Consider the following 57,061-nt stretch of genomic DNA (forward strand, 5'->3'; position numbering starts at 1 on the left):
CCTATCCCCGAGTCGGTGCAAAGGAAGAACGCGGAGAGCCTGGCTTGCGTGTGATTATTCCGCAACGGCAACGGCCCGATTATTGACGGCGTTTTCGGAAGCGGATCGCAGCCGAGCAATGACGTCATCCGTGTCTAGGACATCACCGAAGAAAAGCATCCAGTTAATCAACGAATTGTTATGCTCATCGGGCGTGACAGCCGACAAAGCATCGTCCACCATCACGGTGGCGTAGTCCATCATCATGGCATCGCGTGCGGTCGATTCGCAACAGACATTGGTTACCGTTCCGCCTATCAGCACCGTGGTCACACCGCTTGCCTGCAAGGTGTCATGCAGAGATGATGATCCTGGCGCCAAGGCGCTGTAACAACGCTTGACGACGCGCTGATCAGTCGGGTCAATATCAAGTTGCGGGGGGAAGGCGTAGCCCTGATGGTTGGCGCTAAGTTCAAGCAGGCGCCGCGCGCTGCGCTCGGGCGTGAGCATATGGCGATGATGGTGCGACCAGAATGTGTCAGCGCCATCAGAACAGGTTTGCACCCAGATAACATGGCCGCCTGCCTGGCGCAAAGCCGAAGCCAGTTTGTTGACGGCGGGAAAGGTTGCGCGCGCGGGCGCGCATTCGCCCTGGAAACCAGGCTGTGTGTAGTAGTTTTGCAAGTCTATGATGACGAACGCAGTTTTGCCGGCATCGAATTCGGGATAGGGATGCAATTGCCCTTGTCGCGCCACAACGCGATCAACGACCCACTGAGGGAAATCCATGTTTCTGTTCCTTAAGAATACCGACGCGAGGTGGCTGCCTCTAGGCGAGCAACGACCAAATACATCAAGCCGGAGATCATGGCCAGAACAACGATGGCTGTCATGACGATATTGAGCTTGAAGATTTGACTGCCATTGATGATCAGAAAGCCCAGGCCTTCGCTTGAGGACTGGAACTCGCCTACGATTACCCCGACCAAGGCCAGGCCTATGTTCATCTTCAGGGCAGCCAGCAAGGTGGGAACGCTGCCGGGCAGTACAACCATGGTCAAGACTTGTGCCCGCGTTGCGCCCAGGGTGAGCGCCAGTTTGATTTTGTTGGGATCAATGCCGCGGAACCCTTCGTAGGCAACCATGATGGTAATGAACACGGAGATGGCTACGGCCATGCCATAAACAGAATATTCCGAGCCTAGCCAGATGTAGAAGATAGGCACGAAGGCAATTTTCGGCATAGCGTTGCTAATGACCAGGAACGGGTCAAGGACTTTGTACAAGAAATCCGACCACCATAATGCCGCGGCTAGCGCTATGCCGACCACCATACTGATGACAAAGCCAATAATGGTCGCCTTGAACGTAGCCCAGGTATGCCATAGCAGATCGCCATTTTGGAGCAGATCCAGAAAGGTCGGCCATACAGCGCTGGGGTAGCTAGTGAGCATGGGGTTGACGATATGTGTCTTGGCCATGAATTCCCATATGGCCAGGAATGCGACCAGTAGAAATACGCGGCTGGCCATGATCATGGTTTGCCTGCGGCTTTCGCGCTTCAGGTAGGCGGCATAGGCAGGGCTGGGTGTCTCGGGTGCTGTGCTTGGCCTGGCGGTTTTGTTTAATGTTGTGACTGTTGGATTGAGTGCCATGGTGTAGTTCCTGAGTTAGCCTTCGACGTGTACATCAAGCTCATCCCAGAGGGTACTGAAATAAGTGTTGAACTCGGGGAGGGACCGCGCTTCGAATGGGGTAGGGCGCCCATTCGCGTGGCTGGGAAACTGCATCAGGTGTTGTGACTTGATACGACCTGGTCGTCGTGACAACACGATAACCCTGTCTGTCATGGCAATGGCTTCGCCAATGTCATGGGTGACCAATACCACTGATTTTCCTTCGCTGCGCAGCACGTCGACCACCTCGTCGGCGATGGCCAGGCGAGTTTGCGAGTCCAGCGCCGAAAAGGGTTCATCGAGCAGGACGACATCGGGGTTGGTCGCCAGCGTTCTAGCCAGCGCTACGCGTTGGCGCATGCCGCCCGAGAGGGCGCGCGGGTAATGGTGTAGAAAATTACCCATGCCGCACTTTTCCAGCAGGTGGATGGCGCGTTCCCGGGCTTCTTTCATGTTTCTCTTCTGGATCTCGGCACCCAATAGGGCATTATCCAGAATGGTGCGCCATTCGTACAAATAGTCTTGCTGCAGCATATAGCCGATACGCTGCGAAGGTGCGGTGACTGGCTTGCCCCCCACCCTGACTACGCCGCCCGACGGTTCCAGGATGCCGGCGATGATGGATAGCAGGGTGCTTTTCCCACAGCCTGACTGGCCGATAATACTGACGAACTCGCCGGGTTCGATAGTCAGCGAGATACCAGCCAAAGCCTGAGTTTCCCCTTGTTTTGTGAAATAGCGCAGCGATACGTCGTCGATCTCGATACGGGCGGCGCCTGTTGTCGCGTGCGAGGCGCGAAAGGCTGGTTCCGTGGCGTTTTTCAGCATCATTATTTAGCCTCGTTTGCGAAAGTGGCATCGACGATCAGTTCATACTTTACGCGTTTGTCTTTTTCAAGAAGACCGCTGGCGATCAGCATATCCTGAAGCTTTTCCATGGCGGCTTCTTCTACGACTGGGGTTTTCTTCCACAGGTCGTATTGGCGATAACGATTGATGGTGGTAACCAGCTCCGCCTCGGAAATGCCGGGAAAATACGCGCTGATGTGTTCGGCTAACGTAGCAGGAGGCGCGTTTTGCACATAGGTTTGCGCCTTGAGTATGGCGTTGGTCCAGGCTTGCGCCACCTTGGGATTCTTCTTCAGGTACGCATCCGTTGCGGTAAATGATGTGAAATCGACTTGCCCTATTTCGCGGCCTATTGATGCAACTACCTGTCCCTGGCCGCTTTTCTCCAGGTTGCTGGCTTCGGGTTCAAGAAAGATGGCGTAGTCAGCCTGGCCCGACATCCAGGCGCCAGCCCGTGCCGCTGCGCCAATATTGCTGATCATCTTGACGTCGGCCTTGGGGTTCAGATTGTGTTTTCTTAGTGCATTTTCCAGGAAGACGTCTGGATTGGAGCCTGGCCGGAAGGACATGATGCTTTTGCCCTTGAGCATATTCCAGTCGAATTCCTTAATCGGCTCGCGCGACAGCAGAAGAAAGCCATCAGTGGCTGTAAGCCCTGCAAATACTTTGGGTTTGACCGGGGACTCGCTATTGGCGACATATACCGACGCTTCCGGGCCGATCAATACAATATCTGCACTGCCAGAAAGCAATGCGGCCATACCTTTGTCGGTGCCCTGGGAAGTTTTCAGATTGACGTCAAGACCTGCTTCCTTAAAGTATCCCTGATTCAGCGCAACATACATGGGCATGTAAAGCACCGAGCGAACCACTTCTTCATAACGCACCTTAGTAGGTGTTTCTACTGCGCTGGCAGTAGTTGCGGACAGTGCTGGCAGTAAGGCTATCAGTAATCGTAGGGATAGGCCGGGCATATTTTTCTCCTTGTTTGGTCTTACGTGGAAATACCGCAGGAAACCCTTTTTTGTATACAGTATTCTAAATTTGATTTGCATCAAAAATAGCATGAATACTGCCGGGCACAAACCGGGGGTTATCCCTAGACTATTTGCATAATGGAAGGCCTTGGACGGCAGAAAACCCCGCCGCTGTATGAGCCAGTCGGCGGAGCAAAATGAAGCGAGACGAGGGGTTTAAAGAGCCTTAGGCCTTGCCGGTTGTAGGGGTGGGGCGAGCTTCGGTATAAGCTTTGGCAGCATTGTGAACGTGCTGGGTAGCCAGCAACCCGGCAAGATCGGCGTTGCCGGCAATGACGGCATTAAGGATTTGCGCGTGTTCTTCCCAGTTTTGTTTTGCCCTGCGCATGTTACTGGGCGCAAACAATAGCGCGGTACGGTCTCGCAACGACCGCATAAGTTCGGTCAGAACGACATTGCCCGCAATAATGGCGAGCGTTTCATGAAATTGCGAGTTCAGGTAGCGGAACTTGTCTATGCTTTCCGTGTTAATGGCGTCCACGCCTTCGTCGAGTATGCCTTGCAAGCGTTCTATTGTTTTGTTGTCGCGCCGTTGCGCGGCCAGCTTGGCGTTCAGGCCTTCGAGCGCGGCGCGGACTTCGACCATGTCGTAAGCGATCTCGTCGGAAAGTATGGCTACTGAAGCGCCGCGCCGCGGTTCTATCGTAACCAGGCCTTCGGCGGCAAGCGCACGCAGCGCCTCGCGCACGGGAATGCGGGAGACGGCCATTTCAGTTGATAACTTGCCTTCCACCAAGCGGTCGCCAGGCCGGAATTCGCCGCTAAGTATGCGTTCGCGCAGTTTGTCGCGAATGACTGCAAACAAGGGGGAATGTTGATTCCCGATTTTTTGCGCAGCGATATCGCTTGGAGCAATGCCAGGTTCAACGGTAGTGGAAGACGGTTTCATTATGCCGAGCGCAAAGTTGAACGTAGGGGCCTCCATTATAAATGATCCTTATATCCGTTATTCACCGCCCTGAGGCACTAGACTACATGGTTTTTACGATCAGGCCCACTGCGCTGAGCGCGCAGAACACGAGCAGCACCTGCCGTATGCGGGCCGGGCTGATTCGTTGCCTGATGCGTCCTGAGAGCGAAAAGCCAAGAAGCATGAATGGCACTAATGTGACACTAAGCAGGAACTCATGCCACCCGTAGTAGCCGGTCAAAGATAGTACGAGCAGGGAAAACATTGATCCGCAACACAGCACTACCCCTATCGTAGCGCGCAAGCTGGGTGGCGAGCTGTGTTGCAAGGCGATGGCCAGTGGAGGAGCACCAACCGAAGTGAGCGTGCCCATAATACCTGAGACCACGCCGGCAACGCTTACATTGGTGCGTGTGCTGGCAATCCGCAGACCAGCTGCGCTTAGAATGACCGCCATTAAGATAAGGGCGGCGAACAGCATGTTCAATGGTTTCTGGGCCAGATGCGCCATGGCGAACACGGCTATGACGGTTCCTATGGCGCGCCCAGCAAGAGCGGACCCCACCGAAGGCCAAGCAATAGCGCGATGTTCGCGCAACGCAGTCAGCAGCGTGATGAAGCCGCCTAGCGTAAGCAGCGGGCCAGGCACCAAGTCCGGGCAGAATATGGCTGCAATCGGCGCAGCGAACATAGTGAAGCCTACGCCTCCCACCCCTTGCATGAACGCGGACCCACCAATAAGCAACGCCATCAGGCCGTACAGCATGGGGTTGGAAAAAGGAAGCAGATCAAATATGGGCATGGGCTGAAGTCAATGGCGGGTACAGGTGCTTATGTAAGCTGACAGACGCTCTCGGTAACTAAGGGAAAACCATCTTGCTGGATAATAGCTTGTCGGAAGATAATATACAGTATACAGTTTTCACTTGTATCGACAATGTCAATTATCCTGCACCGCCAAAGAGAGGCCCAATGCCGTCAGATGCCGTCTTGAATATATCCCACTGGATATACTTGTTAAGCGTAGTTGTCATTATTGCGACCATGATCCTGCGCGCTAATGTGGTGGTGCCATCAGTTATTGGCACTTTTTTAGTGGTTACTGCTATCACGGGCAGTCCCATCAGCGGGTTTATCGGTATTTTCTCGGCCAGTTTTGTTGCCGCGAAAGAATTGTTCAATATATTTTTGGTTATTACCTTCATGACGGCGCTATTGAATTCGCTGAAGGTGATTCAGGCCGATGTGCGGATGGTCGAACCCTTTCGCAAAGTCATGACGGGCGGGCCTATCTCCTTTATCGTGATAGCGTTGTCGACCTATACGATTTCATTATTCTTCTGGCCCACGCCAGCCGTGCCGCTGGTTTCCGCGATATTGCTGCCGGCAGCCATTGCCGCTGGTCTTCCTCCGTTAACGGGGGCGATGGTAATCGCGATTGCCGGTCAGGGCATGGCTCTGTCTTCCGACTATGTTATCGGCGTTGCGCCAGGTATCAGTGCCAAGGCGGCGGGGGCGGCGGTTAGCGTTGCCGCTGTGGCGGATCGTGCTATGGTGCTTTCTCTAATCACGGGCTTCGTTGCGCTGGGCATCACCTATATGGTCATGCGAAAGGGGTTCAAGAAGCCTGATTCGGCCTTGCTGGATGCATGGCAAGCCAGGGCTGCTGACTCCTCATTGGAGGCCATCGAGCATTCCGGCAGTTTCGATAAAGCGGAAATGGTGCGTGGCCTGGGATACGGCGACGATGCCGACGAAGCCGCAGCCATCGCTGCTGCGGATAAGGCGTTGCGTGAACAAAAGCGTATTAAATGGTCGAAATTATTCGCCGTTGTTACGCCTCTGGCTTTTCTGGGCGTCATTTTCATTATGGTGCTGCCAGGCCTGTTTCCTAGCCTGCCTGCCTTGCGGGGCGGAGACGCGGCTGGCCTAGTCGGTGGCGTGGCCTTTGTGTTGATGATGCTCGCTACGCTTGCGGCAGAGGGGCCGCGCAAAATGCTGGATGCCTGTCCCGAGCACATGACCGATGGTTTTGTTTTTGCATTTCGCGCTATGGGATCGGTACTGCCGATCGCCGGCTTCTTCTTCCTTGGCGCCAACGAGGCAACAGCACAAATTTTAGGCGTACCGCTGGCCGAGGCGCCTGGCTTGTTGTTCGAGCTGATCGTTGCTGGACAGCACCTTATTCCCGATAACCATTTCATGGTGGCTTTTGGCGTGCTCTTGGTAGGCATGATTTCTGGCATTGATGGGTCTGGCTTTTCGGGCTTGCCTTTAACCGGAACCTTGTCTGGCGCTTTGGGCCCGGTCGTGGGCATGGACGCGGCAACGTTGGCCGCCGTAGGCCAGATGGGTGCGATATGGACGGGCGGCGGCACGTTGATCGCTTGGTCGTCCCTGATCGCCGTGGCTGGTTTTGCTCGTGTCCACATCCTGGATCTGGTGCGAGCGCTGATGATGCCCGTGCTGGTAGCGCTTTTCGTCTCCACGATATGCGCGGTGCTGATATTCGGTTGATGCTGCCCGATACGGCGCATAAGGAAAAGCGGTCAAGCCCATGGTGGAATTAAATAAAAGTGCGGTCGGCAGCAAAAGTATGGTCGCCACGGGGAATCCGTTGGCGGCGCAGGCGGCGCAAATGATATTGAATAAGGGCGGCAGTGCGGTCGACGCCGCCATTGCGGCTGATGCTGTATTGGGTGTCGTGGAGCCAATGGCAACCAGCATAGGCGGCGACCTTCTCGCGATGGTGGTGCAGCCCGACGGCAATGTTCACAGCTATAACGGAACCGGTAGGTCACCGGCTGCGTTAACGCCTGACTTGGTTGAGGGCTTTACGAACGGCAGGATTCCCGAGCGTCACCCATTGTCTGTGACAACGCCTGGCGTGGTGCGGGGTTGGCATGACTTGCATGTTCGCTACGGCCGTATGGATTGGGCCCGGTTGTTTGATTCGGCTATAGCACTTGCGCAGGATGGGTTCGCTGTAGCGCCGGTAGCGGCCAGGGAGTGGGCGCTTTTCGATGGCGTCTTAAAGCAGGACCCGAACTGCGCTGCACTATATAAAGCGGGAAACAGCCCAGCGTCCGGAGAGCGTTTTCTTAACCCCGCACTCGCCTCGGTGCTGCGTGGTATTGCCCACGAAGGCTATAAAGGTTTTTACGGCGGCGCCGTGGCTGGTGCCGCGGCCAAAGCCGTGCAAGCTATGGGGGGAGTGCTGGATGTGACTGATTTTGAAAAGCACAGCGGCAACTATTGTGAGCCAGTCTCGACAGTATTTTGCAATACCCGGGTGTACCAATGTCCGCCGAACACACATGGCGTTGCGGTCTTGCACGCGCTGGATGAGTTGGGTGAGCTAAGCCCGGACCCTAATGAACCTGCGGGTTTTTTTAAGATGGTCGAAGCAACCGAGAGCGCCATGCGCTATGCCAGCAAAACAGTATCCGACCCAGCAGGAAATACTGTCTGCACCGTCGTTGTCGATGCAGACGGTCTGGCCATTACGCTCATGTCCAGTATTTTTAAACGGTTTGGGTCGGGCATTGCCGTGCCGGGGGCCGGCTTTGTATTGCAGAACCGGGGTTTCGGATTTTCGTCGCCCGGGCATATCAATGGCGTTGCTCCAGGGAAAAGGCCTTATCACACCGTTGTGCCCGGTACATCCACTCGGGATGGCAAGTTTTACTTAAGCATGGGAGTAGTGGGCGGGCTGATGCAGCCGCAGGGCCAGATACAGATTCTTAGCCGAGTGCTGGCCTGGGGCCAGACCTTGCAGTCCGCAATAGATGCGCCGCGATGGCGCCTTGAAGCTGGCAATACCTTGGCAATCGAAAAGGGTATGCCAATCGCTATTGAAACTTTTCTAAGAGAGGCTGGCTACAAGCTACCCGCTACAACCGCAGGCGAGCTGGGCGGACGCAGCGATTTTGGCGGTGCGCATGCAGTGCTGCGCGACAAGGATGGCCTCTTGCACGGTGCTGCCGATCCTCGGAAAGACGGTGTTTCCTTAGGTGGCTGAACGCTGAAAAGGGTTTTCCCTAGTATTATGACCATTCAAACGGTATACAATATGCAGTATAAGAACTTGATAGAACTCCATACCGCCAGACGCGGTGTCATGCACGCAAGCGTGCTCTTCAATAAGGACAGATCATGGCTGAATTAATGAACCGAGACGAATTTCGCACGGCACTGGAAACTGCCATTAAAGGGAAAAGCGCCAATGCATCACCCTTTAGCATTGCCTGGGCCAGCGGTAAGCTCAGTCGCGAACACCTGGCGCGCTGGGCGGAAAACCATTATCACTACGTAGGGCCATTTGCTGATTACCTGGCCTACGTTTACGCACGGACTCCCGATCAATACACGGAAGCCAAAGATTTTCTTCTTGCCAATATGTACGAAGAAGAAATCGGTGGCGATCGCCATACCGATCTGCTGGTTCGCTTTGCCGAAGCCTGCGGCACCACGCGCGAACGGGTTGTCAATCCGGACAACATGTCGCCCACGACGCGCGCCTTGCAATCATGGTGTTATGCCGTTGCCATGCGTGAAGATCCCATCGTCGCTGTGGCCGGGCTTGTAGTTGGGCTAGAGTCCCAGGTGCCTTCGATTTATCGCAAACAGACCCCGACTTTGCGCGACAAGTACGGTTTTAACGATGAAGAGGTCGAATTCTTCGATTTGCACATCGTTTCCGACGAGATCCACGGCGAGCGCGGCTATCAAATCGTTCTAGAGCACGCCAACACTGTCGACCTGCAGCAGCGTTGCTTGAAGATATGCCGGATCGGCGCCGAAATGCGCTTGTTGTACACAACCGCGCTATACACCGACTACGTGCAGCAGGAAATCGCACTGGAAGAGCTTGAGCTTGCTGCTTGATTCCAGGACTTACCGGCAAGATGGCCGCTTTTGCGATCATCTTGCTGGCACGTTGTTGCCCGTATTGAAGGAAGCCTGACAGTGCAAGACTTAACAAACCACGTGTTTCAGAACTACATTGATGGCAAGTGGATTGCCAGTATTACTGGAAAAACCTACCAGAACGCCAGCCCGGCCGATACGCGCGATATCGTCGGAAACTTTCAAGACTCCAATGCTGATGACGCCGCCTTGGCAGTGAAAGCGGCCGAGGACGCCTTCCAGGGTTGGAAAAACACACCGGTATCCAAGCGGGCCAAGATATTATTGGCTGCCGCTGACTACTTGCAGGCGCATGCGGATCAAATCGCAGAAGAGCTGACCCGCGAAGAAGGCAAGGCATTGAGCCTTAGCCGCGATGAAGTCCTGCGTTCAGCGCAAACCATACGCTTCTACGCGGTAGAAGGGCAGACATTTACCGGCGAGACCTTTCCGCAAGACGATCCCGACATGGTTGTATACACCCAGCGTGAACCGCTGGGCGTGGTGACGGTGATTTCACCGTGGAATTTCCCTATTTCCATCCCGTCCCGAAAAATAGCGCCGGCCTTAATCATGGGTAATACCGTGGTTTTCAAGCCGTCCACCGATGCGCCGCTCAGCGGATATCGTCTGGCTGAGGCCTTTGTCGAAGCCGGTATCCCGCCGGGTGTATTGAACTTCATTACCGGTCGTGCATCGGCCGTAGGCAAGACCATTACCGAATCATCCGCGATTCGAGCAGTATCGTTTACCGGATCGACCGCGGCTGGGGAATTCATACATCGCTCCGTCAGCATGACTACCCGGACTCAAATGGAGTTGGGCGGCAAGAACCCGCTGATTGTCCTGGCCGATGCTGATCTGGACAAGGCGGTCGACCTGGCCATCAAGGGTGGCTTTTCGCTGAGCGGCCAGGCCTGCACCGGCACCAGCCGCATATTGGTCGAATCGCCAGTCAAACAGGCTTTCACAGACAAACTCGTTGCCAAAGTTCAGGCATTGAAGGTCGGTAATGGCTTGAAGCCAGGCTTCGATCTTGGCCCGTTGGCGACATCCGCTCAGCTTGATAATGTCTTGTCCTATATAGCAGTGGGCAAGGCTGAAGCCAAGCACTTAATTGGCGGAGACCGCTTGACGGGCGAAGAGTTCGATCACGGTTATTACGTCAGTCCGGCAGTTTTCACTGACGTCACACAAGACATGCGTATTGCCCGGGAAGAGATTTTCGGGCCGGTCATTGCCATTATCGAAGTGGCTGATTATGAAGATGCCATTGCAAAAGCCAATGACACTGAATATGGCCTTTCGGCGGCGATTGCCACGAACAATGCGGTATATGCCCATCGCTTTGCCAATGATATCCAGTCCGGCACGGTAAAGATCAACCGGACGACGACAGGGAACTTGATCAATGCACCGTTTGGCGGCCTGAAGCGCTCCAGTACTTCAACGTTCAGGGAGTCCGGGCGCGTGGGACTAGAGTTTTATACACAGACCAAGACCGTTTACAGAGCGGGCTAAGACTGATCAGCGGTGCGCTGTAGCCCGCGTTTTTTGAATTCAAGATGAGGTTGGCAATGAAAAATATTGTACGTTTGGAAGTAGAGGAAGCGCGTTTGATGGTGGACGCGGCCGTTGCCAAATCCAAGGAAATCGGCGTGCTAGAAACGATATGTGTTGTGGATGAAGGCGGTTTTCCCATCATTCTGGAACGTATGAACGGCGCACGTATCACCGGGCCGCAAATCGCCTGGAATAAAGCATTTACCGCTGCGGGACACAAACGTTCGACCCATTTGTTCACCACCCCCCCTAATGGGCCGGCTTTGCCTGGGAACGAGGCCTTTGGTATTCAGCTCAGCTTTGAAGGCCGATTTGCCGCTTTTGTGGGGGGGTTCCCGATTGTGGTCAACGACGAGGTCATAGGCGGCATAGGCCTGAGCGGCGGCAATGGCGAGCAGGACACCAAGGCAGGCCTGGCCGGGCTGCAGGCTTTGGCCGATGCGCTGGCGGACAAGGGTATGAAAGTATTGGTCCAGGCCGATATCAAGAAGTAAGTTTTTTCTTTGCATACCAGCGCGCGATTTTGCTGGTATGCAGCAGGAGCGAAAATCATGTCATATCACGTTTGTATTGCGGAAACCGATGATGCCTTCGAAGTGGGCGATGATGAGTCCATTCTCGAGGCGGCCATACGCGCCAACGTCAATATGGCGCATGAATGCCAGTTTGGGGGATGCGGCACTTGTCGTATAAAGCTGCTGGAGGGGTCAGTTCGCTATGACGAGTTCCCCATGGCGCTTACCGAGGAAGAGCATGCGGAAGGCTACGCACTGGCATGCCAGGCTCGCCCAAACACTGATGTTGTAATCAGCGCGGCAGCCAAAGGCATGGAGTTTGCCCCTGCTGTTGTTGTCGATGCCAAGGTGAAAAGCATCGTACCGCTGACGGCCGATATTGCCCATCTGACGCTGCAATTATCCGAGCAGACGCCCCTGGACTACAGGCCCGGCCAGTATATGAATATTTTGCTTCAGGACGGGAGCACGCGCAGCTTTTCCATGGCGTCGGCAAGTTTGCCGGACAATATGCTGGACTTCCATATACGTCGTATCGAAGGCGGTTACTTTACCGGCGAATTACTGGCTGCGATGCAGCCGCAGATGCCGTTGAGTCTGGAGATCCCGCTGGGAACGTTCTGCTATCACGAGGATGATTGGCGACCGTTAGTTATGGTGGCAACTGGCACAGGCCTTGCACCTATCAAAGCCATCCTTGAGTCGTTGCTGGATAACGACGATTGTCCACCGGTGTCCCTTTACTGGGGCATGCGTACCGAAGCCGATCTGTATTTGTGCCAGGAAATCGAATCTTGGCGTGAAAGGCTGTACGAATTCAATTTTGTGCCCGTGCTGTCACGTGCGGATGCCGCTTGGGAAGGGCGCCGGGGCCATGTACAGCATGCTGTAGTCGAAGACTTTGATGACTTATCCGAGCATGCAGTTTATTTGTGCGGTTCGCCAGACATGATTACAGAGGCGAAATCCCTTTTTTCGGGGCGCGGTGCAAGCCTGGACTATATGTATTCCGACAGCTTCACGTTTCAGAAGCCAGTGGCTTTAGTCGCTTAATACGCTGTATACCTAACTTTTTTGATCAGACTGCGTGGCACGCCGAATCATGGCGTTCCGCGTTTTGGTCGTTTTTGCCGGCTGCGGCCTTTTTCCCGAATAGCCCTTTGAACGAGAACGGAAACAGTGGGATGCTGCGCCGCAATGCTGCACGACCTTTGAAATGGACAAGCAACTGTTGGCCAACTGGGGTGTTGCTGTAGTAATTTAATTCGTTTTCCATGGTTTATACCTATTGCGTAATGGTTTAAGTATACCATTTTAGGTTGCGATGCGCCAATATGGGCTGTTTTTGCCCTGTTTAGTAGATTGAATACACAGGCTGCCATTGTGCTGCCGCACTACTTTTAATGCCTTGATATAAATCATATTTGTTTATCAGCGAGGTGCTCCCGAGCGTTGCCATGGCAGCAGCATGCATGCTGCTTTAGCGCTGGCACCCTGATCGCTGCTCTGTGGGTGCTTTCCCTTAGAGATTTCAATCTATAAACGGTATACAATATTCTAAATTGGGTCTGCGATAGATTGTTGACGAGATTCTCGTCATTTATCGCTTGGCATCGCTAGGGTACGCAAGCCTTTGCGCTCTTGTTTTTAGAATTTTGCGGTGAGCTTACAAAATGCCTACAGTTGTTTTCCACAAAGCCGGCCAGACATATACCGAAGTTGTTAAAGACAACACTAATCTGGTTGTGCGTGCCGGCATCAAACAGTTTCCCTATCCCAACCTGAAATATCAGTGCGGCATGGGTAAATGTGCCACATGCGCTTGCCGGATTATTTCCGGTGCGGAGCACCTGCCGCCCGTCAACTGGAAAGAAAAGAAGCAGTTGGGCGAGCGCGTCGAACAGGGATACAGGCTGGTGTGCCAGCTGTGGTTAACCCATGACATTGAATTGACACAAGATGTCGCGCCGGTGCTTGCACCCGCCGCCAATTAACGAGGCTTGTTTATGTATGTAATTCTAGTAAGCAAGCCAGGCAAATATCATAGCGAAGTCGGGCCCGAGGCGAAAGTTATCGAGTCGTACGAGTACCGCTTCTACGGAAAAATCAAAGCCGTCTACCAGCTAGCCCAGTTGGATAACGAAACTCGGGTCCGCATTACAGAGGACGATCCACCCTACATCGTCAACAACGTACCTTCCAAATTCCTGGAAAAATTCGACACGATTGAGCAGGCGCGAGCCGAACTAGAACATCTGGCGGCATACGGCGGCCAAGATGCGGCGCTGGTGCGCTGCGATAACGAACGCGCTACAGGAATAATTAACCATGGTTGAAATTACCTTTATCAACAACGGTGGCCTGGTCGCTGCTGCTCCCGAAAACAGTAACCTACTGCGCGTGTCGATCAAGGAAAAAGGCGGTATCCCTTTCAAATGCGGAGGCGGCCTCTGCGGAACTTGCAAGTGTCATATCGATGAGGGCATTGAAAACACGGACAAGATCAAGCCCAAAGAGCGTAAGCACCTGAAGCCCGAAGATTTTGAAAACGGCTATCGCATGGCCTGCCAGACGTTTGTGACGGGAAACATCAAAGTTTCGTGGTAATTCAGTAAGGAAGCTCCTTTATGTTGCATATCTCTGATGAGATGGTGAATGCAGTCGTGACCGCGCCCGACGCGCAGGAAGTGCTGCTCGCGGCTTTCCTCGGCTATGCCGATGGCCGTGCCTCGATGCAGAAACGTATTCGAACCGAGGCGGATGGCGTGAAGCTTTCTACGCTGGGCGCGGTTATCCCTGGCCAGGAGGTCGCAGGGGCTAAAGTCTACACAACGATAAATGGTCAGTTCTCTTTCGTGATCTTGTTGTTCTCTGCGAAAGATGGGCGTCCCTTGGCAACGTTCGATGCCGCCGCTTTGACACGCATACGAACCGCCGCATGTACAGTGTTGCTTGCAAAGAAACTGGCGCGTCGTTCGGCAACAACTATGGGGTTGTTTGGAGCGGGCGTCCAGGGGTTCGAGCATGCCATTCAACTGACACGTGAATTCGGGCTGAAGCAGATTCTGGTTTGCGATCCGTATGCGCCCGCCGATATTGCCAGTCGACTGGCTGAGGCATCGGGAGCGGATGTCCGAATAGCCGCGGCAGACGACACTGCGGCCAATTCCGATATTCTGGTTACGGCTTCGCGCTCTACAACACCGCTTTTTTCCGGCGAGCTATTGCGTCCAGGTACGTTTGTTGCGGCCATCGGGTCAAGCTTGCCGACCACGCGCGAGCTGGATGACGACGCCATTGCGAAGGCGAAAGCCATTGTTATCGAATGGCGTCAACAGTCGCTAGAAGAAGCGGGCGATTTAATCCTTGCCGATCCCGTAGCGTTGGCGGACGAGAAAGTGATCGAGGTTGCACACGTGTTGGCCGGAACCAGCCTAGGCCGGGAATCGGAAGATGATATTTTCATCTACAAATCGGTAGGGGTCGGCCTGGAAGATATCGCGTTGGCTGGCCACGCGTACCGCCAGGTAGCCAAGCTTCAGGGCTTGGCATTGCCATGACGGCAGGCAGGATTACTTCAACAAGCGCCACTGACCGTCTTTGACGGTAATCATTTCTCGGCCGCGGTCGTCGAAGCCGCTATGGTCTTCCGGGGTCATGTTGTAGACGCCTTGCGTGCCTACCAATTCGTGCGTTTTTTCTAGGGCATCGCGCAGGGCGCTACGGAATTCAGGTGTGCCTGGCTTGGCTGACTTGGCCGCTACGGGGATGGCTTGTTCAAGCAGCAGGCCAGCATCAAACACATTAGCCCCGAAGGTAGCCGGCGCGCTGCCATGCAGTTCCGTGTAGCGGGTGATGTAGTCTTGCGCGATGGCCTTGGAAGGATTGCTGTCGGCGATTTCCGGCAGCACCAGCATCAGCCCTGCCGCCAGAATCGTGCCTTCGACATCCTTGCCGCCCAGCTTAAGGAAGGCAGGCAAGGCCGCGCCATGGGTTTGGTAGAACTGGCCTTTGTAGCCTTGTTTGGCCAGTGTGGCTTGCGGCAGCACGGCAGCGGTACCTGTGCCGGCGATCAATACGGCGTCGGGCTTGGCGGCGAGAACTTTCAGCGCCTGGCCAGTTACCGAGCTATCGGAACGTACGTAGCGTTCAACCGCGACGAGCTTGATATTGTTTTGCGCAGCCAGGTCGCTAAAAACCTTAAGCCAGTTTTCCCCGTAGGCATCGTTAAAGCCGATGAAACCCGCGGTTTTCACGCCTGCGCCAACCATATGCTGGACCAAGGCCTTGGCAATAAGATCGTCATTCTGCGTGGTTTTGAAAACCCATTTTTTTTCGGGTGTCATGGGCAGAATGACGGAGGCAGTGCCGACGGGCGACAGCATCGGTGTGCCGGATTCGGCAATAAACTGGATAACCGCCATGGCATTGGGTGAGCCGGTAGGCCCGATGATGGCGTCGACTTTTTCTTCAGTAATCAGCTTCTTGAAAATGGTGACTGACTGGGTGGGGTCGCTGGTGTCGTCCAGCGATATGTAGTCTACCGTCATATCGCCTATTTTCTTCGGCAACAAAGGAACGGTATTCTTTTGCGGGATGCCGACCATGGCGGTGGGGCCGCTTGCCGAGGTCACCACACCGATCTTGACTTGAGCCAATACGGGAGCAGCGCCAAGCGCAGCAAGCAGCGTCGTGGTTATTGCAAGCGTTTTGATCAACATGGACAAGATTCTCCGAGAATGAAAAAAGGGGTGTAGGGCAGGCTGATGCAGGCGCCTTTGCCGCTCAAGCATAGTAGTGTAAACGGGCTGGCTGTTTGGGGGGTGCGCGATCTGCTGGATTTGCAAAAAATAGGTAAAAACAGGCTGAAATCATGAACTTTTTGCTGAAATCAGCCTCTTATTGATGTAAATGCACTTCGTCACGCTCAGGCATTAGCACTCCTGGCGTCGGAGTGCTAATATAAGCAAACACCATTTTTACGAGGGCTGTTTATCCGATGACTCCTAGTTCGCAATCCCTGGCTTTAACCAATGGTCAATTGGCTATGGCTATTTCCAATCCTGGTGCATTAGGCACGATCGAGGCCTACATCAGTGCTGTCAATCGTTTGCCCATGCTCACGCACGAGCAGGAACTGGCATTGGGTAAACGGCTGCGCGATGAATCGGACCTGGACGCTGCCCGCCAGCTTATTACCTCGCATTTGCGTTTGGTCGTTTCGATTGCCCGCCAATATCTCGGTTATGGGTTGGCTCATGCCGATCTTATTCAGGAAGGCAATGTGGGGCTCATGAAAGCGGTCAAACGCTTCGACCCCGAACGCGGCGTACGGCTGGTGTCATTTGCCGTTCACTGGATCAAGGCTGAAATCCACGAATATATCGTGCGTAACTGGCGTATGGTCAAAGTTGCCACCACCAAAGCGCAGCGCAAGTTGTTCTTCAATTTGCGCCGTATGCGCCCCGATGGGCAAACGCTCGATCCAGAACAGGTCAACGAGATCGCGCGCGAACTTAACGTGCGCCCCGAAGATGTCAGTGAAATGGAAGTCCGCATGTCGGGCAGGGAAATGGCGCTTGAAGCCCCCGGCGACGACGACGAAAGCTACGCTCCCATTTCTTATCTCTCTGATGAAGGCCATCAAGAGCCATCCCGCATACTCGAGCGCCGCGCGCTGGATTCCCTGCAGGGGTCGGGCCTGACCGACGCCATTGAAAGCCTGGAACCGCGTTCACGCCGCATTGTGCAGGCACGCTGGCTGCAAGACGAAGGTGGCGCCACATTGCATGAACTCGCTGCCGAATTCGGCGTGTCGGCCGAACGCATTCGCCAGATCGAATCCGCTGCCTTCAAGAAGCTGCGAACGGTCTTGGCCAGCTAAGTCCAAGCCAGGTCACATTTTTTTACACCTTTTTAATGTAAAACCTGAACTTCTGGCTCGCAAGCGGCACTAACCATGTATAGATCGATGTGTTTGCCATGCGATGCGCGAGCCATTGAACTATCGTCCGCTTCGGCTTCTCCTCTTCCCCTCCCTTTTGAAGCGGATGTTTATGGGACACCTCCAGGTGTCCCGTTTTTTTTGTCTTCCCGATTTGCAAAAAAAATCCGTTGGCGCCAAAAAGCCGATCAAAAAGCGATATCCTTGCAGAGCACAAAGGTGAAGCAAGGGAAGTCAGCACTATGCAAATTGGACACATCGTATTTGGCTTGGCCGGTCTCCTGGCCCTGGTGTCTTTCATGCCGGCAATCGCCGGCCGCTTGCGTCTGCCCTATTCGGTGTTGCTCGCCATTGTCGGCTTCGTCCTTGGTCTGATCATTCACGTCCATAGCTGGGCGCCGATGGTCATGTCCGACTTCCTGGATTCGCTGCAGAATTTCGAGGTTTCCTCGGAAACCTTCCTGTTTGTCTTTCTTCCGGTGCTGCTTTTCGAAACATCGCTCGCATTGAACGTACGCCGCCTGATGGAGGATATCGGGCCGATACTGATGATGGCGATTGTGGCCGTAGTGGTTTGCACGGTGGCCGTGGGGTTTTCTATCAGTGCGGTATCCGGCTATGGGCTGGTGGTTTGCCTGATGTTGGGGGCCATTGTTGCCACGACGGACCCTATCGCAGTGGTGGGTATTTTTCGTGAAGTGGGCGCGCCCAAGCGCCTGACCACGCTCGTCGAAGGTGAATCGCTCTTCAATGACGCGGCCTCGATTGCCTTGTATTCGGTATTGCTGACTGTCTTGTATGGCGGCGGTGTGCTTTCCGTAGGGCAGGTGTTCTACAGCTTTCTGCTCAGTTTCGTGGGCGGCGGTATTGTGGGATTTCTAATGGGCCGTATGGCCACCGGCGTCTTTATCTGGCTGCGGGGGTGGCCCACCGCTGAAATTACCCTGACCGTAGCACTGGCGTATCTCACCTTTTATATTTCCGAGCACTATCTTGGCGTCTCCGGCGTCGTGGCGACCGTCATTGCCGGATTGGTGGTGGGGTCGACGGGGCGCACCCGGATGTCGCCCGCGACTTTCGAACAGTTGTCGGCTTCCTGGGCGCAGTTCGGGTTCTGGGCTAACTCGCTGATTTTCGTGTTTGCCGCCATGTTGATTCCGCGCATGATGGCAGAAATTACCTGGATGCAGGTCTTGCTGATCCTGCTGGTGTTCGCGGTAACGCTGTTGGCGCGGGCGTTGATGGTGTTTGGCGTGCTGCCTATATTGGGCTTGACGCGTTTTGGCACCAAGGTAAGCCGCAGCTATCGCGTAGTGATGTGGTGGGGCGGATTGCGTGGCGCTGTGTCGCTGGCGCTGGCACTGGCGGTAACGGAACAACACAATGTGCCTTACGAGGCGCGCCAATTCATTGCCGTGGCGACCACCGGCTTTGTCCTGATGACTTTATTTATTAACGGCATTAGTCTGCGGCCGCTGATACGTCGCTTGGGCCTGAACGAGCTTTCACCGTTTGACAGGACGTTGCGCAACCAGGCCTTGGTGGTCGCGCTGGAAGAACTCCGCGGCAAGACCGACGAAATTGCCAAGAACGAGCATATCGGGGATGACGTTAGGGCGCGCGTACACGCGGTATTTGATGCCACACAGGCCAGTGTCGATGGCGGGGAGGTCAATCAGTTATCGCAGGGTCAGAAGGTGTCCATGGGCCTGGCCATGGTGGCAGCACGCGAAGAGGAAATGTTTTTCGATACGCTCAAGGCACAATTGGTCGACTGGCGCACCGCTGAATCGCTACTGGCGCGAGCCGAGCACATGAGCGATGCCGTGCGCTCGGGCGGGCTGGATGGCTTCGAGTCTGCCATTGCCGCCGATTTGCGCTATTCGAAGACGTTTCGCCTGTCTTTGCGGTTGCATTATTTGTTCGGTTTCCAGGGCTGGCTGGGACGCGAGCTGGCCAAGCGGTTTACGAATTTGATGAGCAAGCGCTCGGTTGCCCAGCATCTGATTCATTTTGCCGAAAAGGAAATACAGCCGTTGCTGGGGCCCGAGGCAACGGCCACGATCATACAGGCCCATAGGCGTCGCCTGGTGCTTATGGAGAGCGCTTTGCAGGCCATGAGCCTGCAGTATCCGCTGTTCGCGCATTGGCTGCAGGAATCCTATCTGGCGCGCATGGCGAGGGCCCTGGAGCGCCAGCGCTATCGCGACATGCTTTCGCAGTTCTTGATCACCGGTGAAATGTATTCGGATCTGATTAAGCAGATAGAACTTCGCTGGAGCCATATCGAAAAGCGTCCGGCGCTGGATATTGCCATCAGCGCCAGCGACCTGATTCAGCGGGTGCCAATGTTCCAAGGGGCTTCGCCAGCGGCGCTCAAAGCAATCAGCAAAGTCCTCAAGCCCCGCCTGGCTGTTCCCGACCAGGAAATCCAGATGCAAATAGGGCGTAGCCGCGTCATGTATTTTGTGGCGTCCGGCGCGGTCACCATACATTTACCGGATGGCACCACTGTTGAACTGGGCACCGGTGAAATTTTCGGGGAAATGGCGCTGGTTGCGGGCACCGAGTTCGAGGCCAAAGTGACCTCGTTGGGCTATAGCCGCCTGCTGATGCTGATGGAAGGGGATTTCGAAGCCCTGCGCACAGGCGACCCTATATTGCGGGAAAAAATCGATGCGGTGGTCAAGCAGCGCCTGCGGGCGCTGGAGGTATGGCAGGAATTCCAGTCTGGCGAGCGCCAGCACGAACCCCTGCCGGATCTAAGCCCAAAAACCACCTAAAGCCGGATATAGGCGGCTATAGCAACAGCTTGATATCTTTGGCGATGTCCTGGGCGCTGGCGTTACCGCTGATTAGCACCCGTGCTTCGCCTTGCTGATCCAGAAGGTAAAACGACGAGGCGTGATCCATGCCGTATTGGTCGGCGGAGCCGCCCGGTGACTTGGCATAGTAGGCCTTGAACGATTTGGCAGTTTTGCTGAGCTGTTCGGGTGTGCCGGTAAGGCCTACGAAGCTTGGGTTGAACGCGGAGACATACGCCGACAGGATTTCAGGCGTATCGCGCGCGGGGTCTACGCTTATCATCAGAACCTGTACTTTCGAGGCGTCGTCGCCCAGCAATTCCATGGTTTGGGACAGTTCCGCCATGGCAGTAGGACACACATCGGGGCACTGCGTAAAGCCGAAGAATACCAATACGACTTTACCCTTGTAATCGTCCAGGTGGCGCACCTGGCTATTTCCGTCGATCATTTCCAGATCACGGCCTAACTTAGTGCCGCTGATGTCAGAACCTTGGAAAATAACCTCTTCTTTGCCGCATGCGGCCAGTAAAGCAGATAGCGTAACCGCGGCCGAGGCGGTCAGTAGAATACGGCGCTTACTTGAAAAACCAGACATGCAACACCCAGTGAGAAATCAGATTAGCGCAACCCAGTGGTCAACAAGTAATGCGCCAAATAGCAACGCTAAATATAAAATGGAAAAACGGAACAGCTTGCGTGATAGTTCGTCGGAATAGGCCTTATACAAGCGCCATGCATACCAGATGAACATCCCGCTTAGTATAACGGCAGCGACCAAATAGACCACGCCGCTCATGCGTACGACATAAGGCAGCAGCGTGGCGGCGAACAATACGAAGCTGTACAGCAGGATATGCAGGCGGGTGAACTGCTTGCCATGGGTGACGGGCAGCATAGGCAGGCCGGACTTGGCATAGTCGGCGTTGCGGTACAAGGCCAGGGCCCAGAAATGCGGCGGCGTCCAGATGAAGATGATCAGCACCAGTATCCAGGCCTCGGCCGGGACCGAGTTGGCAATGGTCGCCCAACCCAGGGCTGGGGGCATGGCGCCCGAAAGCCCGCCAATGACAATATTTTGCGGTGTGAGCGGCTTCAGAATAATGGTGTAGATAACTGCATAGCCGACAAAGGTAGCGAAGGTCAGCCACATGGTCAATGGATTGACCAGCGTATAGAGCACCAGCATTCCCAGGCCGCCCAGCAGGCCCGACAGCAGGATGACTTGTTGGTTGCTGATGGTGCCTCGGGCTGTTCCCCGGCGGGCAGTGCGCAGCATGCGGGCATCGATTTCCTGCTCGATAAGACAGTTTACGGCAAAGGCGGCGGCCGCCAGCAGCCAGATGCCCACCGTGCCAGCCACTACTTTGCCCAAGTCGGGCAGGCCGGGGCTGGCCAGGAACATGCCAATAACAGCGCAAAACACGGCAAGTTGCGTAACCCGTGGCTTGGTCAGAACAAGGTATTGCCGGAAAATGGGTTGTGTCGGGGCGGGAACGGTAGTCATGCCGGTATTTTAGACCTATAGTCGCGCGATAAGCGCACCAGTAGAGTGACGCTGGCCAGAACCAGGCCAGCGGCGCCGCCGTTATGCAAAACGGCGATTAATAATGGCCATTGGAAGAAGATGGTGGTCAGACCCGTAATTAGCTGGGCCGCAAGCAAACCCAGCACCAGGTTGGCAGGGCCGCGCAACCCGGATTCGGCCCGCATTTTCCAGGCGAGTATACCCAGGTAGGCAAACACCAGGAAGGCAAAGTTGCGATGTACCCAATGTATGGAGGTCAGGGCCGATTGGGAAATCAATTCACCGGAAGGCAACATGCCCAGACCGCGAATTAACGAGTACCCGTTTTTTAAATCCATCGGCGGTATCCACTCGCCATGGCACATGGGAAAGTCCATGCAGGCCAGGGCGGCGTAATTGGTGCTGACCCATCCGCCCAGGGCGATCTGCACAAATAATAAGACAAGTCCGGCAGCCATCCATGGCCGCCATCGTCCTGCTTGAGCGCTGAGCTGCGCGTGGGTTTTCTCGCGCGCGGCGAGCCAGGTCATCAATGCCAGCAGTATCATGCCGCCCAGCAAATGGCTGGTTACCACGATAGGCATCAACTGGTGGGTAACGGTCCATGCCCCGAAGGCGCCTTGTATGCACACTGCGATCAGCGTGACGACAGCCAGGCGCGGCGTGTTGCCCAATTGGCGGCGATAACGCCACGCCATATAGACGATGCCGATAATCATCATGCCCAGTATCGAGCCCACGTAGCGGTGGATCATTTCGATCCACGCCTTGGAAAAGCTGACGGCGCCGTAAGGCATGGCTTGCAGCGCTTGTTCAATGTGGCCGCTGGCGCCTAGTGGTGTGATTTTGCCGTAACAGCCAGGCCAGTCAGGACAGCCCAGGCCGGAATCCGTCAGGCGCACAAAAGCGCCGAACATGATCAAGTCCAGCGTTAAAAACCACGTCAGGAATACGAGCTTTCGATACCGTGCAGTAATACGTTCAAGCATGTTGGACTAACCGATGCGCGAGTTGCGAATTAATTTGCTGAGGTCATTGCGTACCGAAATGGGGTCGGCATCGGCGGGAAATTCCAGCATCAGGTTGCCCAGGGGATCGATGATCCACATAGGCCCTTTCAGGGCGGCGTCACGCTCGGCTGGGCTGGCGTTGGGGGCCAGGTAGGCAGCCAACTTTGCAGGGTCGGCGCGCAACATATTGGTGCCGACATACGCTTCCTTGATTTGGTCCGACACCGGTGCGTCGTCGGTAATGAACCAGATCCGCGCCAGGCGCTCTACATTCTTGCCTTGGCTGGCGTGCGAATTACGCAGTACAAACAGCTTTTTTACGCAGGACTCGGGGCAGGCGCTTTCGTCGGCGCTGACCAATAGCCATTTTCCATCAAGACTGCTCAGGTCGAAGGGCTTGCCGTCCAGGGTGGTCAGCGGCAGCGTCGCCGCGTCAGGTATAGGCCGTTGCGGGCTGATCAGTGTGCCGTAGTTGGTGGCTTCCTGTGGCCGCAGTCCCAGCGCCGGCACGTAATAGGCCAGCAAGGCAAAAATCACGGGGGCCAGGCAGATGGCCACGATCAGGTAAAGGGGGGTTCTTGATCGGACTGGGGGACGTGGGTTCGGTGTAACGGGAGTAGGGCTGACCACAATGATTCCTTACAAGGTCGAGGACTTAATTTTTCGGCGCAAGGCGCGCCATGCAATAACCAACCAGGCACCTGCGGCGATGGCGGCAAAGCCAAACCATTGCAACGCATACCCGTGATTCTTATCGGAATCCAACGAGGGCTCTGGCCACTCCTGGACGAGTTGTGTGCCGGCGGCTATATCAGCCTGGGCATTCGGGCTATCAGCGGCTTGAGCCAGCACCGCCGGCAATAGCGTCAGGCCGCTCGCTTTGCCATAGGCCGTCAAGTCCAGGTTTTGCAACTGGGGTACGGGTCTTGCCGGATCAGGCAACTTGCCCGGCAGCTGCGTTTCATCATTATCCGACCAGGACCACAGTTCGAAAAGCCGGGGCACGCGTTCAAGCAGTTCGCCATGTACCGTTTGTTCGCCGGCAGGGGCAGGAATGCGTGCCATGGTTTCACCGGGCCGCATCGGCCTTGGCAACCAGCCGCGCAATACCAGCACCGCGGTGTTGGCAGCAGCGTCGATGATCAACGGCGTGGCAACCCAAAACCCTGGGCGCCCCTGGAAATTACGGTTTTCCAGGAGTACAGTCAGTTGATGCTGCCAGACGCCATGCGCTGTGGCCGCCCGCCACGGCAGCAGGTCTTGCGCGGGGGTGGCGGGGCTAAGCATAAGGGCTGTGCTGTCACGACCGGCTTGTATCGAGGCCTTGATTGCGATGCGTTGAGCAGCGCGGTCTAATTGCCAATTTCCCAGCGACGTAAACCCAACTGCCATGATGCCGAGTAAAATCAGTGCGGCAGCAGTGCGATAAGTTGTGTGAGAACGTGCCATGTCTGCAATAATTCCAGTTTCGCCGGAGGCCAAAATGCGTTTCGTAGTAATCCTAGCGTTCCTGGGTATAGTAGGAAGTTTAGCCTCAGCGCTCTTTTACCTGATGCGCGACAAAGGCGGGACCAACCGTACGGTTAACGCGCTGACAGTGCGCATCGGGCTGTCGATAGTGTTGTTTCTGTTTGTGCTGTTCGCCCACTATATGGGCTGGATACAAAGCACTGGTATCGCTGCGCATTAAGCTGATTCCATCCCAACGTTACCACACCGTTATCCAGAAAAAAGGCCGGCAAGGCCAGCCTTTTTTCGGTATCGTCCTACGGCTTAGAACCAGTATACGAACAGGTACAGGCCTAGCCAGACGACGTCTACAAAGTGCCAGTACCAGGCAGCGCCTTCAAAGCCAAAATGATTCGTGGCGGTGAAGTGCCCTCGGATCAGACGGAACAGAATAACGGTCAGGAAGGTTGCGCCCAGAATCACGTGAAAGCCGTGGAAGCCGGTAAGCATGTAGAACAGTGAACCATAAGCGCCCGAATCGAAACGCAGGTTCAGGTCATTATAAGCATGGTGATATTCGTATGCCTGACAGGCCACGAAGGTAAAGCCCAGAATAACCGTCAGGGCCAGCCAGAAAATGGCTTTGCCGCGATGGCTGGCGCGCATGGCGTGGTGGGCAATAGTCAGGGTCAGGCCGGATGTCAACAGCAAGGCAGTGTTGATGGTGGGCAGCCAGAACGGGCCAACGGTCTTGAATTCAGGAACGACGCCTGCTGGTCCCAAGTTAGGCCAGGTGCCCGAGAAATTAGGCCACAGCATGTTTTGGTGGTCCAGGTTGCTAAGCCACGGTGTCGTGACTTCGCGGGTGTACCACAGCGCCCCGAAGAACGCGGCAAAGAACATGACTTCCGAGAAAATGAACCACGCCATGCTCCAACGGTAGGAGTGGTCTACGCGTTCGTTGTTCATGCCGCTTTCTGATTCGCGGATAGCGTCGCCGAACCAGCCATACAGTACGACGAAAAGGCTAAGAATACCGACAATGAACAGCCAGAAACCCACTTCGTAGCTGTTGATCCACAGGGACGCGCCCAGCAGCGTCAGCAGCAGGGAAAAGCTTGCCCGAACCGGGTGGACTGAATCGGCAGGCACGTAGTAATACGGTGCCTCGTTGCCCTGAGCCAAGTGACCTGCACTCATGGTGTTCTCCTGATGCGAATTATTAGATAAAAAATATTAGGCTAGGTAGGAAATAAGCCCACGGGCAGCCAAGACCAGCACAACGACGAAACCAATAGCAGCCAGCACGCCGGCCAGTATCAAATGCACGGGGTTGAGCTTGGAAATGTCTTCGCTATAACCCTTGCCCTTGCGCACGCCGAAAAAACCCCAGGCCACCGCTTTAAGCGTTTGGAAGAAGTTGAGTTTTCGACGAGAGAGTTCTTGGATGTCTTTTGTCATGTTGGCTTAGCCGCCTCCTAGAGACCCGCCGCGCCAGAAGGCCCATGCCATGACCGCAATGATAATGATTACCAGGGCGATGGCGGTGTGGCGGTTCTTCCGGCGTTGTTCGGGTGTCATGATGGTGCCTTACTTGACAATAGGTGGGACAACAAAGGTATGGAATGGTGCGGGCGAAGGTACTGTCCACTCCAGTCCTGTAGCGCCTTCCCACGGTTTGGCGGGGGCGGGTTCGCCCTTCCCGGCATAGGACCTGAGGATGACATACAGGAATATCAGTTGCGACAGACCGAACCAGAAGGCGCCGATGGTGGCGATTTCGTTAAAGTCGGTGAACTGGGCTGCGTAGTCGGCATAGCGACGCGGCATACCAGCCAAGCCCAGGAAGTGCATTGGGAAGAACGTGACGTTGAACGAGATCATGCTGGACCAGAAGTGCAGTTTGCCCAGTTTTTCGTTGTACATGCGGCCAGTCCATTTTGGCATCCAGTAGTACGCGCCTGCGAACATGCCGAACAACGAACCGGCCACCATCACATAGTGGAAGTGGGCGATAACGTAATAGGTGTCGTGCACTGCGATATCGATAGGCGCCACGGCCAGGATCAGGCCGGTAAAGCCGCCGATCGTGAACACGAAGATAAACCCGATCGCGAACAGCATGGGCGTTTCGAAGGTCATGGAACCGCGCCACATGGTGGCAACCCAGTTGAACACCTTGACGCCGGTAGGAATCGAAATCAGCATGGTGGCGTACATGAAGTACAACTGACCCGTAACCGGCATGCCAGTGGCAAACATGTGGTGAGCCCACACCAGGAACGACAGAATGGCGATGGCGGCAGTTGCATACACCATTGAGGCGTAACCGAACAGCTGCTTGCGAGCAAAAGCGGGTACGACGGCCGACACGATACCAAATGCCGGCAGAATCATGATGTAGACCTCGGGGTGGCCGAAGAACCAGAACACGTGCTGATACAGGACGGGGTCGCCGCCTGCGGCTGCATTAAAGAAGCTTGTGCCAAAGTGACGGTCGGTCAGCAGCATGGTTACGGCGGCAGCCAGCACAGGCATTACAGCGATGAGCAGGTAGGCCGTAATTAGCCAGGTCCAGCAGAACAGAGGCATCTTCATCAAGGTCATGCCCGGTGCACGCATGTTGAGCACGGTCACGATGATGTTGATGGCACCCATAATGGACGATGCGCCCAGAATGTGCACTGCGAAAATGGTGAAGTCCATGCCTGGGCCCATTTGCAGCGACAAAGGCGCGTACATGGTCCAGCCGGCAGCGTTGGCGCCGCCCGGCACAAAGAACGAACTCGTCATCAGGATGGCGCCGATCGGCAGCAGCCAGAAACTGAAGTTGTTCATGCGGGCAAAGGCCATGTCGGATGCGCCGATTTGCAGCGGGATCATCCAGTTGGCGAAACCCACGAATGCCGGCATGATGGCGCCGAAAATCATGATCAGGCCATGCATGGTGGTGAACTGGTTGAACAATTCAGGCTGGAAAAACTGCAAGCCGGGCGAGAACAGTTCGGTGCGCACCAACAATGCCAGCACGCCGCCTTCAAGCAGCATGATGAACGAAAAGAGCAGGTACATGGTACCGATATCTTTATGGTTGGTTGCAAACAACCAGCGCCGCCAGCCGTGCGGCTTGTGGTCGTGGTCGTCGTGCCCGTGACTGGCTGGGACGTGATCGGCAGTAACACTGCTCATGGTGGACTCCTTCCTACTCAACCGGGCGCTGGCAGCCAACAGCCCGGTAAAAAAACATTCGAATGTGTTTTGAACGTGCCGGTGACTTAGCGCAAGGCCTTGACGTCGGCAGGTTGAACGACTGGATCCTTGCCCTTGCCCGCATTGCCCCAGGCATTGCGAGTGTAGGTAATAGCCGCAGCAATTTCAACATCGTTCAATTGGTCGCGGAAGGCCGCCATGGCAGTGCCAGGATGACCGTTGAGCACAGTGAGGATTTGGTCTTTCATTGGGCCAAGAACGAATTTTTCGTTACCATCCAGGGCCGGGAAGGTACCAGGAAGGCCTTTTCCGTTAGCCTGGTGGCAGGCGACACAGTTAGCAGTGTAAACCTGTTGGCCGCGGGCAACGAGTTCGTCCTTCGTCCAGGTTTTGTTTGGATCGTCGGCAGCCGAAGCCAGTGCTTTTTTCTGGTCCGCAGCCCACTTGTCGTAGTCAGCTTGTGAAACTACCTCGACCACGATAGGCATGAACGCGTGGTCTTTCCCACAGAGTTCAGCGCATTGGCCGCGGTATGTACCGATTTTTTCAGCACGGAACCACGTGTCGCGCAGGAAGCCCGGCATCGCATCTTGTTTGACGCCGAACTCCGGGATCATCCATGAGTGGATGACGTCGTTGGCAGTCAGGACGATACGAACCTTTTTGTCGACGGGCACAACCAGGGGATTGTCGACTTCCATCAGGTAAAGGTTGCCTTTGGGCGCTTTGCCTTCAATCTGGTCGCGGGGCGTGGCCAGGTTCGACAGGAATTTGACGCCTTGGGCTGGGCCGTCGATGTATTCATAGCCCCATTTCCATTGGTATCCGGTTACCTTGACGGTAAGGTCGGAACTGCTGGTATCTTTCATGGCGACGACGGTGCGCGTCGCCGGCAAGGCCATGGCGATGACGATGATGAACGGGATGACCGTCCAGGCAACCTCGATACCCACGTGTTCGTGGAACTTGGCGGGCACGGCGCCGCGCGATTTCCGGTGCATGATGATGGAGTAGAACATCACCCCAAACACCCCTACGAAAATCACGGCACAGATAATCAGCAGCATCCAGTGGATCCACACGATATCGTGTGCGATCTGTGTCACCCCCTCGTGGAGGTTGAGCTGATTGACCCTTGGGCCTCCTGGCATGTCCTCGACTTGTGCACCGGCAACGCCTGCCATTAGCAATGCGCCAGTGCCAAGTAACCCTCTCAACTTCTTCATGCTGACCTCGAAATACGGATATGTTCTACCCAATTGTTGACTTTGATCAAACAAGCTGACCGCCATAACATCGAACGAACACATAATTATTGAATGGCAGGCTTAAAATAATAAACGCTGGGGTAATGCCTGCTCGAATCACCTATAGACCGCAGAATTATAGCGAACATGCGCTTGCAGTGCGCTGGTTCGGCGTGATTCATGTGCGGGCGTCGGGCGGAAATCATGCGCGACAGCCTACGCTTCCACTACAATTATTGCATGAAAGATTCCCCCGCCCGAACGATAGCGCCGCTCATAAACTCGCGTTATCAACAACTTGCACGTCGAATTCAACAGCTGCCGCCGAATGGTTCGCGCCCTTTAACAGTGGCCGGCAGGGTGGCGGGCTGGATTACCGCCAAAGCCACCAGTCACCTTGAAGGGGTGCCGGGGATACATGTGGAAGACGAGGCGGTGCACATTACCGCTTCCCCCCGGCACCGCATGTCGCTTAATACCGTATTGGCCCAATTGGCAGTGGCTTTGAAAGACACCGGCTGCCTGCGTGGTTGGCGCGACGAATTGCTGGATGTCATAGGCGAAGGCCGGCGTCTGGCCGTTATCGAGCGGGCAGCGGTGCGTCCACTGGGGTTGCTGACCAAGGCGGTGCATTTGAATGCATGGTCGCCCGACGGCAAGCTTTGGATCGCGCGCAGGGCGCTTAGCAAATCAACCGATCCTGGCATGTGGGATACGCTGGTCGGCGGCTTGGCCGGGGCCGGGGAAAGCATGGATGTGTCTTTGTTGCGGGAAAGCAACGAGGAGGCTGGGCTTACCCCCGCCGACATCGAAGCCAGGTCGCCTTTGCGCATTATTTTGCGCATGCACCGCCGTCTGCCGGAAGGGTATCAGGTTGAAGACGTTCTGGTCAGCGATTGCGTATTGGCCGAATCGGTAGCGCCCAGGAATCTTGATGGCGAAGTCAGCGACATCCAGTTGGTCGCTCTGGACGAGCTATGGTCCATGGTCGAAGCGGGCGAATTCACGCGTGAAGCTGAACTGGTGATTCTTGAGGGCTTGCAAAAACGCCTATTAGACGGCAGCGCCGCTTCAGTTTAAGCTAACGCAACTCGGCCTGGTGTACTGTCCGTGCATCTGTCCGGCCCCCCATACGATTGTGCTCAAGGAGCCGCCATGGTTACTCAAAATGACAATCCTTTCGTCTTGCCCGGCTTTGGTCAAAGCGGCGACATGGCCCAGAACCCGCTTGTGGCCAGTATGGAAATGATGCGTCAAGCCTGGGAAGGGCTAGCCGGTTCGGGCGGCTTGAACCAAGCCGCCATGGCAACCCCGATGTCAGTCGAAGAGCTCGAGCGCCGTATCGGCGACTTGCGGGCTGTGGAAAACTGGCTGCGCATGAACCTGTCCATGCTTTCGAGCACGATACAAGGGCTTGAAGTGCAGCGTTCTACCATTGCAACGCTTAAATCCTTTATGGCATCTGCCTCTGCCGAGCAACCGGCCACGGCCGGCGCCCAGGATATTGCTGCCAACGCCGCGACAGCGGCACAAGGCTGGTGGGATATGGTGCAAAAGCAGTTCGATAGCTTGGCGGAGGCCACTGCGGCCTCGTTGAAGGGTGCAGAAGCTGCTGCAAGTCAACAGGCATCGGCCGATTCCACCATGGGCGCCAGGCCCGCAGCAACGGCGCGCAAGGCTGCCACCAAGTCTGCCGCGCCAGCCAAACCGGCAGCCAAAAAAACTGCGCCGCGCAAGCGTGCCGCCCCTGCGCGAAACAAGACCTAACCGCCATTCATTTACTTAGGACTTAAATTTTTACATGCTGAACATAGTTATTCTGGCCGCAGGATTGGGCAAACGTATGCAGTCCGATTTACCTAAAGTCTTGCATCCGCTGGCAGGCAAGCCCATGCTGGCGCACGTGCTTGATAATGCCCGCAAGCTGAACCCTGACCGTATCGTAGTGGTGGTTGGCCATGGCGCCGATCGCGTTAAGGCCGCGTTTGCGAATCAGCCTGATCTGCAGTTCGCATTGCAGGTGCCCCAACATGGCACCGGTCATGCAGTACAGCAGGCGGCGGCGTTATTGCTTGAAGGCGACACTCAGCAAGACGCAACCTTGGTCTTATATGGTGATGTGCCGTTGGTGCAGGCTGAAACCCTGCAGCGCCTGCTTGATGCACGAAACCAGGGCATGGCGGTGTTGACTGAAACGCTGCCCGACCCGACAGGCTACGGCCGCATCGTGCGTAATGACAAGGGCGAAGTGGTTCGTATTGTCGAGCACAAAGACGCCTCGACGGCCGAACATGGCATTAACGAGGTGAACACCGGTATTTTGGTTGCGCCTACGGGCAAACTCAAAGACTGGCTCTCGCGTATCAATAACGATAACGCTCAGGGTGAGTACTACCTTACTGATACCGTTGGCTTGTCTGTGCAAGACGGCTTGCCGGTGCATGCAGCGCAGCCGTCGGCTTCCTGGGAAACGCTGGGCGTCAATAGCCGGGTCCAGCAGGCGCAGCTGGAGCGTAACTGGCAAGGCGAGCAGGCGCGGCGCCTGCTTGAGCAAGGTGTGACACTGGTCGATCCCGCGCGTTTCGATTTGCGCGGTTCGCTGGTTTGCGGGCGCGACGTCTTCATCGACGTGGGCTGCGTCTTCGAGGGGCGGGTCGAACTGGCCGATGGTGTGCGCATCGGACCGCATTGCGTGGTTAAAGATGCCGTGATCGGTGCGGGCACGCAGGTTGATGCGTTCAGCCATATCCAGGAAGCGACGATTGCTGACGACGCGCGCATCGGGCCGTATGCACGGCTTCGGCCAGGTGCCGATATCGGCTCTCAAGCCCACGTGGGCAATTTTGTCGAAATCAAGAAAAGCACCTTGGGTCAGGGGTCAAAGGCCAACCACTTGGCTTATATCGGCGATACGCAGGTGGGTGCGCGCGTCAACATCGGCGCTGGAACCATTACTTGCAACTACGATGGCGTGAACAAGCACCAGACCATTATCGAGGACGATGCCTTCATCGGTTCCGATACGCAATTGGTGGCGCCAGTCAAAGTGGGGCGCGGGGCGACGCTGGGCGCGGGCACTACCTTGACCAAAGACGCGCCTGCGGGCCAGTTGACCATTTCCCGCTCACAGCAAAAGACAATTGAAGGTTGGGTACGTCCAGTCAAAAAATCTTAACCGTGGCAGAAAATCGCGCATCTAAAGCCACCCCGCCTGGCGGTTTCCCGGACGGCCTGGAAACGCCTCGGCGTCACTGGGCTGCGCTGGCGTTGGTGCTAGCCATCACTATTACGGTGCTGGACGCCAGCATGGCTAACGTGGCGTTGCCTGCCATTGCCACGCAATTAAGCATTGATCCCGCGGCCGTAGTGTGGGTGGTCATTGCCTACAACCTGACGGTAGTGGTGTCGTTGCTGCCTTTATCGGCTGCGGCTGAACGCATAGGCTTCAGTCGTATGTTCACGATAGGCCTGACGCTGTTCATGGTGGCTTCGCTGGCATCGGCGATGTCGAATTCGGTGATGACGCTGACGCTTTCCCGTATGGCGCAAGGCTTGGGATCATCGATGTTGATGTGCTTGTTTGGTGGGCTGGTGCGCAATACTTACCCCTTGAATAAACTGGGCATGGGCATAAGTGTGAATGCCATGATGGTGGGGTTGATGGCTGTGTTGGGCCCCACGATAGGCGCCTTCATCCTGGAGTTGGCTTCATGGCAGTGGATATTCCTGGTGAATATTCCGATTTGCCTGGGCACCTATTTTTGTATTCGCTTCTTGCCCGATGTACCTCGTTATCGTGGCCGCTTCGACTGGATAGCTTGTCTATTAAGCGTGCCGGTATTCGGGTTATCGATAATTGGCCTGGATGCAATCGTCAAAGATCCGACGCGTGCGGCATTGTGCCTGATGCTGGCCGTTCTGGCCGGGTGGGTGCTGGTGCGCCGTTCGCGCGGCCAAGTGGCGCCTATCGTGCCCATCGATTTGCTGCGCATTACGCCTATTGCCTTTGCCGTAGGGGCGTCGGCATTTTCTTTTGCCGCGCAGATGGCGGCATTTGTAGCGTTACCGTTTTACTTCAAGCAAGTATTGCATTTTTCATACGCTGATGTGGGTATCTTGCTGGGCGCCTGGTCGATCGGCGTAGCGGTTATGGCACCTGTCGCCGGGTATTTGTCTGATCGGTTTTCGATTGCGTTGCTATGCGGCCTTGGGGCCGGTTGCATTGCGCTGGGCTTGTTCTGGGTGATCATGTTGCCTGGTGATACGATCTTTGTGTGGCTGATTGCGGGGATGCTGTTGGGCGGAGTGGGTTTTGGCTTCTTCCAAACGCCCAACAACAAGGCGCTGCTTGCTGGGGCGCCCCGGCATCGCAGCGGTGCGGCGGGCGGTATGCAAGCAACGACTCGCGTTTTCGGGCAAAGCTTTGGCACGGCGCTGGTAGCCGTCGCGTTCAATATCAGCGCGGCAAATGGCGCCGTATTTGGCGTATGGGCAGCCATTGTGTGTGCGCTGGTAGCAGTAACGATAAACGTCGTGCGCTATTTGAATCCGGCCGTTGATCTGGAGCTTTAACGACATCATGCATATTTTGCAGTTGAATTTCGAACGCGGCTGGCGCGGCGGCGAAAGGCAAACCTTGCTGAGCATGCGGCAGTTTCGCGATGCCGGTCATCAAGTGTCTTTACTGGCTCGCCGGGGCAGCGAACTGGCGCGTAGCGCGAGCGCCGAAGGCTTTTTGGTGCATGAGCACGCAAGTGTGGTGTCGCTGTGCGGCTTTTTGCTGCGCCGGGGCCGCAGCTTCGATATCTTGCATGCGCAAACCGCGAACATGATGACCTGGCTGGCGTTGCTTAAGCCTGTATTGGGCCACCGTGTGGTGTTCACGCGGCGTACCGCGTTTGCGGTCACTCGTCGGGAACGGCGAACTGCCTGGAAGTGGAGCAAGGCCGATGTTCTGGTGGCTATTAGCCAGGCAGCGGCAGCAGAGCCGCGCCGCCTGGGATTGGATGTCAGCGTGATTCCCAGCGCTATCGAGGCCAAGACTTTAGATCAGGACCATATTGACACCTTCGCCAGGCAATTCAATTTGTCAGGCCAGCGGGTTTTGGCTACCGCCGCAGCGCTTACTTCCGAAAAAGATCCATGCACCTTGATCCGGGCGGTGCATGGGCTGCTGCAGTTGCGCAGTGATTTTGTGTTCTTGCACTTAGGAGCGGGTGGCGATGCCGAGCCCCAGGCGCGTGAACTGGTGCGTGAACTCGGCCTGGAACAACACTATTTATTTACCGGGTTTCAGGCCAACATAGAAGACTTGTACCGCTTGATGGACGTGTTTGTTTTAAGCTCGCGCCAAGAAGGCTTGGGCACCAGTGTGTTGGACGCCTTTTTATATTCGGTGCCGGTGGTGTCGACCAACGCTGGCGGCCTGCGGGAGAGCCTGGCAGATGGCCGCGGGATTTTGTGCGAGGTGGGTGATCACCAGGCGCTTGCCGCAGGCATGGACAAGGCATTGAGCGATCGCGGCTTGCGTGCCGGCATGGTTGAACGGGCCCGCGCCTATGTATTGGGTGAACATGATGCCGGCGTCATGGCTGGCCGGTATTTGCACGAGTATGAGCGGCTGGTTACGGCTGGCGCCGGCCGAGACTAGCGTTCGCGGTGCCGGGAAGCGCGATGCGCGTTTCAAATTTACTGCGGTGTATGGAAAAAAATGTGCGTACGTTGCGCACATTGGCCTGCGAGGTGAAGACCTTATGAGCCATGGCATGGTAGGCGGGCATGTCGGGAACTTGGGCTACGACGATAAAGTCGGGGCCCGGCGAGACGCGATAGCATTGCAGGATGGCAGCTTCCTGCACGACACTTGCTTCGAAGGCATCCAGCGATTCGGCGGTTTGCACATCTAGTGTGATCTCGATGATCGCCGTAAGGCCAATGCCTACTTTTTCCGGATTCAGAATAGCGACTTGCTTTTCAATAACGCCTTCATCGACCAGTCGCCGCACCCGGCGTAAACATGTGGGAGCTGAAGCGTGGACCCGGCTGGCCAAGTCTTGATTGGTCAGCGAACTATCGCCCTGGATTTGCTCGAGTATGCGCAAGTCCAGATCATCCAGTGCGATTGGTGTTTTTGTCTTGTTCATTTATTTTGATATTTATTGTAATTTGTAATTAAATTGCATAATTCAATGGAACAGAAATAAAATATCATATTCTCTTCAAATAAGAAATCTAATTTCTTGGTTTGTTGCGCACAATAGCCTATCTTTTACATCGGTTGGAGTTTACTTATGTGTGGCATTGTTGGCGCTGTAGCGCAACGCGACATCACCCCTATTCTTCTTGAAGGGCTTAAGCGTCTTGAATACCGCGGGTATGATTCCTGCGGCGTAGCCGTGCATGCCAATGGTGAACTACGCCGTGCCCGCAGCACCGAGCGGGTCGCCGAGCTAGAGGCACAAGTTGAAAAAGACAGTATTTCCGGTTTCACCGGTATTGCTCACACACGCTGGGCTACTCACGGCGCACCTGCGACCCATAACGCCCATCCCCATTTTTCCGGCCAAAGCAAAGGCTCTGTCCGCATCGCCTTGGTACACAACGGCATCATCGAAAACCACGACGAACTGCGTGCCGAACTACAAGCAGTCGGCTACGTATTCGAAAGCCAGACCGACACGGAAGTGGTCGCGCATCTGGTTGATCATTTGTATGCGGGCGATTTGTTCGACGCGGTTCAGCAAGCCACGCGTCGCCTGGCAGGCGCCTACGCCATTGCCGTATTCTGCCGCGACGAACCGCACCGCGTGATTGGCGCGCGTCAGGGCTCGCCACTGGTCATAGGCCGTGGCGTCAATGAAAATTTCCTGGCTTCCGATGCGCTGGCGCTGGCCGGCACGACCGACCAGATCATTTATCTTGAAGATGGCGATGTGGTTGACCTGCAATTGGCACGCGTATGGATCGTCGATGCTGATGGCCGTGCCGTAGACCGCGAGGTTCACACCGTGCACGTGCATACCGGCGCGGCGGAACTGGGGCCCTACCGTCATTACATGCAGAAAGAAATCTTCGAACAACCGCGCGCGGTTGGCGACACCCTGCAAGATATCGAAAGCATTACCCCGGAACTGTTCGGCGACGAGGCCTATAAAGTATTCAACGACATCGACAACGTCTTGATCTTGGCTTGCGGCACCAGTTATTACGCCGGCCTGACCGCGCGCTATTGGATCGAGTCCATCGCCAAGATACCCGTCAATGTGGAAATCGCCAGCGAATATCGCTATCGCGACAGCGTGCCCAACCCGCGCAGCCTGGTCGTGACGATTTCGCAGTCTGGCGAAACTGCCGATACCTTGGCCGCCCTCAAGCATGCGCGTGGTTTGGGCATGGAGCACACACTGACCATTTGCAACGTATCCACCAGCGCCATGGTGCGCGAATGCAAACTGGCTTACATCACCCGCGCCGGCGTTGAAATTGGCGTGGCCTCGACCAAGGCCTTTACCACTCAGCTGACTGCCTTGTTCTTATTGACTCTGGCCCTGGCCCAGACCAAGAAGCAACTTAGCGAAGAGAAAGAAGCCGAGTTCCTGAAAGCCTTGCGCCACCTGCCGGTTGCCATCGGCGCCGTACTGGCTCTGGAACCGCAGATCATGGCATGGGCAGACCGCTTCGCCAGCAAGGAACATGCATTGTTCCTGGGCCGCGGCTTGCACTACCCTATCGCACTGGAAGGCGCATTGAAGCTGAAGGAAATCAGCTACATCCACGCTGAAGCCTACCCGGCTGGTGAGTTGAAGCATGGGCCACTGGCCTTGGTCACCGAGGCCATGCCTGTAGTCACTATTGCTCCCCGTGACGAGCTATTGGAAAAGCTGAAGTCCAATATGCAAGAAGTCCACGCGCGTGGAGGGGAGCTGTATGTGTTTGCTGATGCCGATACGAAAATCGGCAGCAGCGATGGCATACATGTGATTCGGATGCCAGAGCATTATGGGAAGCTGTCGCCGATTCTGCATACGATACCGCTGCAATTGCTGGCGTATCACACGGCGTGCGCGAGGGGTACGGATGTGGATAAGCCGCGGAATTTGGCTAAGAGCGTGACGGTGGAATAAGGGTGTAGGCTGTTACATTGCGTGTTTCAAGGGAATAAAGTCTGTCCCTCTTTAATTTCTCTCTTTGTCGGTTGTTTTTTCGCCTAACTCGCTGGCAAGTTAGCTGATTGTCTTGATGTTGAGGGTGTTTGGTTAAATAGCCAAACACCCAGCGCTCGAGCTGGACAATCCATCAAGCGGAATTGAATTTGGGCGCCTTGACCCGCTGAAGGTGGCTAATTCCTGGACCTGTCCTGGTGTTGGACTGCATGCATGAATGACAGAACTTTAAGAGGATGATTGGCGCTGACACGGCTGGACAGTATTCGAGCATGTATGCGTTAAGCACAATACGAAGATGTGCATTCCAAAAACATACGTTGCTGACGCAGGCTGAGCCTGGCCTCTGCTTAATGTCCCGCCAGATGCGCAAGCACGTTAGCGAGCACTCGTGCTCCAGACGTCAGGTCTTCGGGCCGACTGAACTCTGCCTCATTGTGCGTCACACCTCCAATGCTGGGTATAAAAAGCATTCCGGTTGGACAAACGCGATGCATCAGGCCAGCATCGTGCCCTGCTGCTGAAAGTATTGGGCGCTGTGGCAGGTTCAGTTGGAGCGCTGCTGCGGCAATGATCTTCTGCATTGGCTCCGAAAACTCAATGGGCGCCGAAGTGTAGAGCCGTTCGATATGCACCGAGCAAGGCGCAGCCAAGTCCTGACAAAGTATAGAAACCTGGTTGCTTAATTGTTCCAGTTTTTCTGCATTTGGATGGCGCAGGTCGATGCTGAAGACCACCTCATTGGGAACGACTGATGGCGCATTCGGAGCAACGCTAAAGCGGCCCACCGTAAATCGTGTGATGTCCTGTTCATCAAAAAACGTGCGTGACAAGCTTTGCACCATCGCAGTAGCGGCCAAAAGAGCGTCTTTACGCTCGCGATGCGGTGCGGTGCCTGCATGGGCGGCATCCCCTATGACGGTTACCCGGTAGGTATGTTTTCCCTGGATACCCGTAACCACACCAATGGACAAACCTTCCCGCTCCAGAATAGGTCCTTGCTCGATATGTGCTTCCACATAACAATGCGCTGGACTGCTCAAGGACCGCTTTGGTATGTGTGCAAGCAGTGGCTCAATCTGCTGCAGCGCCTCTTGCACGCTCACGCCTGCAGTGTCACGCAACGCAAGTGCTTCCGTTAGGCTTCGAGCGCCTGCGTGTACCCCAGAACCCATCAGGCTCGGTGCGAACCGGGAGCCCTCCTCGTTGACCCAAGCTACGACCTCTATAGCACGCTTGGGTTTGAAGCCGGCATCTTGCAATGCCTGCACAGCCTCCAAGCTGGCCATCACTCCGTAAATTCCGTCGTAACGTCCGCCAGTTGGCTGGGTGTCCATGTGCGAACCTGTCATTACCGGCGACAGGGATGGGTCTGCGCCTTCCAGTCGAAGAAACAGATTGCCAATGGGATCACGCGACACCATCATACCCAACGCAGTGCTCCAGCGCGTCAATAATATCTGAGCCTGAGCATCTTCCGCTGAGAGGGCTTGACGATTGACGCCCCCCTGAGCTGTCGCGCCCAAGCATGCCATCTCGGTAATCCGATCGTTGAGGCGTTGATGAGATACATGGTCCGAGACCGATGTGGAAACAGTATTGATCATAGTAAAAGTCGACTCAAAAGTAGGTTACGGCCGGACCCGAATTGACTCAGGCAAGCGGGTCCATCGATAGTCTCCCGGATCTACGGCTTTCGGGCCCGGGCACTTGGCAATGAGAATGTCCGTTTCGATATTTCCCACCAATGAACTGAAATCGGCGCGGAAATGATTGGCGCTCTTAATGACTATGATTTTCATCGTTTCCGGAACGAGTCCCATCATGCTGATTTGAACGCGGTCAAGTAGTTGCATTTTTCCGCTAGCAACAATGACATAAACGCCGTCAATTTCCAGGCATGCACATTGTCCTAATTTTGTGACTAACCCCGTCATCATGGGACCCTTCAACTCCACGACACCATCGCTGAGTGATAGGACGGTATAAGCACCTTTGACCGGGGGTTCGCTTAGCTCACCGGTAAAGGTTTCAACTGCCGTGCCAACCTCCGCATGAATCACGGCGCCGACACCGGCCGCTGCAGCCTGTTCGGCGGTCTTAGCATCAAAGATCAGGCCAACGACTACCTGTCGAGGAAAACGACGGCCGGCGTTGTTGCGTAATAACGCATGCAGCATGCCAGATGTATTTCCATCCGCGCCACCGCTCGGATTATCTTGTGTGTCCGCAATGATGATCGGCTTTTCCGAGTTCTCTGCAAGCGTCATCGCACGTGTCACTGAATCGTCTGGCAGATACACTGACTTCAATCGCCACTGGTCTGGTGCTGACACCGCTTCGTACAACACATCCAATGTTTCGGTAGCCCGCTCGCCATATGTCCACACCATGGGAGCGCATTCAGGAAAATCGGCTGCTGGAAAGCCCATGCAAAAGCTCGACAGGGTGTCATTTTGAGCATCGAGTTTACGCAGCAGCTCGTAATGCTCCCGTGCGGGAGAGAGCCATGTGCTTTGCGAGTTCGTTGGGATAAGAAACGGCAACCGGCGATAAGCCAATCTTTCTCGTACACCAGCTTTAACACGTCGTTCAAGCAATTTGGCCGCAAGTATTCCCGTATCAGCCATGTCGACGTGCGGATAAGTCCGAAATCCTACCAGTGCGTCGGCCTGTGTGAGCATCTGGAACGTCACATTCGCATGTAGATCCAGGCTGGTCACGATAGGAATGTCGTAACCCAACACACGCCGCAGACGCATCAGAATCTCGCCCTCAGTGTCGTCCACGTGCTCGGCCACCCCAGCACCGTGGAAGTCGATATACATCGCATCGAAGCTATTCTCACGAGCCGCGTCGATTAATGCTGCACTGATGCATTCGAATGCTTCTTCGGTCACATACGAGGATGGTGTTGCACCACACCAACTGGCGGGTACCAAATCCCATCCGAGTTGCCTGCCTTGCTCGATGAATCCACCGGCAGGAAGGTTGACGCCTACCATGCTATCGATCATGTGCTGGCCTTCGATAAAGGCGGGAAAGCTGTCACCTCGGTTGAAGGCCGACCAGTCGGCCTTGCTGGCGGCGAAAGTATTTGTTTCGTGTTGATAGCCGGCGATCAGGACGCGCATGGATTTCCTTCTAAGATAGGAATGGATGATAGGATTGGATTCGTTACTGCAATGCTGCTTGGTGCCGCGGCAAACAGTTTTCGGGTGTAGTCATGCGAAGGATCTGAGTACAGCGCGGCAGTAGGCCCCTCTTCCATTATTTTTCCTTGGTGCATCACGACAACACGATCACACAACTGAGCGGCGACGCGAAGGTCATGCGTGATGAAGAGCATTCCTAGTCCAAACTCAGACTGAATTTCTCGCAAGAGCACCATAATCTGAGCTTGCACGCTGACATCAAGCGCGCTTACTGCTTCGTCAGCAACCAGCACCCTAGGCCTGCAAGCCAACGCACGTGCAATTGCGATTCGCTGCCGTTGCCCTCCCGAGAATTGGTTGGGGTAGCGGTCAAGCGCTTCCACAGGCAACTTGACCCGTTGGATGAGTTCGCGGGCAAGCTTCTCTGCATCGGCACGATTGACACCAAAATTCAATGCCCCTTCAATAACCGATTCACCTATCTTTTGGCGAGGATTTAATGACCTATTCGGATCTTGAAAAATGATTTGCACGCGATCGCGTACACCTCGAAGTTGCCGTTGGCTGAGCGATGAGACTTCGACACTGCTGTCATCGCCAGACCAATGAATTTCTCCGGCTGTTGGATCGATCAGACGCACTAGGCACCGAGCAAAAGTGGATTTTCCAGAGCCTGACTCACCAACGATACCGACAGTTTCCCCGCGCCGCACCGATACGGTTGCTTGAGTAAGCGCCGCAACTTGGCGTCGTCCTGCAACCCAGCCGCGACTCTCATAAGACTTGCTTACCTGCACGCCGTGGAGTAGGGGGAGGCCTTCAGACTGTGGCCTCGGAGGTGGTGGCGTCATGGAAGGCACAGCGGCAAGAAGCATCTTGGTGTATGGCGCACTTGGCCGTTGCAAGACTTGGTCCTTCGGTCCGTATTCGACAGCAGTACCTTGATGCATGACCAAAACGTAATCTGCGATCTCTGCCACGACGCCCATGTCGTGAGTGATGAAGAGAATGGCAACGCCGTGTTCTCGCTTGAGCTCGCCAATCAGTTCGAGGATTTCTTTCTGTGTGGTGACATCCAGGGCGGTGGTGGGTTCATCGCATATCAGTAACTCAGGGCGCAGGATCATCGCCATGGCGATGACAATCCGCTGACGCTGGCCTCCCGAGAGCTGATGAGGATAGCTCTGCAAGATTCTTTCAGGATCCGGCAGACGTACACGCGCTATGATTTGCAAAATACTTTCGCGTCGTTGGTTTTTGCTCCATGCCGTATGCTTGCGCAACAATTCGTCTAATTGAGCACCGCAGGTCATGACCGGATTGAGTGCAGTCATTGGCTCTTGAAACACCATGCTCATGACACGTCCTTGCAGTGCACGCAAGCGGCCTTTGCTTGCCGTGAGCAAGGGCTCCCCTCGTAACTCGATCGTGCCCATCGATACTTGAAGCTCTTTGGGTAGCAGTCCCATAACGGCGGTCGCGGTGACGGACTTACCTGAGCCCGATTCTCCAACAACACACAAGGTTTGGCCCTTCTGAATACTCAAGCTTAGATTATTGATCGCTAGGGGCCTGTCGCTGCCCGATGGCAATGAGACGGTCAAGTCTTCTATTAGCAACGTCGGCGGGGTCACAGAATGGCTCATCCAGTTCTCTTTGCAAATTTCGGGTCGAGCGCGTCACGCATGCCGTCTCCCAATAGATTGATGGCCAAGATCGTCGGCACAAGAAATAGTGCAGGAAACATTACGTTGCCAGGGTATTGCGAAAACTGGACGCGGCCCTCTGCCATTATGTTTCCCCAGGTGGGTATGTCTGTGGGTAGACCCAGGCCGAGAAAACTGAGTGCTGCCTCGGTGAGTACTGCCGAGGCGGCGATAAATGTACCCTGCACAATCAGTGGTGCGATGGCGTTGGGCAAAATATGTTTACGAAGGATTTTTGAGGTCGGCGTAGCGAGCGCTATCGCCGCCTCGACGAATGGTTCCTCCCTAAGCGTCAAAACCATCGATCGGACCAATCGGACAACTCTTGGGATTTCGGGAACTGCCACCGCGATGACAACTGTCCAGAGGTCGGCGCCGAGAGCGGCCACCAGAGCAATAGCAAGCAAAATAGACGGAAATGCCATTAGTCCATCCATCGTACGCATGATGAGTGAATCGACCCTGCGAAAGAAGCCAGCCGCTACGCCCAAAAGCATGCCAACACTAACTGCAATGACAGCGACACAGATAGCTACCCATAGCGATATTCGGGTGCCATAGATCACACGGCTGTATATATCGCGACCGTAGGCATCGCTGCCCATCCATAACGTATGTGCGACGGATCCGCTGGGCAGCGTGAAAGTCACTTCTTCACCTGCAGGTCGGTTGATCAGGGCGTAGTCCAAAACTGCGGGATCCACGGTTCCCAAATAGGGTGCTGCGATCGCGATAATTGTCAGTAAGCCCAGAACGATCACACCGATACGAAAGGCAAGGTTGCGCCAAAGGCGATTGAGCGAAGACATTAGTAGCGAATCCTAGGATCGAAGAAAAAGTAGCTCAAATCAACCAAAAGATTGATGACGACATACAGCACTCCGAAAAAGAGAACAAGGCCCTGTATCACCGGAAAATCACGATTCAAAACGGAGTCGACAGTCAATGAGCCCAGGCCAGGAATTGCGAATACTGTTTCTGTCACGACGACCCCGCTGATCAGGGACGCGATGCCAATACCAATAATGGTGACGATCGGAACCGCAGCATTGGCGAGTGCATGGCGCACCAACACTCTGGTTTCGGTCAAGCCTTTTGCGCGGGCAGTGCGAACATAGTCTTCGGTCAAGGCCTCAGACACACTGGCCCTGGTTATCCTAGCAATTAATGCCATGTAAACGAGTCCTAAGGTTACCCAGGGCAGGACCAGGCGAGAGGCCCAGGGCCATAGATCGCTCCAGCCATTCAGGCGGTGATAGCCCTGAATCGGGAACATCGGAAGCTGTACGGCGAGAAGATAAATAAGGATGTAGCCCACTACAAACACTGGAATTGCAAAGCCGGCCACAGAAAAACAGGTCAATCCACGGTCCAGCCACCCGCCCATGCGCCAGGCGGCAATTGTGCCAAGCGGTAAAGCAACGATCAGCGCCAGAACCACGGTCCCCAACGCCAAGCTGAGCGTGGGAGCCATCCGCTGCATGATCAATTCGATCACCGGCTTGTTCTGGAAGTATGAGTAGCCAAGATCACCGCGCGCAACATTGCCGAGCCAGATAGCAAATTGTCCGATCATTGACCGGTCAAGGCCGAGCGATCTGCGAATTTGCTCTAAGTCCTTGGCCGTTGCGTTGTCGCCGGCAATGATCGCGGCAGGGTCGCCAGGACTGAGTTGCAAGATCACGAAAACCACAATGGCGACAATCAGCAATACGGGAATCGTTGAAATGAGCCGTGCCAGAAGAAACTTCAACATGTAGGATAATCTCGCTGGATAGAGGCAGGAACCGCGAGTGGCGCATCGTTGGTTGATGCGCCACTCGCGGATAGGGATAGCGCTATTTTTTGCGAATATTCCAGTAAATTTGTGCGCCGGCTGGGAGGATTCCGGATATATCCTCTCGTACAGCGGCAGGATTAATGAACTGTCCCAGTGGTATATAGCTGACGGTATCTATGGCGCGTATCTGTATGCGCTGTGCGATCTTCTGGCGTTGCTCCAAGGTGGATGCTTCAACGAACTCGGCTTTCAAACGCTCCAGTTCCGGATCATCCTGCCAACCGAACCATCCGTTTTGCCCAGACGCATTCAAGGCGGGACGAGCCAATGGATTGGGGTCGCTGTCACCCGCAGTCTCGAAGATGCTCCATCCACCTTGCGTAGGGGCATCCTTTTTGGCGCGTCGAGTTACCACTGTGGCCCAATCAGATTGCTGTATGTCGACTTTGAACCCTGCGGCTTCCAATTGCTGTTTTGTTACTAAAGGCAGCTTTGCAACCATCGCTAAATCCGTAGGGCGCAATAGCACGACGGGTTGATTCTTATAACCCGCTTCGGCCAAAAGTTCTTTGGCTCGTTTAGGGTCCGGCTTGCCAGTGTAGTACGACGTATCGTCGCTGCTATATGGTGTTCCGCAAGGAAACAAACTCTTGCAGAACTTAAACAGATCGGGGTCACCGACTTGAGTCAGCAGGTGTTCTCGTTGACCCAGGGCGACCATGGCGGCCTGGCGAATTTTTAAATTGTCGAACGGTGGATGCAGGTGATTCAAGCGAGCATAGAACTGGCGGCCATCGGGCATCGTGTTGACGAGTTTGATGGCAGCTGCCTTACGGAGGGCTGGATATTGCTCGAACGTGGGTTGTTCAATGATGTCGACTTCGCCCGCCGTTAGCGCATTAAGCTGCGTTTGCGGATCGCGGAGAATGACCCACTCGACGCGATCGATATAGACATTTTTGCCGCCGGCGGTGCCGCTAGGAGTCTCATTGCGAGGGCGATATTTCAGGTTTTTTTCATAGACCACTCGTTCTCCCGAGCGGTATTCTTCAGCCACAAAGCGATAAGGCCCTGAACCAATGACTTCTTTAATTTGCTCGTTAGGCGACGTAGCGGCAATGCGCGAAGGCATGATGAACGGCACGAGGTTAGTGGGCTTACCCAATGCATCGAGCATGATGCCAAACGGTTTGTTTAGGTTCAAAACAAACGTAAGGGCATTAGGCGTCTCATAAGACGCTACGCTATCGGCCAACAGGCGGCCGATTGTATCGCGCGCAGCCCATCTCTTTAGAGACGCTACAACGTCTGCACTGGTCACCGGGGCGCCATCGTGGAATTCCAAGCCTTGCTGTAGCGTGAACGTCCACTGCTTATGGTCTGGAGACTCTGCCCAGGTTTCAACCATCTGCGGCTTGATGTCTCCGTTCGCATCCGTACCGAACAATGTGTCGTAAACCATGAAGCCATGGTTGCGTGTCACGAACGCGGTTGTCCATACAGGATCGAGAACCGTGAGGTTAGCTTGAGGTACCACTCGTAGTATGGATTTTTCCTGTGCCATCACAGTGTCAGGAGCGATGCTTAGCACCCCCAGCGTCAATAACAGTGGTGCAAAACGCTTCAAACATCCTTTCATCAAAATTCTCCGGAAACAGACTGGCGAAGGGGGCGGTGAATTGAACTAGTGCAGAAGTGAAAAAACTGGGTGAAAATGCTCGCTATTAGTGTTTTACCAAGGCTTGTATTAACACAACATCAATTTTTACGACAATTGAACTAGTACGAAATGATTAAAGCACACAGGAATACTAATTTAATATCCACGATAACCCTAGATTTGCAGTACAGAGTCGATTTTCCATACGACTTGATGCAGGCAGGAGCGCACTACGCCGGACATCTCCGGCGTAGTAGGGGCAATTGAAAAGGAGTTGTGAACTAGCGGGAGGGAGCGCGCAGCGCTGCAAAGAGCGCCTGCAAATCAAGGGCTTGCGGCAATGATCGGACAGCGGAGCGTAGGATATCTCCACGCCCATTGAAGCCGCACTGCTCAAGTAAACTAATCGCTTTTTGCTCCGTCTCACGGACTAGGCGGTCAGGTTGGCCGATATAAGCATCTGCCTGCGGGTCGCCGGAGGGACACGTGCTATGAAAGAGATGTGTCTCCCCAGATACCATCTCTACCACCATCTCGACGTTGTAGACGTCAGGATAGCTTGCCGAGTACGTTGCACAAGGTGCAACGTCAATACGCTGACACAATGACACGATGTCTCTGCGTGTGATGGCGGTGTCCGTATAGTCATCCAGACCCACTGAGCCTTGTGCCAGTGCACAAGCCACGCCGTAGGGCACATTGAATTGGGCGTCGACGTTGTTGATGGGCGTCTTGTGATAACCCAATACGCCGGTCTCGTAAATTCGAATCTTGACTTGCCGTATATCGTGCGGTCGCAAATCCTGCTCGTAGGCCTCGATGGCAAGATCAATTGCGCCGTGCATAAATCGACAGCAAGGGTATGGCTTGATTGCGGTGTCTAATCCATGAAACTTGATGCCAAGCCCGCGAACCATTTCAGGTATGTTCACTTCCACACCATGTGAAAACGCACGAAAGAAACCGCCCGATCCTTCAAGAATAGTCGCCGGTCCGGTAAACCCGCCAGAGGCAAGACTTGCCGACAGGACACCCGACTGAGCAGCCCGCCCTGGATGCAATCGCTTTATCCAGGATCCATCCGCACGCCACTCCGTCAGGCCGCAGGCCTGCGTTCCCGCAATACCCAGCGTACGGGTAGTCGCTTCAGTCGACAAGTCCATACCGACCGAAGCTGCAGTGGCTGCACCGAACACCCCAAAGAGTGCCGTGGGGTGCAGTCCATGCTGAAAAGAGTCTCCACGAAATGCTAACCCCAGTCGGCACATGACTTCATAACCAGCTAGTACAGCGCAGAGGAACCGCCGGCCATCTGCATTAGCCTGCTCGCAAGCGGCAAGCGCCGCCGGCACAACGACAGCACCGGGATGCAAGACCGCTACCCGGTGATCATCATCTAATTCCAATGCATGTGAAAATGCACCGTTAAGCAAGGCGGCATCATGGAACGAGGCGACCTTACCCACACCTCCGACAGTGCCTTCTTGCGCAGAGCCGGAACGCACCAACGCGCGAAGCAAGACTGTGCTGGAATCGGCCACGGAGCCAGCCACCATGACGGCCAAACTATCCAGAACATACGGACGTATGGAGTGCAGGACCTCATCAGGTACATGTGCATACAGCGCACTGGCAAATTCTGCGAAGATCTGGGCTAACGGCTTGTCTTGTTTTGCACCAATAGGGGGGGGCATAAGTACCATTCCTTTATCAGTTATCAAGTGAGTCAGGCGGAAAAAAATCGATGTTCAGATCAATGTCGAGACGATGGATTGATGTTGCGCTTCAATTCCGGCAAGTATGGTGAGCGCTCGCTCGAGGTCGGCCAGATTCTGACAAGCGCCCAGGCTGATCCGATAGGATGCGCCTGGCACCGATGCATCGGCAGAAACCGCAAAATGTGCAGCGGGTGATACCTTCACTCCCAGGCGTAAAGCCTGCATTGCAATATTTTCTCCGACCGGACCGGCCGGAGCATCGACCCATGCGTGGTAACCTGGCGTTGCTGTCGGGCGTATCCCAGTGAGTATCCGACTTGCCCGCTCATAGCGGACGCGCGCTTCTGTACGATGCGCGCGCGCGAACTCATCGATTAAGCCGCTGGCCAGCATTTGTTCTGCCATATCGGCATAAAGCCGCGGCCCGATCCACTGCGTGCTGACGAGCGCTTCATGGAACGTGTCCAAGAGCGCAGGAGGAACTACCGCATAGCCTAAGCGGAATCCTGATGAGACACATTTTGAATAACCGGTAAGAAAGATAGAGCGTTCGGGCGCGAACGATGAAACTGACGGAATCTGCCCACCCATGAGGGGCATATTGATGCCATCTTCGATCAAATAGGCGTCATGTTCACGACACAGTCGGGCAATGGCTTCGCGCCGAGCCCGCGGTAGCGTAGCCGTTGTAGGGTTATGCAATGCCGACGTAATGACAACAACTTTGGCATTGCCTTGCTTAAGCCGCTCTTCCAAATCCTCGGGGACCATGCCAGACGCATCGCAACGCACACCTAGTAGTGTCACATTGCGATAACTCGCAATGCGCTTGATGCCGGTATAGGTCACGTCCTCGCAGATAGCCGACTCCCCAGGATTCAGCAGTGCATGGAAGGCCGCCATCAGGCCTTGGTGCACGCCTACCGTTAATAATGTGTGGGCTACTTGCGCCTGTGCGCCGAAGGTCGACATCCACGCCACAGCACGCTCGGCATGGGAGGAAGTTGGCACATAGGAACCGTAGCCAAACACAGACTGAGCGAGCAGCGCAGGGGATTGCGACTGAATAAGGGTTGCCAACTCTTTCCCGACAATATTGTCGGGAAGAATATTTAAAGACAGGTCCAGCGCTTCTGCATCCGCGGCCCTCTCGGACGAACCGCGTACAAATGTACCGCTGCCCACTTGGGCCACGATCAGTCCTTTACGGGCTGCGACGGCCATTGCCTTAGTTACTGTGGCAATCGTCACCCCAAAAAGCTGGCTGAGCTCGCGATTGGTAGGGAGCCGTTCATTGGGCTGAAGATCTCCAGACTCGATGGCTTGTTCGATAGACGACGCCAGAGCTAAATACTTAGGGGCGCTGCCCGAGGAGATCGTCGGCGTCCATTTGCCTTGTGTCATGTATGCCGCTCGTGATTGAGGTTGCGCCGTTGGAGCCTCGCCGGAAGGCATCCGCGTATAGCAGTACATTGTAACATAAGACTAGTATTGCTACTGTTCAAGCCTTAATTCCTGCCGCATTCTATTCGAGCAATGTGATTTTCCGTGTGTTGTGAATGCGACAATTCAGTCAAATTCATATAAAAATGCAATTGTACTAGTTTTATTGTTATGATTATTGAAAGTAGAATAGTATTTACGCGGGTGGTCGCGTTTTCATAACCTTGGAGTGAGAGATGATCGAATCTGTAGCTGCGGTAACGCCTAGCAATCGTGCATTGGTCGATGGAGAGGTCTATGTGCCGGGTTTACCCGTCGAAGATGTCACGCAAAAGTATGGCGTCGCACCGGACGATGTTGCAAAACTAGCTTCAGCCGAGAATCCACATGGCGCATCGCCATTGGCGCTTAAGGCTGTCGCCGAAGCACAGAGCCGTTTGTCGCTATATCCGGACTGGACTGCTAAAACATTGCGGGCTGCAATAGGTGAAAAATACGGTTTTGATCCAGAAGGTGTGGTTTGTGGATCGGGTGAGACCGAAGTGATCTCGATGCTTATTCGCGCATTCGCTAAACCAGACGAGCCAGTGCTTATGCACAGTCCCTGCTTTCCGCTTTACCGCATCTATTCCCACTGCGAAGGACGACGGCCGGTTTTTTCGCCGATGGGCAAAGACTTCGATCCCCAGGTAGATCATTACATCGATGTAATGCGACGCGTTAACCCAAAAATCGCGTTTATGACAAACCCGCATAATCCCAGCGGCCGTTTGATGAGCGAAAGTGAAGTTCGTCGGATTTGTGAAGCTGCTAATTCGGATACGCTGCTTGCGCTCGATGAGGCGTACGTTCACTATAGCAGCGCGCAGTTCGGTATGGACCTGCTGCGTGAGTACGACAACCTTATCGTTTTACGTACCTTCTCCAAGGCGTTCGGGCTGGCCGGGTTACGCGTCGGATTTGGTATTTCCAATAACCCAGATATTATTCGACCATTGCGTCTCATCAAGCCGACGTGGAATATGGGTCAGATGCAGATAGCCGGTGGTATTGCGGGTTTGAATGACGATGCGCACGTTGCGCGTGCGGTGGCGACGATTCAGGAAATGCGTCCCTACGTTACGTCAGGTGTCGACAAGGTCGACGGATTTCGTGCGGTTCCGGGTTCGGAAGCAAACTTCTTCTTAACGGAAATCCTGAATCCGGAACTAGACTCCACTCGTGTATTCAATGAGCTTCTCAAGCGGGGCGTTATTGTGAAGGATGGATCGGATATCCCAGAGCTCGGTTCACGATACTTGCGGGTAGATGTCAATCTCAAGAAGCATATGGATCGTTTTTTGTGGGCGCTGGCCGACATCAAGGCCTGAGCGTCGTGACGACATAGTCCAAACTCACTTTAACGTTGCGTCCGCACTCCTCGATGCGGGCGCAACGCTATGCCGAGGTCTCCTCGGCCAGGCCTGTGGCTATTGGCTTAAGCCCAGCTCTTTGATCAGCGCGCCATATTCCGAATATTCGGTCTTGATGCGTTTATCGAATTCTCCGTTTGAGGTGGCGCTCACGTCTATCGACATGTCCCCCCGGCGTTTTCTTCACATTTTCCATCTTCACGATACGCACGATCTCGGTTTGCAGCTGTTTCACGATATGGTGGGGGGGGCTTTGCGGGAGCAAGTAGCCCCAACCATATTTCCGCTTTGTGATCATTAAGGCCAACTTCCGCAAGGGCCGGAACGTCGGTTAAGGCACTGAAGCGATCCGGCGTTAAGGCAGCTATGGTTTCTTGGGTTCTAATTATGTGACTATGTGACGCGATTGACAGGCATGTTGCACTCTTCATCGCGGCGATGCAGCCGAAATGCATAATCGTGAGGCAATAAATCGTAGGCTTGCTCATCACCCAGTTTCTCGGCCGCATGGGCGGGCCAGTGGGGGTTCCACATCACTTCGCGTGCTAGCGCAACCAGGTCGGCCTGACCGTTTCGTAGTATGTCCTCCGCTTGGTGTGCCGTGGTAATCATGCCAACTGCCATGGTCTGAATGTCGGCTTCTTGTCGAACTCTATGCGCGTATTCCACTTGATAACCTGGTACGCGCGGAACAATAGGCATTGAGGTCGAGCCGGTAACACCGCCGGAAGAGCAGTCTATGACGTCTACGCCCCGAGCTTTTAGTTCACGGGCCAAGACAACGGTATCGTCCATATCCCAAACTCCTCCCTTGCCGTCGACGGCAGAAACACGGAAGAACAGCGGCAGTGTTTGGGGCCAGGCAGCGCGTACGATTTCGGCTACTTCCAGCGCGAACCGCATGCGTCCTTCACGGTCGCCTCCATAAGCGTCGGTGCGCAGGTTCGTTAAAGGTGAAAGAAACTCGTGTATTAAATACCCGTGGGCGCCATGTATTTCAAGAACGTCAAAACCGGCGTCGACTGAACGAAGCGTTGCTTCCCGCCACTGGGCAAGAGCCGCCTGGATATCTTGCCGGTCCATCTCTTTAACCTTGGGCCATTGCTGAGAAGAATTGATGACACTAGGTGCGGTCACTGTCCATGGGGAGTATTTAGCCGGGCTATTTTCCGGAGTAAGTGGGATCCAGTTTTTGAGGGCACCATGACAGGACGCCTTTCCGCCAGCGTGGCCAAGTTGAATAGCCGGAACAGATCCGTGAGCCTTGATAAAGTCATTGATGCGTCGGTATTGTGCTATGTGGGCGTCTGACCATATTCCCGCGCATTTGTAGGTTTTTCGACCGAGCGGTTCAATTGCTGTCTCTTCGCCGAAAACAATACCGGCTCCACCTATCGCGAATTTTCCAAGATGGACTAAATGCCAATCAGTTGGTGAACCGTCCTTGGATGCATACTGGCACATGGGCGCGATTACGATACGATTACGCAGCTGAATGGTTCGTAGCGTTAAAGGAGATAGTAGCAATGGACGGTCGATCATTTGGTCTTGTATGTGGTCAAAAATAACGCCGGCGTCACTATGTATTGGTTGGTTCACGCAAAAATTCTCCATCGGTTTGCTTTAGTCTGCATTCGTTTTGGGCCCAGGCAGGCTCATTAGAATTACTGTGGACTCGTTAGGTTGGAGACATAATTTTTTATGATTCTTGCATAAGCTAACTTCAGCATACAGATAGGAATAGCTTAAATGAAGTGATATCGCCCTAAGACTTCGTTAGGGAAAATCGAATGCAATGCGTTATAACGTGCTCGATCTGAAACCCTCTCTTTAAGTGCGACAAGAGCAGAAATAAAGTCTGTCGAAAGATAAAACCGTCTGACCTGCCTAATAGCATGCTGTATGCGATCACCCGGTCACTTGCGTCTGTGTCGGTTTGGACGATTGATTTGGCCGTTGCGATCGGGCGAATACTACAAGTCAGCCGATAATGTCTTCCATCCAATCAGCCCATGCCAAAAGGGAAAGGTCCTGTCCGAATCGGCCGACTAGCTGCACGCCAAGGGGCAAGCCCTTGCGGCCAATGCCCCCCGGCAGTGTGATGCAGGGGACACCGAGCAAGGACCAGTTTCGGTTGTATAGCGAGCTGCCTGACGTGTCCAGTCCTAATGGCGCTTCGCCGCTTGCGCTCGGTGCGAGCACGAAGTCGACGTTTCGTATCAACTGGGCAAATTCTGATCGCGCCAGATGTGTCCGGTGCAACGCTGCGGTGTAGGCGCTACGAGAGAAGTCTCGGCCGCGTTGCAGATGCTGCCGCAAGACGGAGCTCAGCTTCTCAGGAAAATTGTCGAATTCGAAAGCCAATGCACGGGCACCCTCGAAATTCATGATGTCGCGTTGATCGGCATATTGGTGAAACAGGTTGTCGGAGAGCGCGATTTCCTCGATAACAGCACCATTCGCCTTCAGTTGCTCGATGGTAAAGTGAAGGCAGTTCTGGTAGTCATCGTCGACATCTGACCAGTAAGGCGTCCGGCACAGGCCTATTTTTGGGGACTTCGAAAGCAGCTCCGGTGTGGGTGGAAAATCAGCCAACACACTTGCCATCAATCCTACATCAGACACCGATCGTGCCATGATCCCAATGGTATCCAGAGATTCGGCCAGGCTTTTGATGCCGGCGCGATTGATGAGCCCAAACGATGGCTTGTAGCCCACAATGCCACAATAGGCAGCAGGGCGAATGGTCGAGCCGCCGGTTTGGGTCGTGAGCGATGCGGGGACCATGAAGTCTGCAACGGCGGCGGCGGAGCCGCTGGACGACCCTCCAGGAGTATGCGCTACGTTATGAGGATTGCGTGTGCGGGCTGGGCGGGTATGCGCGAACTCGGAGGTTGTGTTTTTGCCAAGGATAATGCCGCCCGCACGTTTGATGGCGGCGACACAGTATGCATCCCAGGCGGGTCGGTAGCCCGCGTACAGGGGGGATCCGTAACCTGCGGGCATGCCGGCTGCATCTATTACGTCCTTGATCCCGAATGGGATACCTCGCAGAGGTCTCGTCGAATCTGGCCGGTCGGCATCATATTCACGGGCCTGCTCTAGCGCCCGCGCTATATCTATATAGGCCCAGGCCCCAACTTCCGATTCGCGCGATGTTATCCGGTTCAAGCAAGCGACTAGCAGGGCTTCCGCTGATATGTCGCGCGCGTCCAGGGCGGCCCGTGCTTCGATGAGGCCTAGTTCGTTCAGTGCTTTCATTGATATCAGGTAGCTGCGGCGGGGCGGTGGAAGCGATGCCAATGTTCTGCAATATCGACTCGCCGACATAGCCACACTCGATCGTGTTTCGCGACATAGTCCAGAAAGCGAGCAAGCCCAATTGCGCGTCCCGGGTGGCCAATGATACGCATGTGCAGGCCTATCGACATCATTTTTGGTTGCGTGGCGCCCTCTTCGTAAAGCATGTCGAAGGCGTCACGTAGGAAAGCAAAAAAATCGTCGGCGGTCGCAATGCCGCTGCGCATGAACTTCGCGTCATTGTGCGCTTGTGTATAGGGGATGACGAGGTGACTGCCTTCGCCAGTATCAATCCAGTAGGGCAGCTCATCGTTATAGCTGTCGGAGTCGTACAGGAAACCGCCGTGTTCGAGAAGAAGGCGACGGGTATGCTCAGTAGGCGCATAGCGGCAATACCAACCCTGCGGCCTCGAGCCTATAGTCTTGGTAATGGATGCGACAGCTTTGCGGATGTTGTCGCGCTCTTCTTCGGGTGTGAGCGATTGTAGTGGCACCCAGCGTAGGCCGTGGCAGCAGACGTCATAACCGGCATTCCTAAAGGCCCGAGCGACCTCTGGATTGCGTTCCAGCGCCTGGGCGCAGGCAAATACGGTGGCGGGCATGCCTCGGGTCTGTAGGATACGTAATACGCGCCAAATGCCGACCCGGCTGCCGTATTCAAACATGGATTCAGCGGCCAAGTCGCGTCCTGGGAAGCTTTTCCCACTTACTTCTGTTAGCCCAATTTCTGATTGGCCGTCACCATCGGGAAAGGAAGCTTCTGAGCCTTCTTCGTAATTGATTACGATATTGACGGCAAGTCGAGCGCTGTTGGGCCAGGCTGGGTCAGGCGGATTCTGTCCATAACCAACGAAGTCGCGTAGTGTGAGGCAGTCGGGGTTCGTCAACATATTGGCTTCCAGAGTCATGAAGGCAAGATCACTTCAGCATGTAAGGTGGTGTATTCCGTATCATCGTTACCTCCGGTTCGGCCTAAGATCACCGCCACTTCGGAGTCGGTATCGATTGCAGTGAATGCGAAGTGCCACACTGCTGCACGGTAGGATACGCCTTGACGGCCATTAGTGAGGAATGCTTTGAGCGTTTTCGGGTCGAGGTGGCCATCGTCATCAGACAAGGCGACAACGACAAGGTGACGCGAAGGAATCAGTGGGATAAAAGTCTGTGCCGAGTATGGGTGTCGTTCCAGTGTATTGATCTGAACTGCGCCCGGCGGGGACTGTGTCAATCGATTAACCGAGAAGCCAAGCCGGAGGTTGAGCGACGAATGCTCGAGCGGCGTATTCAACATCCGTCGCGTTTCAGTCCCTCGGTGCTCCACGACGTCGCCGTATTCCAAAAAATTCTCTATGCTCAGGGGGACAGCGATTAATTGCATCTGGTTCATTCTTCCAAAGTTCAACCGAACATCTTGCCGGGTAACCACAGAGCGATTTGTGGAAAATAGATGAGTAGGGCGACAAACACCATCATGGCGCCCGCAAATGGCAGGACGCCGATATAAACATCGGTAATGTTGCCGCGCGAGAGACGTATGTTTTGGGCGACAAATAGATTCAGGCCGACTGGCGGGGTAATGAGCGCCAGCTCCATCATCATCGTCATGAAAATACCAAACCACAGGGGGTCGAAGCCTAGTGATACGATGAGCGGAACAACTACGCCCACGGTCGTGACCATCATGGCGATCGCCTCCAGGAAGCAGCCAAGAAAGAGATAGAACGCCACCAAAGCCCAAATCGTCGCATTCGGCGACCAGCCCAGGTCTTTAACGTACTCAGAAAGAGCCTGCGGAATGCCCGCGAGGCTTAGCGAGAAATTTAATACGTATGCTGAAGTCACAACAAGTACCACCATGGCGGTGGTGCGTAGCGCGGATAGGAATGCACCGTGCAACATTGAAACTGACAGTGTTCTATTTGCAGCCGCGATGATCAACGCTCCCACGACGCCCAGTGCCGCGGCTTCAGTCGGTGTAGCTATCCCAAGGTAAATACCACCCATCACGAGACTGAATATAAAGACCACTGGGAGAATATCCAGCAATAGCTTAAGCTTGACGAGAAAAGGAATCATGAGCTTTTCATTGCTCTTCGTCACTTTCCCGGCAAGTGCGAGCAATACGATGGTGAACATGATGATTAGCATGACAAGAATGCCTGGCACAATACCGGCCGCGAACAACTTGCCTACCGAGACTTCAGCCAGTGCCCCGTAGACGACCATATTGATACTCGGAGGTATGAGGATGCCCAACGTACCGCCTGCAGCAATGGAACCAAGTACGAGCCTTTCCTGGTAGCCCAGTTTCTGTAGTGTAGGGAGAGCAACTGTACCAACGGTGGCAGACGTCGCTACGCTGGAGCCAGATGTCGCCGCAAAGAGCGCACAGGTCACAATATTGGTATGGAGCAGCCCCCCTGGCAGCCATTCAAGCCAGGCCGCCAGCGCTTTGTACATGCGGTCCGCAACGCCGCTACGGGTAAGAATCTCTCCGAGGAGGATAAAGAGCGGAATCGCGACCAATAGGAATTCATTCATCGTGCTCCACATGGTGTTCCCGATCATGCTGGGCAGTACTTGCAGACCGAAAAAATCGCTGACCATGGCGGTCATGAATATGGCACTGGCGACGTGAATGCCTGCCATCAGGAAGGAAACTAGTCCAATGAGGTACATCAATCCGATAAACATCAGAGCATTTTTCCTTTGTCGGCGCCCAATCTGGCTTTAGCCATCGCCAACTCGTGTTCGATTTCTTCATCAACACTGCTCGCGCCATATTCTCCGCTCACCCCTTTCCAGTCGTGGTGTGCGAGCTTGGTGCACGCGCGCATCAGCTGAATGAATAACACCAAGCTAAACCAGCACAATGAAGCCGCCCAAGCCGCTTGAGGTAGAACCAACGGCGTACGCAGTGAGCTTGTTGCCAGCGCCTGCATGGCGTATGACGTGGCCGCGACGTCGAAAGACTTCGATGCAAGTAGGGCAGCCGTAAAGGTAAGCAGCAGCAGTGCAAAAACATCGCAATAAGCACGCGAGCGCTCAGGCAGATGGTCGGTAATGACCGTGATACGCACATGGGCCTTGTCGTAGGCGGCCTGAGAGAAACCGATCGAAGCACATATGGCTAAACAGTAGCCGCCGTACTCGTCAACCCCTTGAATTGAATAATTGAATAATTTTCGCGCCATTACATTGAGGGCGATAACTATGGACAGAATCACTAGCGCCCAACCAGCTGCCAAGCAGCCGCTCTGGGTGATTCTCTTTAAAAGCCTATCCAGGCCGTCAAGGAGTGTGCTCATTTTCGTTTCCATAAGAAAGGAGCCGCTGACGCGGATTAGCGGTAGGCGGCTCCGAATGAAATGGCGTTTACTGCTTGATGCCGGCGGCTGCGCCGATGGTATTCATCCAGTCTTCACCACACGTTTTAGTGAATTTGGCGCAGTCTTCGGTCCAAAGCGGGACGATAGAACTTGCCAAGAGCGATTGAACTTTGCGCTTGTCGGCGTCCGTAGGCGGAATCAGAGTCATCTTGCCAGGCTTTCCGTCACACGGCTGTATACCGGTATTGCAGTTCACGCCATCCTCGTGGCCCTGGCGGCCGATTTTCCACAGGTCGGTTTCCATGTTTTTCATTTCAGCCGCCAGTGTGGTTTGTTGTTCTGGAGACAGCTTCTGCCAGAATGCATTTCGTGCGACTGTCAGGACGACACCTGCTCCACCTAGTGGAATGGGGCTCAGCGTGTCAGACACCTCGAACCAGTCGTTGCTGTTGCCATACTGGCTACCGGTAATCGCACAATCTACGACACCCTGCATAAGGCCTTGATAGACCTCAGGGCCGGCCAGAGTAACGCCAGCGGCCCCTAAGTCGGCGGCCAGCTTCGCTGTGTAGGTGCCGCTCACACGTACTTTTTTGCCGCGTAAGTCGTCGAGGGACTTCACGTCGCCTTTGCAATATAGTATTTGGAAGGGGAAGGACCAGGCGGCCAGCAGTTTAGCGTTGAATCGGGTGTCGAGTTCTTTCTCAAGGATGGGGCGATACGCATCGATATTCTTCTGAAGTTGATCAAAATCGAATGCTGCGCCC

General features: G+C 54.8%; 53 protein-coding genes (1 of these 53 cut by a window edge). 20 read left to right on the forward strand and 33 right to left on the reverse strand.

Translation table 11 applies throughout. The annotated features are described in order from the left end of the window. Window positions 1–54: 54 nt before the first annotated feature. From ABWO67_RS01075 to ABWO67_RS01100, 6 genes are all read right to left on the reverse strand, one after another. Window positions 55–768: an isochorismatase family protein gene (locus tag ABWO67_RS01075; protein ID WP_353146416.1), complete on the reverse strand. Its 714-nt coding sequence runs from the start codon at window positions 766–768 to the stop codon at window positions 55–57. 11 nt (window positions 769–779) lie between these two features. Then, window positions 780–1,634, reverse strand: coding sequence for an ABC transporter permease (locus tag ABWO67_RS01080; RefSeq protein WP_353146418.1), 855 nt, complete (start codon window positions 1,632–1,634; stop codon window positions 780–782). A gap of 15 nt (window positions 1,635–1,649) precedes the next feature. Then, window positions 1,650–2,483, reverse strand: a complete 834-nt coding sequence (locus tag ABWO67_RS01085) for an ABC transporter ATP-binding protein (protein WP_353146535.1) — start codon at window positions 2,481–2,483, stop codon at window positions 1,650–1,652. Window positions 2,484–2,485: 2 nt separating this feature from the next. After that, on the reverse strand, window positions 2,486–3,478 hold the full coding sequence (locus ABWO67_RS01090) for an ABC transporter substrate-binding protein (RefSeq protein ID WP_353146420.1): 993 nt from the start codon (window positions 3,476–3,478) through the stop codon (window positions 2,486–2,488). 229 nt (window positions 3,479–3,707) lie between these two features. After that, window positions 3,708–4,430, reverse strand: coding sequence for a GntR family transcriptional regulator (locus ABWO67_RS01095; protein WP_353146422.1), 723 nt, complete (start codon window positions 4,428–4,430; stop codon window positions 3,708–3,710). A gap of 82 nt (window positions 4,431–4,512) precedes the next feature. Further along, window positions 4,513–5,253, reverse strand: coding sequence for a sulfite exporter TauE/SafE family protein (locus ABWO67_RS01100; RefSeq protein ID WP_353146424.1), 741 nt, complete (start codon window positions 5,251–5,253; stop codon window positions 4,513–4,515). 170 nt (window positions 5,254–5,423) lie between these two features. On the opposite strand from ABWO67_RS01100, the gene ABWO67_RS01105 reads away from it, so the two are divergent. The 6 genes from ABWO67_RS01105 to ABWO67_RS01130 all read left to right on the forward strand — a co-directional run bounded on the left by ABWO67_RS01105 (window position 5,424) and on the right by ABWO67_RS01130 (window position 12,490). Continuing rightward, window positions 5,424–6,968, forward strand: a complete 1,545-nt coding sequence (locus tag ABWO67_RS01105) for a hypothetical protein (protein WP_353146426.1) — start codon at window positions 5,424–5,426, stop codon at window positions 6,966–6,968. 40 nt (window positions 6,969–7,008) lie between these two features. Further along, window positions 7,009–8,472 (forward strand): gamma-glutamyltransferase family protein, encoded by a 1,464-nt coding sequence (locus tag ABWO67_RS01110; RefSeq protein ID WP_353146428.1) that lies wholly within the window; start codon window positions 7,009–7,011, stop codon window positions 8,470–8,472. A gap of 134 nt (window positions 8,473–8,606) precedes the next feature. Continuing rightward, window positions 8,607–9,338 (forward strand): iron-containing redox enzyme family protein, encoded by a 732-nt coding sequence (locus ABWO67_RS01115; RefSeq protein ID WP_353146430.1) that lies wholly within the window; start codon window positions 8,607–8,609, stop codon window positions 9,336–9,338. Window positions 9,339–9,419: 81 nt separating this feature from the next. Beyond that, window positions 9,420–10,880, forward strand: coding sequence for an aldehyde dehydrogenase family protein (locus ABWO67_RS01120; RefSeq protein WP_353146432.1), 1,461 nt, complete (start codon window positions 9,420–9,422; stop codon window positions 10,878–10,880). Between the two features lie 56 nt (window positions 10,881–10,936). Continuing rightward, window positions 10,937–11,416: a GlcG/HbpS family heme-binding protein gene (locus tag ABWO67_RS01125; protein ID WP_353146434.1), complete on the forward strand. Its 480-nt coding sequence runs from the start codon at window positions 10,937–10,939 to the stop codon at window positions 11,414–11,416. A 57-nt stretch (window positions 11,417–11,473) separates the two neighbouring features. Beyond that, on the forward strand, window positions 11,474–12,490 hold the full coding sequence (locus tag ABWO67_RS01130; RefSeq protein ID WP_353146435.1) for a 2Fe-2S iron-sulfur cluster-binding protein: 1,017 nt from the start codon (window positions 11,474–11,476) through the stop codon (window positions 12,488–12,490). Window positions 12,491–12,515: 25 nt separating this feature from the next. Here the strand turns inward: ABWO67_RS01130 and ABWO67_RS01135 are convergent, their stop codons facing one another. Next, complete coding sequence (locus ABWO67_RS01135) at window positions 12,516–12,713, reverse strand: hypothetical protein (RefSeq protein ID WP_353146436.1); 198 nt, start codon at window positions 12,711–12,713, stop codon at window positions 12,516–12,518. Between the two features lie 397 nt (window positions 12,714–13,110). Between ABWO67_RS01135 and ABWO67_RS01140 the strand changes: the two genes are divergently transcribed. From ABWO67_RS01140 to ABWO67_RS01155, 4 genes are read left to right on the forward strand one after another with little or no spacing between them, the layout of a single operon-like run. Continuing rightward, entirely contained in the window at window positions 13,111–13,431 is a 321-nt protein-coding gene (locus ABWO67_RS01140; protein WP_353146438.1) for a 2Fe-2S iron-sulfur cluster-binding protein, read from the forward strand. Between the two features lie 12 nt (window positions 13,432–13,443). Further along, window positions 13,444–13,773, forward strand: a complete 330-nt coding sequence (locus tag ABWO67_RS01145; protein WP_353146440.1) for a ferredoxin — start codon at window positions 13,444–13,446, stop codon at window positions 13,771–13,773. Next, complete coding sequence (locus ABWO67_RS01150) at window positions 13,766–14,044, forward strand: 2Fe-2S iron-sulfur cluster-binding protein (RefSeq protein ID WP_353146441.1); 279 nt, start codon at window positions 13,766–13,768, stop codon at window positions 14,042–14,044. The genes ABWO67_RS01145 and ABWO67_RS01150 overlap by 8 nt, the downstream gene beginning before the upstream one ends. A gap of 20 nt (window positions 14,045–14,064) precedes the next feature. Further along, the gene (locus ABWO67_RS01155) at window positions 14,065–14,997 is read left to right on the forward strand and encodes an ornithine cyclodeaminase family protein (protein WP_353146443.1); all 933 of its coding nucleotides are present in this window, start codon (window positions 14,065–14,067) and stop codon (window positions 14,995–14,997) included. Between the two features lie 12 nt (window positions 14,998–15,009). Here the strand turns inward: ABWO67_RS01155 and ABWO67_RS01160 are convergent, their stop codons facing one another. Then, window positions 15,010–16,158, reverse strand: a complete 1,149-nt coding sequence (locus tag ABWO67_RS01160; protein ID WP_353146445.1) for an ABC transporter substrate-binding protein — start codon at window positions 16,156–16,158, stop codon at window positions 15,010–15,012. A 278-nt stretch (window positions 16,159–16,436) separates the two neighbouring features. Between ABWO67_RS01160 and rpoH the strand changes: the two genes are divergently transcribed. Both rpoH and ABWO67_RS01170 read left to right on the forward strand, forming a co-directional pair. Beyond that, on the forward strand, window positions 16,437–17,321 hold the full coding sequence (gene rpoH / locus ABWO67_RS01165) for an RNA polymerase sigma factor RpoH (protein ID WP_353146447.1): 885 nt from the start codon (window positions 16,437–16,439) through the stop codon (window positions 17,319–17,321). A gap of 302 nt (window positions 17,322–17,623) precedes the next feature. Next, complete coding sequence (locus ABWO67_RS01170) at window positions 17,624–20,164, forward strand: cation:proton antiporter (protein ID WP_353146449.1); 2,541 nt, start codon at window positions 17,624–17,626, stop codon at window positions 20,162–20,164. 16 nt (window positions 20,165–20,180) lie between these two features. Here ABWO67_RS01170 and ABWO67_RS01175 read toward each other — a convergent pair whose 3' ends face one another. Genes ABWO67_RS01175 through ABWO67_RS01195 form a run of 5 tightly spaced genes read right to left on the reverse strand, consistent with a single transcriptional unit; the run spans window position 20,181 to window position 24,172 of the window. Further along, window positions 20,181–20,783, reverse strand: a complete 603-nt coding sequence (locus ABWO67_RS01175) for an SCO family protein (RefSeq protein WP_353146451.1) — start codon at window positions 20,781–20,783, stop codon at window positions 20,181–20,183. 18 nt (window positions 20,784–20,801) lie between these two features. Beyond that, window positions 20,802–21,692 (reverse strand): heme o synthase, encoded by an 891-nt coding sequence (cyoE, locus tag ABWO67_RS01180; RefSeq protein WP_353146453.1) that lies wholly within the window; start codon window positions 21,690–21,692, stop codon window positions 20,802–20,804. Further along, the gene (locus tag ABWO67_RS01185) at window positions 21,689–22,702 is read right to left on the reverse strand and encodes a COX15/CtaA family protein (RefSeq protein WP_353146455.1); all 1,014 of its coding nucleotides are present in this window, start codon (window positions 22,700–22,702) and stop codon (window positions 21,689–21,691) included. The genes cyoE and ABWO67_RS01185 overlap by 4 nt, the downstream gene beginning before the upstream one ends. Before the next feature lie 6 nt (window positions 22,703–22,708). Beyond that, window positions 22,709–23,353 (reverse strand): SCO family protein, encoded by a 645-nt coding sequence (locus ABWO67_RS01190; protein ID WP_502929942.1) that lies wholly within the window; start codon window positions 23,351–23,353, stop codon window positions 22,709–22,711. A gap of 9 nt (window positions 23,354–23,362) precedes the next feature. After that, window positions 23,363–24,172, reverse strand: a complete 810-nt coding sequence (locus ABWO67_RS01195; protein WP_353146457.1) for an SURF1 family protein — start codon at window positions 24,170–24,172, stop codon at window positions 23,363–23,365. Window positions 24,173–24,206: 34 nt separating this feature from the next. Between ABWO67_RS01195 and ABWO67_RS01200 the strand changes: the two genes are divergently transcribed. Next, entirely contained in the window at window positions 24,207–24,413 is a 207-nt protein-coding gene (locus tag ABWO67_RS01200; RefSeq protein WP_353146459.1) for a twin transmembrane helix small protein, read from the forward strand. A gap of 83 nt (window positions 24,414–24,496) precedes the next feature. Here the strand turns inward: ABWO67_RS01200 and ABWO67_RS01205 are convergent, their stop codons facing one another. The 4 genes from ABWO67_RS01205 to coxB all read right to left on the reverse strand — a co-directional run bounded on the left by ABWO67_RS01205 (window position 24,497) and on the right by coxB (window position 28,608). Next, complete coding sequence (locus tag ABWO67_RS01205; protein WP_353146461.1) at window positions 24,497–25,372, reverse strand: cytochrome c oxidase subunit 3; 876 nt, start codon at window positions 25,370–25,372, stop codon at window positions 24,497–24,499. A 36-nt stretch (window positions 25,373–25,408) separates the two neighbouring features. Further along, window positions 25,409–25,633 (reverse strand): DUF2970 domain-containing protein, encoded by a 225-nt coding sequence (locus ABWO67_RS01210; RefSeq protein ID WP_353146463.1) that lies wholly within the window; start codon window positions 25,631–25,633, stop codon window positions 25,409–25,411. A 129-nt stretch (window positions 25,634–25,762) separates the two neighbouring features. After that, complete coding sequence (gene ctaD / locus ABWO67_RS01215) at window positions 25,763–27,361, reverse strand: cytochrome c oxidase subunit I (protein ID WP_353146465.1); 1,599 nt, start codon at window positions 27,359–27,361, stop codon at window positions 25,763–25,765. 86 nt (window positions 27,362–27,447) lie between these two features. Continuing rightward, on the reverse strand, window positions 27,448–28,608 hold the full coding sequence (coxB, locus tag ABWO67_RS01220) for a cytochrome c oxidase subunit II (protein WP_353146467.1): 1,161 nt from the start codon (window positions 28,606–28,608) through the stop codon (window positions 27,448–27,450). A 261-nt stretch (window positions 28,609–28,869) separates the two neighbouring features. Here coxB and ABWO67_RS01225 point away from each other — a divergent pair, with 261 nt between their 5' ends. The 5 genes from ABWO67_RS01225 (at window position 28,870) to ABWO67_RS01245 (ending at window position 34,279) form a co-directional block, all read left to right on the forward strand. Next, the gene (locus ABWO67_RS01225; protein WP_353146539.1) at window positions 28,870–29,709 is read left to right on the forward strand and encodes an NUDIX hydrolase; all 840 of its coding nucleotides are present in this window, start codon (window positions 28,870–28,872) and stop codon (window positions 29,707–29,709) included. Window positions 29,710–29,784: 75 nt separating this feature from the next. Next, window positions 29,785–30,396: a PhaM family polyhydroxyalkanoate granule multifunctional regulatory protein gene (locus ABWO67_RS01230; protein WP_353146469.1), complete on the forward strand. Its 612-nt coding sequence runs from the start codon at window positions 29,785–29,787 to the stop codon at window positions 30,394–30,396. A gap of 34 nt (window positions 30,397–30,430) precedes the next feature. Further along, window positions 30,431–31,804, forward strand: coding sequence for a bifunctional UDP-N-acetylglucosamine diphosphorylase/glucosamine-1-phosphate N-acetyltransferase GlmU (gene glmU, locus ABWO67_RS01235; RefSeq protein ID WP_353146471.1), 1,374 nt, complete (start codon window positions 30,431–30,433; stop codon window positions 31,802–31,804). Between the two features lie 2 nt (window positions 31,805–31,806). Then, window positions 31,807–33,201: an MFS transporter gene (locus ABWO67_RS01240; protein WP_353146473.1), complete on the forward strand. Its 1,395-nt coding sequence runs from the start codon at window positions 31,807–31,809 to the stop codon at window positions 33,199–33,201. Window positions 33,202–33,208: 7 nt separating this feature from the next. Next, window positions 33,209–34,279: a glycosyltransferase family 4 protein gene (locus ABWO67_RS01245; protein WP_353146475.1), complete on the forward strand. Its 1,071-nt coding sequence runs from the start codon at window positions 33,209–33,211 to the stop codon at window positions 34,277–34,279. Here ABWO67_RS01245 and ABWO67_RS01250 read toward each other — a convergent pair. Beyond that, window positions 34,254–34,772, reverse strand: coding sequence for an Lrp/AsnC family transcriptional regulator (locus ABWO67_RS01250; protein WP_353146477.1), 519 nt, complete (start codon window positions 34,770–34,772; stop codon window positions 34,254–34,256). The two genes, ABWO67_RS01245 and ABWO67_RS01250, sit on opposite strands and share 26 nt — an antisense overlap. 147 nt (window positions 34,773–34,919) lie before the next feature. Here ABWO67_RS01250 and glmS point away from each other — a divergent pair, with 147 nt between their 5' ends. Next, entirely contained in the window at window positions 34,920–36,752 is a 1,833-nt protein-coding gene (gene glmS, locus ABWO67_RS01255) for a glutamine--fructose-6-phosphate transaminase (isomerizing) (RefSeq protein WP_353146479.1), read from the forward strand. Between the two features lie 389 nt (window positions 36,753–37,141). On the opposite strand, the gene ABWO67_RS01260 is transcribed toward glmS, so the two are convergent. The 8 genes from ABWO67_RS01260 to ABWO67_RS01295 form a co-directional block, all read right to left on the reverse strand. After that, window positions 37,142–38,398, reverse strand: a complete 1,257-nt coding sequence (locus tag ABWO67_RS01260) for a M20 family metallo-hydrolase (RefSeq protein ID WP_353146481.1) — start codon at window positions 38,396–38,398, stop codon at window positions 37,142–37,144. 24 nt (window positions 38,399–38,422) lie between these two features. Next, window positions 38,423–39,925, reverse strand: coding sequence for a M81 family metallopeptidase (locus ABWO67_RS01265; RefSeq protein ID WP_353146483.1), 1,503 nt, complete (start codon window positions 39,923–39,925; stop codon window positions 38,423–38,425). Continuing rightward, window positions 39,913–41,592: a dipeptide ABC transporter ATP-binding protein gene (locus tag ABWO67_RS01270; protein ID WP_353146485.1), complete on the reverse strand. Its 1,680-nt coding sequence runs from the start codon at window positions 41,590–41,592 to the stop codon at window positions 39,913–39,915. The genes ABWO67_RS01265 and ABWO67_RS01270 overlap by 13 nt, the downstream gene beginning before the upstream one ends. Then, a complete protein-coding gene (locus ABWO67_RS01275) occupies window positions 41,589–42,461 on the reverse strand; it encodes an ABC transporter permease (RefSeq protein ID WP_353146487.1) in 873 nt (290 codons plus the stop codon). Before ABWO67_RS01275 ends, ABWO67_RS01270 begins: the two co-directional genes overlap by 4 nt. Continuing rightward, window positions 42,461–43,408: an ABC transporter permease gene (locus tag ABWO67_RS01280; protein WP_353146489.1), complete on the reverse strand. Its 948-nt coding sequence runs from the start codon at window positions 43,406–43,408 to the stop codon at window positions 42,461–42,463. Before ABWO67_RS01280 ends, ABWO67_RS01275 begins: the two co-directional genes overlap by 1 nt. Before the next feature lie 82 nt (window positions 43,409–43,490). After that, window positions 43,491–45,071 carry an ABC transporter substrate-binding protein gene (locus tag ABWO67_RS01285; protein ID WP_353146491.1) on the reverse strand — a complete coding sequence of 527 codons (1,581 nt, stop codon included), beginning with the start codon at window positions 45,069–45,071 and terminating at the stop codon, window positions 43,491–43,493. Between the two features lie 302 nt (window positions 45,072–45,373). Continuing rightward, window positions 45,374–46,786: an MmgE/PrpD family protein gene (locus ABWO67_RS01290; protein WP_353146493.1), complete on the reverse strand. Its 1,413-nt coding sequence runs from the start codon at window positions 46,784–46,786 to the stop codon at window positions 45,374–45,376. A 54-nt stretch (window positions 46,787–46,840) separates the two neighbouring features. Further along, window positions 46,841–48,214: an aminotransferase-like domain-containing protein gene (locus ABWO67_RS01295; RefSeq protein ID WP_353146495.1), complete on the reverse strand. Its 1,374-nt coding sequence runs from the start codon at window positions 48,212–48,214 to the stop codon at window positions 46,841–46,843. Between the two features lie 275 nt (window positions 48,215–48,489). Between ABWO67_RS01295 and ABWO67_RS01300 the strand changes: the two genes are divergently transcribed. Continuing rightward, window positions 48,490–49,623, forward strand: coding sequence for a pyridoxal phosphate-dependent aminotransferase (locus ABWO67_RS01300; RefSeq protein ID WP_353146497.1), 1,134 nt, complete (start codon window positions 48,490–48,492; stop codon window positions 49,621–49,623). Between the two features lie 435 nt (window positions 49,624–50,058). Here ABWO67_RS01300 and ABWO67_RS01310 read toward each other — a convergent pair whose 3' ends face one another. The 7 genes from ABWO67_RS01310 to ABWO67_RS01340 all read right to left on the reverse strand — a co-directional run. Beyond that, complete coding sequence (locus ABWO67_RS01310; RefSeq protein WP_353146500.1) at window positions 50,059–51,264, reverse strand: NADH:flavin oxidoreductase/NADH oxidase; 1,206 nt, start codon at window positions 51,262–51,264, stop codon at window positions 50,059–50,061. A gap of 381 nt (window positions 51,265–51,645) precedes the next feature. Then, entirely contained in the window at window positions 51,646–52,926 is a 1,281-nt protein-coding gene (locus tag ABWO67_RS01315; RefSeq protein ID WP_353146502.1) for an amidase, read from the reverse strand. Window positions 52,927–52,931: 5 nt separating this feature from the next. Further along, the gene (locus ABWO67_RS01320) at window positions 52,932–53,855 is read right to left on the reverse strand and encodes an allantoinase PuuE (protein WP_353146504.1); all 924 of its coding nucleotides are present in this window, start codon (window positions 53,853–53,855) and stop codon (window positions 52,932–52,934) included. Between the two features lie 14 nt (window positions 53,856–53,869). Then, window positions 53,870–54,352, reverse strand: coding sequence for an ureidoglycolate lyase (locus ABWO67_RS01325; RefSeq protein WP_353146506.1), 483 nt, complete (start codon window positions 54,350–54,352; stop codon window positions 53,870–53,872). 11 nt (window positions 54,353–54,363) lie between these two features. Continuing rightward, entirely contained in the window at window positions 54,364–55,659 is a 1,296-nt protein-coding gene (locus ABWO67_RS01330; protein WP_353146508.1) for a TRAP transporter large permease, read from the reverse strand. Further along, a complete protein-coding gene (locus ABWO67_RS01335) occupies window positions 55,659–56,273 on the reverse strand; it encodes a TRAP transporter small permease subunit (protein ID WP_353146509.1) in 615 nt (204 codons plus the stop codon). Before ABWO67_RS01335 ends, ABWO67_RS01330 begins: the two co-directional genes overlap by 1 nt. A gap of 67 nt (window positions 56,274–56,340) precedes the next feature. Continuing rightward, on the reverse strand, window positions 56,341–57,061 hold the 3' portion of the coding sequence (locus tag ABWO67_RS01340; RefSeq protein ID WP_353146511.1) for a TRAP transporter substrate-binding protein. The gene runs 326 nt beyond the window's last position; only the last 721 of its 1,047 coding nucleotides appear in the window; its start codon lies off the right edge, out of view — the gene reads right to left on this strand; it ends in the stop codon at window positions 56,341–56,343.

Source organism: Pollutimonas bauzanensis (genome assembly GCF_040393045.1).
Lineage (GTDB): Bacteria > Pseudomonadota > Gammaproteobacteria > Burkholderiales > Burkholderiaceae_B > Pollutimonas > Pollutimonas bauzanensis_A.

What these genes read in the sequence shown, in the direction of transcription:
- ABWO67_RS01075 (WP_353146416.1), bottom strand. Translation starts at nt 768, where the DNA reads ATGGATTTCCCTCAGTGGGTCGTTGATCGCGTTGTGGCGCGACAAGGG.
- ABWO67_RS01080 (WP_353146418.1), bottom strand. Translation starts at nt 1,634, where the DNA reads ATGGCACTCAATCCAACAGTCACAACATTAAACAAAACCGCCAGGCCA.
- ABWO67_RS01085 (WP_353146535.1), bottom strand. Translation starts at nt 2,483, where the DNA reads ATGCTGAAAAACGCCACGGAACCAGCCTTTCGCGCCTCGCACGCGACA.
- ABWO67_RS01090 (WP_353146420.1), bottom strand. Translation starts at nt 3,478, where the DNA reads ATGCCCGGCCTATCCCTACGATTACTGATAGCCTTACTGCCAGCACTG.
- ABWO67_RS01095 (WP_353146422.1), bottom strand. Translation starts at nt 4,430, where the DNA reads ATGAAACCGTCTTCCACTACCGTTGAACCTGGCATTGCTCCAAGCGAT.
- ABWO67_RS01100 (WP_353146424.1), bottom strand. Translation starts at nt 5,253, where the DNA reads ATGCCCATATTTGATCTGCTTCCTTTTTCCAACCCCATGCTGTACGGC.
- ABWO67_RS01105 (WP_353146426.1), top strand. Translation starts at nt 5,424, where the DNA reads ATGCCGTCAGATGCCGTCTTGAATATATCCCACTGGATATACTTGTTA.
- ABWO67_RS01110 (WP_353146428.1), top strand. Translation starts at nt 7,009, where the DNA reads ATGGTGGAATTAAATAAAAGTGCGGTCGGCAGCAAAAGTATGGTCGCC.
- ABWO67_RS01115 (WP_353146430.1), top strand. Translation starts at nt 8,607, where the DNA reads ATGGCTGAATTAATGAACCGAGACGAATTTCGCACGGCACTGGAAACT.
- ABWO67_RS01125 (WP_353146434.1), top strand. Translation starts at nt 10,937, where the DNA reads ATGAAAAATATTGTACGTTTGGAAGTAGAGGAAGCGCGTTTGATGGTG.
- ABWO67_RS01130 (WP_353146435.1), top strand. Translation starts at nt 11,474, where the DNA reads ATGTCATATCACGTTTGTATTGCGGAAACCGATGATGCCTTCGAAGTG.
- ABWO67_RS01135 (WP_353146436.1), bottom strand. Translation starts at nt 12,713, where the DNA reads ATGGAAAACGAATTAAATTACTACAGCAACACCCCAGTTGGCCAACAG.
- ABWO67_RS01140 (WP_353146438.1), top strand. Translation starts at nt 13,111, where the DNA reads ATGCCTACAGTTGTTTTCCACAAAGCCGGCCAGACATATACCGAAGTT.
- ABWO67_RS01145 (WP_353146440.1), top strand. Translation starts at nt 13,444, where the DNA reads ATGTATGTAATTCTAGTAAGCAAGCCAGGCAAATATCATAGCGAAGTC.
- ABWO67_RS01150 (WP_353146441.1), top strand. Translation starts at nt 13,766, where the DNA reads ATGGTTGAAATTACCTTTATCAACAACGGTGGCCTGGTCGCTGCTGCT.
- ABWO67_RS01155 (WP_353146443.1), top strand. Translation starts at nt 14,065, where the DNA reads ATGTTGCATATCTCTGATGAGATGGTGAATGCAGTCGTGACCGCGCCC.
- ABWO67_RS01160 (WP_353146445.1), bottom strand. Translation starts at nt 16,158, where the DNA reads ATGTTGATCAAAACGCTTGCAATAACCACGACGCTGCTTGCTGCGCTT.
- rpoH (WP_353146447.1), top strand. Translation starts at nt 16,437, where the DNA reads ATGACTCCTAGTTCGCAATCCCTGGCTTTAACCAATGGTCAATTGGCT.
- ABWO67_RS01170 (WP_353146449.1), top strand. Translation starts at nt 17,624, where the DNA reads ATGCAAATTGGACACATCGTATTTGGCTTGGCCGGTCTCCTGGCCCTG.
- ABWO67_RS01175 (WP_353146451.1), bottom strand. Translation starts at nt 20,783, where the DNA reads ATGTCTGGTTTTTCAAGTAAGCGCCGTATTCTACTGACCGCCTCGGCC.
- cyoE (WP_353146453.1), bottom strand. Translation starts at nt 21,692, where the DNA reads ATGACTACCGTTCCCGCCCCGACACAACCCATTTTCCGGCAATACCTT.
- ABWO67_RS01185 (WP_353146455.1), bottom strand. Translation starts at nt 22,702, where the DNA reads ATGCTTGAACGTATTACTGCACGGTATCGAAAGCTCGTATTCCTGACG.
- ABWO67_RS01195 (WP_353146457.1), bottom strand. Translation starts at nt 24,172, where the DNA reads ATGGCACGTTCTCACACAACTTATCGCACTGCTGCCGCACTGATTTTA.
- ABWO67_RS01200 (WP_353146459.1), top strand. Translation starts at nt 24,207, where the DNA reads ATGCGTTTCGTAGTAATCCTAGCGTTCCTGGGTATAGTAGGAAGTTTA.
- ABWO67_RS01205 (WP_353146461.1), bottom strand. Translation starts at nt 25,372, where the DNA reads ATGAGTGCAGGTCACTTGGCTCAGGGCAACGAGGCACCGTATTACTAC.
- ABWO67_RS01210 (WP_353146463.1), bottom strand. Translation starts at nt 25,633, where the DNA reads ATGACAAAAGACATCCAAGAACTCTCTCGTCGAAAACTCAACTTCTTC.
- ctaD (WP_353146465.1), bottom strand. Translation starts at nt 27,361, where the DNA reads ATGAGCAGTGTTACTGCCGATCACGTCCCAGCCAGTCACGGGCACGAC.
- coxB (WP_353146467.1), bottom strand. Translation starts at nt 28,608, where the DNA reads ATGAAGAAGTTGAGAGGGTTACTTGGCACTGGCGCATTGCTAATGGCA.
- ABWO67_RS01225 (WP_353146539.1), top strand. Translation starts at nt 28,870, where the DNA reads ATGAAAGATTCCCCCGCCCGAACGATAGCGCCGCTCATAAACTCGCGT.
- ABWO67_RS01230 (WP_353146469.1), top strand. Translation starts at nt 29,785, where the DNA reads ATGGTTACTCAAAATGACAATCCTTTCGTCTTGCCCGGCTTTGGTCAA.
- glmU (WP_353146471.1), top strand. Translation starts at nt 30,431, where the DNA reads ATGCTGAACATAGTTATTCTGGCCGCAGGATTGGGCAAACGTATGCAG.
- ABWO67_RS01245 (WP_353146475.1), top strand. Translation starts at nt 33,209, where the DNA reads ATGCATATTTTGCAGTTGAATTTCGAACGCGGCTGGCGCGGCGGCGAA.
- ABWO67_RS01250 (WP_353146477.1), bottom strand. Translation starts at nt 34,772, where the DNA reads ATGAACAAGACAAAAACACCAATCGCACTGGATGATCTGGACTTGCGC.
- glmS (WP_353146479.1), top strand. Translation starts at nt 34,920, where the DNA reads ATGTGTGGCATTGTTGGCGCTGTAGCGCAACGCGACATCACCCCTATT.
- ABWO67_RS01260 (WP_353146481.1), bottom strand. Translation starts at nt 38,398, where the DNA reads ATGATCAATACTGTTTCCACATCGGTCTCGGACCATGTATCTCATCAA.
- ABWO67_RS01265 (WP_353146483.1), bottom strand. Translation starts at nt 39,925, where the DNA reads ATGCGCGTCCTGATCGCCGGCTATCAACACGAAACAAATACTTTCGCC.
- ABWO67_RS01270 (WP_353146485.1), bottom strand. Translation starts at nt 41,592, where the DNA reads ATGAGCCATTCTGTGACCCCGCCGACGTTGCTAATAGAAGACTTGACC.
- ABWO67_RS01275 (WP_353146487.1), bottom strand. Translation starts at nt 42,461, where the DNA reads ATGTCTTCGCTCAATCGCCTTTGGCGCAACCTTGCCTTTCGTATCGGT.
- ABWO67_RS01280 (WP_353146489.1), bottom strand. Translation starts at nt 43,408, where the DNA reads ATGTTGAAGTTTCTTCTGGCACGGCTCATTTCAACGATTCCCGTATTG.
- ABWO67_RS01285 (WP_353146491.1), bottom strand. Translation starts at nt 45,071, where the DNA reads ATGAAAGGATGTTTGAAGCGTTTTGCACCACTGTTATTGACGCTGGGG.
- ABWO67_RS01290 (WP_353146493.1), bottom strand. Translation starts at nt 46,786, where the DNA reads ATGCCCCCCCCTATTGGTGCAAAACAAGACAAGCCGTTAGCCCAGATC.
- ABWO67_RS01295 (WP_353146495.1), bottom strand. Translation starts at nt 48,214, where the DNA reads ATGACACAAGGCAAATGGACGCCGACGATCTCCTCGGGCAGCGCCCCT.
- ABWO67_RS01300 (WP_353146497.1), top strand. Translation starts at nt 48,490, where the DNA reads ATGATCGAATCTGTAGCTGCGGTAACGCCTAGCAATCGTGCATTGGTC.
- ABWO67_RS01315 (WP_353146502.1), bottom strand. Translation starts at nt 52,926, where the DNA reads ATGAAAGCACTGAACGAACTAGGCCTCATCGAAGCACGGGCCGCCCTG.
- ABWO67_RS01320 (WP_353146504.1), bottom strand. Translation starts at nt 53,855, where the DNA reads ATGTTGACGAACCCCGACTGCCTCACACTACGCGACTTCGTTGGTTAT.
- ABWO67_RS01325 (WP_353146506.1), bottom strand. Translation starts at nt 54,352, where the DNA reads ATGAACCAGATGCAATTAATCGCTGTCCCCCTGAGCATAGAGAATTTT.
- ABWO67_RS01330 (WP_353146508.1), bottom strand. Translation starts at nt 55,659, where the DNA reads ATGTTTATCGGATTGATGTACCTCATTGGACTAGTTTCCTTCCTGATG.
- ABWO67_RS01335 (WP_353146509.1), bottom strand. Translation starts at nt 56,273, where the DNA reads ATGAGCACACTCCTTGACGGCCTGGATAGGCTTTTAAAGAGAATCACC.